Origin of the sequence: Pseudomonas sp. GXM4 (genome assembly GCF_008923895.1) — a bacterium.
Taxonomy (GTDB): domain Bacteria; phylum Pseudomonadota; class Gammaproteobacteria; order Pseudomonadales; family Pseudomonadaceae; genus Aquipseudomonas; species Aquipseudomonas atacamensis.
Genome location: NZ_WBRZ01000015.1, coordinates 1 through 44,531, shown reverse-complemented (window position 1 = coordinate 44,531; position 44,531 = coordinate 1). Strand labels below are relative to the sequence as shown.

The 44,531-nt window shown below is 60.4% G+C and carries 38 protein-coding genes and 3 pseudogenes; 29 read left to right on the top strand and 12 right to left on the bottom strand.

Annotated elements, in window-relative coordinates; genetic code table 11:
- Positions 1-275 precede the first annotated feature (275 nt).
- Positions 276-1,172 (top strand): M23 family metallopeptidase, encoded by an 897-nt coding sequence (locus F8N49_RS04485; RefSeq protein WP_151550901.1) that lies wholly within the window; start codon positions 276-278, stop codon positions 1,170-1,172.
- A 172-nt stretch (positions 1,173-1,344) separates the two neighbouring features.
- Here the strand turns inward: F8N49_RS04485 and F8N49_RS04480 are convergent, their stop codons facing one another.
- The 3 genes from F8N49_RS04480 to phoB form a co-directional block, all read right to left on the bottom strand.
- On the bottom strand, positions 1,345-2,685 hold the full coding sequence (locus F8N49_RS04480; protein WP_016772486.1) for a hemolysin family protein: 1,341 nt from the start codon (positions 2,683-2,685) through the stop codon (positions 1,345-1,347).
- Between the two features lie 123 nt (positions 2,686-2,808).
- The gene (gene phoR, locus F8N49_RS04475; protein WP_256675398.1) at positions 2,809-4,095 is read right to left on the bottom strand and encodes a phosphate regulon sensor histidine kinase PhoR; all 1,287 of its coding nucleotides are present in this window, start codon (positions 4,093-4,095) and stop codon (positions 2,809-2,811) included.
- A gap of 138 nt (positions 4,096-4,233) precedes the next feature.
- Positions 4,234-4,923: a phosphate regulon transcriptional regulator PhoB gene (gene phoB / locus F8N49_RS04470; RefSeq protein ID WP_007896474.1), complete on the bottom strand. Its 690-nt coding sequence runs from the start codon at positions 4,921-4,923 to the stop codon at positions 4,234-4,236.
- A gap of 151 nt (positions 4,924-5,074) precedes the next feature.
- On the opposite strand from phoB, the gene F8N49_RS04465 reads away from it, so the two are divergent.
- Positions 5,075-5,458, top strand: a complete 384-nt coding sequence (locus F8N49_RS04465) for a hypothetical protein (protein ID WP_071172081.1) — start codon at positions 5,075-5,077, stop codon at positions 5,456-5,458.
- A gap of 83 nt (positions 5,459-5,541) precedes the next feature.
- On the opposite strand, the gene ubiA is transcribed toward F8N49_RS04465, so the two are convergent.
- Both ubiA and F8N49_RS04455 read right to left on the bottom strand, forming a co-directional pair.
- Positions 5,542-6,432 carry a 4-hydroxybenzoate octaprenyltransferase gene (gene ubiA, locus F8N49_RS04460; protein ID WP_151550899.1) on the bottom strand — a complete coding sequence of 297 codons (891 nt, stop codon included), beginning with the start codon at positions 6,430-6,432 and terminating at the stop codon, positions 5,542-5,544.
- Entirely contained in the window at positions 6,432-6,992 is a 561-nt protein-coding gene (locus F8N49_RS04455; RefSeq protein ID WP_151550898.1) for a chorismate lyase, read from the bottom strand. Before F8N49_RS04455 ends, ubiA begins: the two co-directional genes overlap by 1 nt.
- 201 nt (positions 6,993-7,193) lie before the next feature.
- Here F8N49_RS04455 and F8N49_RS04450 point away from each other — a divergent pair, with 201 nt between their 5' ends.
- The 3 genes from F8N49_RS04450 to F8N49_RS04440 all read left to right on the top strand — a co-directional run bounded on the left by F8N49_RS04450 (position 7,194) and on the right by F8N49_RS04440 (position 8,996).
- A complete protein-coding gene (locus F8N49_RS04450; RefSeq protein WP_053148867.1) occupies positions 7,194-7,361 on the top strand; it encodes a rubredoxin in 168 nt (55 codons plus the stop codon).
- Positions 7,362-7,381: 20 nt separating this feature from the next.
- Positions 7,382-8,530 (top strand): NAD(P)/FAD-dependent oxidoreductase, encoded by a 1,149-nt coding sequence (locus F8N49_RS04445; protein ID WP_151550897.1) that lies wholly within the window; start codon positions 7,382-7,384, stop codon positions 8,528-8,530.
- A gap of 190 nt (positions 8,531-8,720) precedes the next feature.
- Positions 8,721-8,996, top strand: a complete 276-nt coding sequence (locus F8N49_RS04440) for an HU family DNA-binding protein (RefSeq protein WP_003213368.1) — start codon at positions 8,721-8,723, stop codon at positions 8,994-8,996.
- 103 nt (positions 8,997-9,099) lie between these two features.
- Here the strand turns inward: F8N49_RS04440 and F8N49_RS04435 are convergent.
- From F8N49_RS04435 to tssI, 7 genes and pseudogenes are all read right to left on the bottom strand, one after another.
- A pseudogene (locus tag F8N49_RS04435) lies at positions 9,100-9,261 on the bottom strand (phosphatidate cytidylyltransferase); the annotation flags it as partial.
- Between the two features lie 43 nt (positions 9,262-9,304).
- On the bottom strand, positions 9,305-9,925 hold the full coding sequence (locus F8N49_RS04430; protein ID WP_130928402.1) for a hypothetical protein: 621 nt from the start codon (positions 9,923-9,925) through the stop codon (positions 9,305-9,307).
- 26 nt (positions 9,926-9,951) lie between these two features.
- Complete coding sequence (locus tag F8N49_RS04425; RefSeq protein WP_151550896.1) at positions 9,952-12,324, bottom strand: lipase family protein; 2,373 nt, start codon at positions 12,322-12,324, stop codon at positions 9,952-9,954.
- Positions 12,321-13,106 (bottom strand): hypothetical protein, encoded by a 786-nt coding sequence (locus F8N49_RS04420; protein ID WP_122748268.1) that lies wholly within the window; start codon positions 13,104-13,106, stop codon positions 12,321-12,323. Before F8N49_RS04420 ends, F8N49_RS04425 begins: the two co-directional genes overlap by 4 nt.
- Entirely contained in the window at positions 13,103-13,444 is a 342-nt protein-coding gene (locus F8N49_RS28210; RefSeq protein ID WP_256675397.1) for a hypothetical protein, read from the bottom strand. Before F8N49_RS28210 ends, F8N49_RS04420 begins: the two co-directional genes overlap by 4 nt.
- Positions 13,405-13,950, bottom strand: coding sequence for a DUF4123 domain-containing protein (locus tag F8N49_RS28205; protein ID WP_256675396.1), 546 nt, complete (start codon positions 13,948-13,950; stop codon positions 13,405-13,407). The genes F8N49_RS28210 and F8N49_RS28205 overlap by 40 nt, the downstream gene beginning before the upstream one ends.
- Positions 13,947-15,971, bottom strand: coding sequence for a type VI secretion system tip protein TssI/VgrG (gene tssI, locus F8N49_RS04410; protein ID WP_151550895.1), 2,025 nt, complete (start codon positions 15,969-15,971; stop codon positions 13,947-13,949). Before tssI ends, F8N49_RS28205 begins: the two co-directional genes overlap by 4 nt.
- Positions 15,972-16,668: 697 nt before the next feature.
- Here tssI and tssA point away from each other — a divergent pair.
- The 24 genes and pseudogenes from tssA to F8N49_RS04285 all read left to right on the top strand — a co-directional run.
- Entirely contained in the window at positions 16,669-18,231 is a 1,563-nt protein-coding gene (tssA, locus tag F8N49_RS04405; RefSeq protein ID WP_056790892.1) for a type VI secretion system protein TssA, read from the top strand.
- A 32-nt stretch (positions 18,232-18,263) separates the two neighbouring features.
- A complete protein-coding gene (gene tssB, locus F8N49_RS04400; protein WP_016772498.1) occupies positions 18,264-18,767 on the top strand; it encodes a type VI secretion system contractile sheath small subunit in 504 nt (167 codons plus the stop codon).
- A gap of 28 nt (positions 18,768-18,795) precedes the next feature.
- A complete protein-coding gene (tssC, locus tag F8N49_RS04395) occupies positions 18,796-20,271 on the top strand; it encodes a type VI secretion system contractile sheath large subunit (protein ID WP_016772499.1) in 1,476 nt (491 codons plus the stop codon).
- A gap of 9 nt (positions 20,272-20,280) precedes the next feature.
- Positions 20,281-20,688, top strand: coding sequence for a type VI secretion system baseplate subunit TssE (gene tssE, locus F8N49_RS04390; RefSeq protein WP_007920274.1), 408 nt, complete (start codon positions 20,281-20,283; stop codon positions 20,686-20,688).
- Between the two features lie 11 nt (positions 20,689-20,699).
- A pseudogene (locus F8N49_RS28445) lies at positions 20,700-20,993 on the top strand (PAAR domain-containing protein); the annotation flags it as partial.
- 1,108 nt (positions 20,994-22,101) lie between these two features.
- Positions 22,102-22,485, top strand: coding sequence for a hypothetical protein (locus F8N49_RS04380; protein WP_039757329.1), 384 nt, complete (start codon positions 22,102-22,104; stop codon positions 22,483-22,485).
- Positions 22,482-22,889, top strand: a complete 408-nt coding sequence (locus F8N49_RS04375) for a hypothetical protein (RefSeq protein WP_178116910.1) — start codon at positions 22,482-22,484, stop codon at positions 22,887-22,889. The genes F8N49_RS04380 and F8N49_RS04375 overlap by 4 nt, the downstream gene beginning before the upstream one ends.
- A gap of 22 nt (positions 22,890-22,911) precedes the next feature.
- Complete coding sequence (locus F8N49_RS04370) at positions 22,912-23,289, top strand: hypothetical protein (RefSeq protein WP_122748273.1); 378 nt, start codon at positions 22,912-22,914, stop codon at positions 23,287-23,289.
- 40 nt (positions 23,290-23,329) lie between these two features.
- Complete coding sequence (locus F8N49_RS04365; protein ID WP_122748274.1) at positions 23,330-23,689, top strand: hypothetical protein; 360 nt, start codon at positions 23,330-23,332, stop codon at positions 23,687-23,689.
- A complete protein-coding gene (locus tag F8N49_RS04360; protein ID WP_122748275.1) occupies positions 23,686-24,138 on the top strand; it encodes a hypothetical protein in 453 nt (150 codons plus the stop codon). Before F8N49_RS04365 ends, F8N49_RS04360 begins: the two co-directional genes overlap by 4 nt.
- A gap of 27 nt (positions 24,139-24,165) precedes the next feature.
- Positions 24,166-25,953 carry a type VI secretion system baseplate subunit TssF gene (tssF, locus tag F8N49_RS04355; RefSeq protein WP_024014825.1) on the top strand — a complete coding sequence of 596 codons (1,788 nt, stop codon included), beginning with the start codon at positions 24,166-24,168 and terminating at the stop codon, positions 25,951-25,953.
- Positions 25,917-26,924 carry a type VI secretion system baseplate subunit TssG gene (gene tssG, locus F8N49_RS04350; protein ID WP_056790879.1) on the top strand — a complete coding sequence of 336 codons (1,008 nt, stop codon included), beginning with the start codon at positions 25,917-25,919 and terminating at the stop codon, positions 26,922-26,924. Before tssF ends, tssG begins: the two co-directional genes overlap by 37 nt.
- An 11-nt stretch (positions 26,925-26,935) precedes the next feature.
- Positions 26,936-29,593, top strand: a complete 2,658-nt coding sequence (gene tssH, locus F8N49_RS04345; RefSeq protein WP_151550892.1) for a type VI secretion system ATPase TssH — start codon at positions 26,936-26,938, stop codon at positions 29,591-29,593.
- A 10-nt stretch (positions 29,594-29,603) separates the two neighbouring features.
- Positions 29,604-31,124: a sigma-54-dependent Fis family transcriptional regulator gene (locus tag F8N49_RS04340; RefSeq protein WP_151550891.1), complete on the top strand. Its 1,521-nt coding sequence runs from the start codon at positions 29,604-29,606 to the stop codon at positions 31,122-31,124.
- A gap of 297 nt (positions 31,125-31,421) precedes the next feature.
- Complete coding sequence (locus F8N49_RS04330; protein WP_003229566.1) at positions 31,422-31,562, top strand: hypothetical protein; 141 nt, start codon at positions 31,422-31,424, stop codon at positions 31,560-31,562.
- Between the two features lie 18 nt (positions 31,563-31,580).
- Complete coding sequence (tagH, locus tag F8N49_RS04325; protein ID WP_151550889.1) at positions 31,581-32,777, top strand: type VI secretion system-associated FHA domain protein TagH; 1,197 nt, start codon at positions 31,581-31,583, stop codon at positions 32,775-32,777.
- 5 nt (positions 32,778-32,782) lie between these two features.
- Positions 32,783-33,283 carry a type VI secretion system lipoprotein TssJ gene (gene tssJ, locus F8N49_RS04320; protein ID WP_016772509.1) on the top strand — a complete coding sequence of 167 codons (501 nt, stop codon included), beginning with the start codon at positions 32,783-32,785 and terminating at the stop codon, positions 33,281-33,283.
- 2 nt (positions 33,284-33,285) lie between these two features.
- Positions 33,286-34,617, top strand: a complete 1,332-nt coding sequence (gene tssK / locus F8N49_RS04315) for a type VI secretion system baseplate subunit TssK (RefSeq protein WP_016772510.1) — start codon at positions 33,286-33,288, stop codon at positions 34,615-34,617.
- A gap of 5 nt (positions 34,618-34,622) precedes the next feature.
- Positions 34,623-35,498, top strand: a complete 876-nt coding sequence (gene icmH, locus F8N49_RS04310; RefSeq protein ID WP_016772511.1) for a type IVB secretion system protein IcmH/DotU — start codon at positions 34,623-34,625, stop codon at positions 35,496-35,498.
- A 14-nt stretch (positions 35,499-35,512) separates the two neighbouring features.
- On the top strand, positions 35,513-39,052 hold the full coding sequence (gene tssM / locus F8N49_RS04305) for a type VI secretion system membrane subunit TssM (protein ID WP_071172093.1): 3,540 nt from the start codon (positions 35,513-35,515) through the stop codon (positions 39,050-39,052).
- Complete coding sequence (locus F8N49_RS04300; protein ID WP_071172094.1) at positions 39,052-39,780, top strand: PP2C family serine/threonine-protein phosphatase; 729 nt, start codon at positions 39,052-39,054, stop codon at positions 39,778-39,780. The genes tssM and F8N49_RS04300 overlap by 1 nt, the downstream gene beginning before the upstream one ends.
- Complete coding sequence (locus F8N49_RS04295; protein ID WP_151550888.1) at positions 39,777-40,778, top strand: serine/threonine-protein kinase; 1,002 nt, start codon at positions 39,777-39,779, stop codon at positions 40,776-40,778. The genes F8N49_RS04300 and F8N49_RS04295 overlap by 4 nt, the downstream gene beginning before the upstream one ends.
- A 28-nt stretch (positions 40,779-40,806) precedes the next feature.
- Positions 40,807-42,849, top strand: a complete 2,043-nt coding sequence (locus F8N49_RS04290; RefSeq protein WP_151550887.1) for a type VI secretion system tip protein VgrG — start codon at positions 40,807-40,809, stop codon at positions 42,847-42,849.
- 51 nt (positions 42,850-42,900) lie between these two features.
- Positions 42,901-44,531 (top strand): annotated as a pseudogene (locus tag F8N49_RS04285) (SH3 domain-containing protein); the annotation flags it as partial.

The window sequence follows — 44,531 nt, the reverse complement described above, 5'->3', positions numbered from 1 at the left end:
CCCACCCTGGAACGCATTCCAAATGTGGGAGCGAGCCTGCTCGCGAAGGGGCCAGCCGAAACACCACTTGTCTCCGGTGCTCTGATCGTTCCCACGCGCAGCAAAGGAATGCCTCAACCGGACGCTCCGCGTCCTCTGTGCAGGGGACGCAGAGCGTCCCGGGCTGCATCCCCACGCAGAGCGTGGGGACGATCATTTGAAACATCTGTCGACTAGCCTGGTCTGTCTCAGCTGCTAGGCTGATTCCCAGGCCTTCCTTCGACAGACTTTTGCCCATGCTCGCGCGCCTGCTGTTTTTCTGCGGTCTCTGCCTGGCCTCCCAGCTGGCGATGGCCATGACCATCTACAAATCCACCGACGCCAACGGCGTGGTCTCGTACAGTGACCGCCCGAGCAAAGGCGCGAAAGTGTTCGTGTTTCAGGACCGCATGGTCGAGCGCCTCGACCGCCAGGTGTACCTGGACATCAAGAAGCAGAAGGGCGTTGATGTGGTATTTGCGCGCAACGATCTGTACGCGCCGGTCGAGGTTGCCCTGGCCTTCATCGGCACGAGCAATGTGCGTGGCGCGCCGTCGCGAGCGATCCGTCGTGTGCTGCCACCGCGCAGCAACACGCGGCTGGCGCTGCTGACGGCGATCAGTCGTGACCAGCCGCTGGTGTATTCGCCGCAGTTCCAGTATTCGCTGGGCGACCCCGCAGGCACCGCGCAGAGCTATCGCTATCCGCTGCCCTGGCGTGGCGGGCCGTTTCGCCTGAGCCAGGGCGCCAACGGCCAATACAGCCACTACGGGCCGAAAAACCGCTACGCCATGGACATTGCCATGCCGGTGGGCACGCCGATCATCGCCGCGCGAGCGGGTGTGGTAGTCAAGACCGAGAACTCCCAGAGCGGGCGCGGTACCGATGCCTCCGGCAATTTCGTCCGAGTGCTGCACGACGACGGCACCATGGGCGTGTACCTGCATTTGAAACAGGGTTCGGTGAGCGTGCGCGAAGGCCAGCGGGTCAAGGTCGGCAGCCCGCTGGCGCTGTCGGGCAACACCGGCAACAGCAGTGGCCCGCACCTGCACTTCGTGGTGCAGCGCAATACCGGCGAAGGACTGGTGTCGATTCCCTACCAGTTCAACCAGCCGATGGGGGCGTTGCCCAACTTTGCGTTGGGCAAGCAGTAGGCGCGATAGGGTGTTGAGGGTTTTTGTGGCGAGGGGATTTATCCCCGTTGGGCCGCGAAGCGGCCCCAAATATTGCAACTCTGTACTAACTGACTGCATTCAATGGTTTTGGGACGGCTGCGCCGTCCAACGGGGATAAATCCCCTCGCCACAAGAGCCCCCCAAACTCCCATCAATCGAGCATCAACACCTTGGCCAGGACAATCTTCGGCCCTTTCATCTTCTTGATGATGATGCGCAGGCCTTCGACTTCCAGCACTTCTTCCTCTTCCGGCACCCGTTTCAGGGTTTCGTAAACCAGCCCGGCGAGGGTTTCCGCTTCGATGTGATCGAGATCGATGCCGAGCAGGCGCTCGACCTTGAACAACGGCGTATCGCCACGCACCAGCAACTTGCCCGGCTGATAGGCGAGGATGCCGCGCTCTGCCTTGCGGTGTTCGTCCTGAATGTCGCCGACCAGCACTTCCAGCACGTCTTCCATGGTCAGGTAGCCGATGATGTTGCCGTCAGCCTCCTCGACCACGGCGAAGTGCGAGCCACCCTTGCGGAACTGCTCCAGCAGCTGCGACAGCGGCATGTGCCGCGATACGCGCTCCAGCGGGCGGGTCAGCTCGGCCAGGTTGAACGACTCGGGAATGTGGTCCAGCGCGGCCAGTTCCAGCAGCAGATCCTTGATGTGCAGCAGGCCGACGAACTCCTGGCGCTCGCTGTCGTACACCGGATAACGGCTGAACTTGTGGCGACGGAACATCGCCAGGATTTCCTTCAGCGGCGCGTTGAATTCCAGGGTGATCAGGTCTTCGCGGGAGTTGGCCCAGTCGACCACTTCCAGCTCGCCCATTTCCACGGCCGAGGCCAATACGCGCATGCCCTGATCGCTCGGATCCTGGCCACGGCTGGAGTGCAGGATCAGTTTCAGTTCTTCGCGGCTGTAATGGTGTTCATGGTGCGGGCCGGGTTCACCTTGCCCGGCGATACGCAGAATCGCGTTGGCGCTGGCATTGAGCAGGTAGATCGCCGGGTACATCGCCCAGTAGAACAGGTACAGCGGCACCGCCGTCCACAGCGACAGCAGCTCGGGTTTGCGGATCGCCCACGACTTGGGCGCCAGCTCGCCGACCACGATGTGCAGGTACGAAATGATGAAGAACGCGGTGAAGAACGACACGCCTTTGATAATCTCGGGCGAGTCGACGCCGACCGCGCTCAGCAGCGGTTCGAGAATATGCGCGAACGCCGGCTCACCGACCCAGCCCAGACCGAGAGAGGCGAGGGTGATGCCGAGCTGGCACGCCGACAGGTAGGCATCGAGCTGACTGTGCACGGTGCGCAGGATGTGTCCGCGCCAGCCGTGTTGTTCAGCGATGGCCTCGACCCGGGTCGAGCGCAGTTTGACCATGGCGAATTCCGCCGCAACGAAAAAGCCGTTGAGCAAAACCAGGATCAGAGCAAAAAGGATCATGCCGAAGTCGGCAAAAATGGTCGCGAGGGACAAGCCAGGGGAAGGGTCCATGATGGAGTTTTGCGGGTTCCGTGTGATTCGAAAGTGGGGAGAAACAGCGCCTGAAAGGCAGGCACAAGTCAGCCAATGTAGCGGCTGACCGTGCGATTGCCTAGTGGCGTGTGCCGGGCGGCATCACTCGGCGGCGCTGATCGCCCGTGCGCTGGCCACCTGGGCCGGGGCGAAATGGCAGGTGAACGTGCTGCCGTGGCCGGGCACGCTGCTGATCTCCATGCGCGCGCGGTGGCGCAGCAGCACGTGCTTGACGATGGCCAGGCCGAGGCCGGTGCCGCCGGTGTTGGAGTTGCGGCTGGAATCGACGCGGTAGAAACGTTCAGTCAGGCGCGGCAAGTGTTTGCTGTCGATGCCGATGCCGGAATCCTGCACGCTCAGGTGCGCACCTTGCTCGTCGCCCCACCAGCGAATGCGGATGTTGCCCTCGGCCGGGGTGTACTTGACCGCGTTGAACACCAGATTGGAGAACGCGCTGCGCAGCTCGGCCTCGCTGCCCTTGAGCAGCACTCCGGCATTGGCCTCGAGGCTGATGCGCTGGTTCTTCGCCCCGGACAACTGCTGCGCGTCGCTGGTGATTGATTGCAGCAGTGTGTCGATCTGCACCGGCTGGTTGTCCGACGGGTAGTCGGTGGCTTCCAGCTTGGCCAGCAACAACAGGTCGTTGAGCAGCGTCTGCATGCGCCCGCCCTGTTGCTGCATCTGTTGCAGAGCACGGCTCCAGCGCGGGTTCACTTCTTCGACATTGTCGAGCAGGGTTTCCAGATAGCCGCAGATCACCGTCAACGGTGTGCGCAGCTCGTGGGAGACGTTGGCGATGAAGTCCTTGCGCATCTGTTCCAGCTGATGAATGCGCGTCACGTCGCGGACCAGCATCAGGTGTTCATTGTTGCCGTAGCGCGTCAGGTACAGCTGAATGCGCACGCGATCGTTGGTCGGCGAAGGGATTTCCAGTGGCTCGGCGAAGCTGTCCTGCTCGAAGTATTCCTTGAAGCGCGGATGGCGCACCAGGTTGGTCACCGGTTGGCCGCTGTCCTGCGGAGTCTTCAGGCCGAGCAGGGTTTCCGCGGCGCGGTTCCACCATTCGAGGTTGCCGTCGCTGTCGAGCATGATGACCGCGTCTTTCAGCGCGGCGGTGGATTCCTGCACCCGGTCGATCACCGCTTGCAGACGTCCGCGCACCCGTTGGTCGCGGCGTTGCAGGTGATAGATGCTGTCGAACACCTCGCCCCACAGACCATAGCCATCGGGCGGTGCTTCGTCGGGTTGATGCTGGCGCAGCCATTCGTGCAGACGCAGCAGTTGCTTGAGCGTCCAGGCCAGATAAAGACCCAGACCCGCCGCGAGGCTCCAGCCGTAATAGCCGGTGATCAGGCCGATCACCAGGCAGGCGGTGACCAGCAACAGCATGTGGCGAATCAGGGTGCCATGCCAGTTTTGATTCACAGAGGCGTCCTTAGCCGCAGCTTCAAGTTTCAAGCCGCAAGCTCCAAGCTAAAGCGGATCGGCTGTTACTTGCCGCTTGTAGCTAAAAGCTTGCAGCTGCTTTTATGCTTTTGTAGAGAACCGATAACCGGTGCCGCGCACGGTTTGTACCAGATTTTCGTAAGCGTCGCCGAGGGCCTTGCGCAGGCGGCGGATGTGCACGTCGACGGTGCGCTCTTCGACATAGACGTTGCCGCCCCAGACCTGGTCGAGCAACTGGCCACGGGTGTAGGCGCGTTCCTGATGGGTCATGAAGAATTGCAGCAGGCGGTACTCGGTCGGGCCCATCTCGGCGGGTTTGCCGTCGATGGTCACGCGGTGGCTGATCGGGTCGAGCAGCAGGCCGCCGACTTCGATCGGCGCTTCGCCATCGGTCGGTCCGGCGCGGCGCAGCACTGCCTTGAGGCGGGCGACCAGTTCACGCGGCGAAAACGGTTTGGTGATGTAGTCGTCGGCGCCGACTTCCAGGCCCTGGATCTTGTTGTCCTCTTCGCCCTTGGCGGTGAGCATGATGATCGGGATGTCCCCGGTCAGCTCGTCACGCTTGAGGCGCCGGGCCAGTTCGATGCCCGAGGTGCCGGGCAGCATCCAGTCGAGCAGGATCAGGTCCGGTTTGCGGTCGACAATGATGGCGTGAGCCTGCTGCGAGTTCTCTGCCTCGAGGCAGTCATAGCCGGCCATTTCCAACGCCACGGCGATCATCTCGCGAATGGGCGCTTCGTCGTCGACGATCAGAATGCTCCTGCCAACCATGCCTTAATCCTCTTGTCATTTAACTGTCTTGCGCCGCATTAGATAACGGAATTATTGCAGTCGTGTGACAGTATTTCAGGCGCGCAACATTTGCACCCATCCTCGACTAAGCTCTAAGTCCGAATCCTGACAACCACAAAAGAAGGTTTCCATGACTCAGATGACTGCTTCGTTCAAAGCCCTGCTGATGGCTGCCGCCCTGACATTGCCGGGGCTGGCCATGGCGGCCGATCCGGCGATGGAAAAGGACGGCATGTACACCGATCAAAAGGGCATGACCCTGTACACCTTTGCCAAGGACTCCGCTGGCAAGTCCGCGTGCAATGACAAGTGCGCGGCAAACTGGCCGCCGCTAATGGCGACAGCGAATGACAAGTCGATGGGGGACTGGACGGTAATCACTCGTGATGATGGCAGCAAGCAGTGGGCCTACCAGGGCATGCCGCTGTACACCTTTGTGATGGACAAGAAGGCCGGCGACATGACCGGCGACGGCAAAATGGACGGCGCCTGGAAAGTCGCCAAGGCCAAATAACGCAAAAGATCGCAGCCTTCGGCAGCTCCTACACTGGAATGTGTACGACCTGTAGGAGCTGCCGCAGGCTGCGATCTTTTCAGTCAGCGCAGTGCGTAATCCAGCACGATCCCGACAAATATCGCCAACCCTGCCCAATGGTTGTGCAAGAAGGCCTGGAAGCAACGCATACGGTCCTTGCTGCGCGTGTACCAGAACTCCCACGCATAACACCCGGCAGCCACCAGCAAGCCGAGGTGGAACCAGATCCCCAGCTCGAACTTCGACCCGGCCAGGATCAGACCGCCCAATGACAGCGCCTGCAAGCTGAGGATGATCACCCGATCCGCCTCGCCAAACAGAATCGCCGTGGATTTCACGCCGATCTTCAGGTCGTCATCGCGATCGGTCATTGCGTAATAAGTGTCATAACCCACCGTCCACAGCAGATTGGCGATCCACAGCAACCACGCCGCTGCTGGCAACTCGCCGGTCTCAGCGGTAAAGGCCATTGGCATGCCCCAAGAAAACGCCGCCCCCAGCACCACTTGCGGGTAGTAGGTGTAGCGCTTCATGAACGGATACGTGAATGCCAGCGCCAGACCGCCCAGCGACAGCCAGATCGTCGGTGCGTTGGTGCACAGCACCAGCAGAAAACTGATGCCCATCAGCACGGCAAAGAACACCAGGGCTTCCTTCGAGCTGATCCGGCCAGCAGCAAGCGGCCGTTGCGCGGTGCGTTTGACGTGGCCGTCGACCTTGCGGTCAGCCCAGTCGTTGATTACGCAGCCGCCGGCACGGGTCAACACCACGCCGAGGACAAAGATGACGATGTTGGCCAGCGACGGCGAACCCTTGCCGGCAATCCACAACGCCCACAGCGTCGGCCACAGCAGCAGGTAAATGCCGATCGGCTTGTCCATGCGCGTCAACTGAACGAAATCCCAGGCGCGCGGGTTCAGACGGTTGAGGGACTTGAGCAGGCTCTGATACATCAGCAGTTCTCCGGATGGGCGCGGGCGACGTCCCACAGGCTCGGCAGGAAGATTTCCGCGACCAGCACGCTCAGCGCGCCACGGTCGAAACGCGAACGCCGGCCCCACAGCTCAGGGGCTTGTACCGCTGGCGGCAACCATTGTTCAGGGTAGTGGCAGACTTCAATGGCGCGGCGCTGGAACGCCCGATCGCAAAACAGCAATTCGCCCAGCGAGCGGCTGCCCAGTTCATCCATGTGCAAACCATCACCTTGCAGGGCCGCCCGCGAGGCAACGCTGCGGGCAAACACCCAGGCCTCGCCGTGGCCGCGCAAATACACCTCGCGCACCCAGCCTTCGCTGCCCTCGGCCAGATCCAGTGCCGCGCATTCATCAGCGCGCAAGGTGCCCCAGCCTTCGAACAGCGGCGACACGCTGAAGCCGTCCTCGGACAAACGGGTCAAACGGCGGGTCAGCGAGCCTTCGTCGAACAACCAGTCGAGGGTCAACGGATCGGGGCGGGGCGTCAGGCGGTCTTGGGTCAGCCAGAGCGGGGCGGGGCAGGCATTTGAATGTTGCACAATGAGTCATTATTGGCCGCAAATGAGGCGGCGAGCTTACCATGGCGGGCGACAGGATTGAGCGGCGCCGGCCGCCGTTGCGCCGAACAGGCTTGCATCTGCGCGGCACCCTCAGTACAAAACGCCCTGAGCCGGATGGCAACGCAGCACCCATCGACCGTCCGCGCCGGCACTACGCCTGAACCCTGAGGAAGTACCTGTATGAAGAAGTGGCAATGTATCGTCTGTGGCCTGATCTATAACGAAGCCGAGGGCTGGCCGGATGACGGCATCGCGCCGGGCACCCGCTGGGAAGACGTACCGGCAGACTGGCTGTGCCCCGACTGCGGCGTCGGCAAGATGGACTTCGAAATGATCGAAATCAACTAAGCAAATCAGAGGAGTAAGGCATGAGCGCACCAGTCGTCATCATCGGCACCGGGCTTGCGGGCTACAACCTGGCCCGCGAGTTTCGCAAGCTCGACAGCGAAACCCCGCTGCTGCTGATCACCGCCGATGACGGCCGCTCTTACTCCAAGCCGATGCTCTCCACCGGTTTCGGCAAGAACAAGGACGCCGATGGCCTGAGCATGGCTGAACCCGGCGCCATGGCCGAGCAGTTGAAGGCCGAAGTGCGCACCCACACGCGCATCAGCGGTATCGACGCTGGCCACAAACGCTTGTGGATCGGTGAAGAAGCCGTGCCCTATCGCGACCTGATTCTGGCCTGGGGCGCGGAAACCGTGCGCGTGCCGATCGAAGGCGACGGCGCGGAACTGGTGTTCCCGATCAACGATCTCGAAGACTACGCGCGCTTCCGTGCCGCAGCGGCGGGCAAGCGTCGGGTGTTGTTGCTCGGCGCCGGGTTGATCGGCTGCGAATTCGCCAATGACCTGATTCTCGGCGGCTACGAAGTGCAACTGGTCGCGCCGTGCGAACAGGTCATGCCGATGCTCTTGCATCCCGCCGCTGCGGCGGCCGTGCAGGCCGGGCTGGAAAGTATCGGGGCGAAGTTTCACCTTGGCCCGGTGTTGACCCGGCTGGAGAAAGTCGCGGATGGCCTCGAAGCGCACCTGTCCGATGGTCAGATCATCCCGTGCGATGTAGTGGTCTCGGCGATCGGCCTGCGCCCGCGCATCGATCTGGCAGCGGCTGCCGGCGTGCAGGTCAATCGCGGTGTGATGGTCGATCGTTACCTGAAAACCTCCCACGCCAACATCTACGCCTTGGGCGACTGCGCCGAAGTCGACGGGCTCAATCTGCTCTACGTGATGCCGCTGATGAGTTGCGCGCGCGCGTTGGCGCAAACCCTCGCAGGAAACCCGACCGCGGTCAGCTACGGGCCGATGCCGATCACCGTGAAAACCCCGGTGTGCCCGCTGGTGGTTTCGCCGCCGCCACGGGGCAGCGAAGGCATTTGGAGCGTCGAAGGGCAGGGCGCCGACATCAAAGCGCTGTGCCACAGTGCCGACGGTCAGTTGCTCGGTTACGCCCTGACCGGCGGGGCGGTCATGGAAAAACTGACCCTGAACAAACAGCTGCCGCCGCTGCTGGCGTAAATGCCGGTCGTTCTGTCGCAAACACCGCTCTTTTGCCCCGACAAAGGTCTTGGGGAGACTGGCGCCGCCGTTGGCGGCGTGCCATTCTCACTCCCGTCTGCCGCAGAGTAGAGCCTGCGGCGCCTTGGGCGCTGTTCCAACGAGAACAGCACGGACATAACAACAAAAAACCGTCAAAGGGGCTTCACTAATGCGTAAACCAGAACTCGCCGCTGCAATCGCCGAAAAGGCAGACCTGACCAAAGAACAGGCCAATCGCGTCCTCAACGCCGTCCTCGAAGAAATCACCGGCGCCCTGCACCGCAAGGACAGCGTGACGCTGGTCGGCTTCGGCACCTTCCTGCAACGCCACCGCGGCGCCCGCACCGGAAAAAACCCGCAGACCGGCGAACCGGTCAAGATCAAGGCCAGCAACACCGTGGCATTCAAGCCAGGCAAATCGTTGAAAGACAGCGTCAATCCTTGATGGCGGCGTACTCCCCTGAATGACGGGGAGAACCGCAAATGAGAAATGGGCACACCGATTGCGGTCGGGTGCCCATTTTTTGTGGTTGGAGCATTCGTCTAGATCAGACGGAGAAGAAGTAACGCGTCAGGTGAAAGAAGAGCGGTGCCGCGAAGCATATCGAGTCCATCCAATCGAGGATTTCGCCGTGACCTTTGATCATTGTGCCCCAGTCCTTCGCGCTCAGACTGCGTTTGATAGCGGACATGACCAAGCTGCCTAGCCAGCTTGCGGCAGTCATTGGGACTTAAGCGTCGGCAGCACGCCGACTACTCGGTCATCCGAACTGTTAATCGCAATGGCTTATCCTGGAATTGCTCAATTCGTAGCCTGCCCAAAATTTCATCGTTGGTACTCCGCCCTTTGCATACCAATTCATATTTGAAGACTTTACTTAACCGGGAGTCCGCATATTTACACTCGACTGAAAGCAAGTTCTCGTTCGACCCATGCTCGTCCAGTGGTTCATCTGCCAGGTCATTAATATGTATCCAGACGGCGCTTAAGCCAAGTTTCTCTGGATCCTCAGTCATGTCCATGATCCAGATCTTGATTTCGCTGAGGAGCGTGAGACAGCCCCCAATGCTGGGAAGTAATTTGACGTTGAACTTGGCGGTCTGCGCAGTGGGTTGCCAAGGTTGTTTAAATTTTTTGACTCCAAGGTTGGGGTCTCTTGCGTAGTTTTCTGGCGCGTAACAGTAATATGGGGAAAACGGCTGATAGTACGCTTCGGCGGTGACGCTAAAATTCGCAGGGATGTCCATGTTCAGTGTTGCCGAACTCGAGAACGAGTTGCATCCAGTTCCAAATATTATGAAGCTGGCCAATAACAAAGCGCGGATCGAGTGCGTTGCAGTGGCGAAGTTTAACTTGGGGGATAACGAGAGCATCGGTACTTCCTTGTTGACTGATTAAGTTAAATGAACGAATCAATATCCAGCTGAAACGGCGCGCCAACTGCATGTCCACCGGTCATCGCGGCGATAGCGGCGTCGTGGTCTTCAGCGGCTGGCGGGATCATCGCCAGTTGCTCCTGAACCAGGTTTTCAGGGTGGGCGTTCCAGCGCAGCAGACTTTCCTCGACCCATTCGGGCTGGTCAGCATAGCTGCCGTAAACGGCGGTCTCAGTGACCCGTTGACTGCGCAGCGCTGTCAGGCGGGCCTTGGTCATGCTGATCTTGTCTATTTCCTGATTGAGCATCAGCGTCTTGTGCGCGCGCTCCTGCTCTCGCACGTAAGAACGGTGGTTATTTTGCAGATCGCGCTTAACGGCCCGCAGCTGTTGCTGAATATTCTCCAGGGCGCTGCTGATCCACTCGTATTCGCGATTGGTCACCAGCGAACGCTTGCGCTGCAGTGCTTCCTGCCAACGGCGCAAGCTGGCCCAGCAGCCGGGGATGTAGCTGCCGACCATTGAGTGGTGACCTGCGGAGAACAACTGCCGCAAAAACGATCCGCGTTCGGGCAAGCCGTTGGTAGCGCGCAGGGCCTTGGCGCAGCCGTGATCGACGATCGTGCTGCAACCCGGCTCCCAGAGAAGGGAGGATCGGTGGTCCTTGTCGAACTCAACGGGCATGAAATGGCGCAAAGCACCGTGATGCCCATAGTCGTCGCCAAAGAAATTGATGATTCCCCAGATCAGCAGGCCGAGGCCGGCGACCGGGTTGAAGCCCAGCACCACGGCGTTGGTTGCGTACATCGGCCCAGGCTTGGCGAAAGTATTCATCCATGTGGCGGGAACGCTCGGAACCGGGTCGTTCTGATTGACGATGCGGTGGTGGGCCAATGCTTTGGCGCTTTCGATGAACGTGGTGTCACCAGCGCGGGGGGCGCCGTAGGTGTAGAGCACGATTTGCGGGGAGAACTCCAGGTTGCGTCTCAGCATCTCGGACAGGATCAATGCAACTGCACCGCCCAGACTGTGACCCGTGATCAGCAGCTTTTGCCCGCTGTAGAATTTTTCCAGATAAGTCACGATAAATGGGTAAGCCGCCAAAGCGCCACCGTAGAAACCGCGGTGCACTTTGCCTTCGCCTTCGCCTTCGCCTTCGCCTTCGCCTTCGCCTTCGCCTTCGCCTTCGGCAAAGGGAACCTGATAGGCATCGCCGTCACGCCGGCCGTCGGGCCAGATCTCACTGGTACCGCGTACGCTGATCAGGATCAGTTCGTCGTGGTGGCAGATGAAGGCCTGAGTGTCCGTGCTTTCGACGTGTTTGCGATCATCGAAAAAATGCAGTCTGGCGGGGTGTTCTTGTTGGTTCCCTAACGCGGGGTCATTCACTTCGGGGTAAAGGTTCGGGTCGAACGGTACCACTTCCAGGCGTTTCGAATACGGTACGTCTTCGTACAGTGGGTAGTATTTCTGCGATTGTGAGTCATCGACCTTCCATAACTCATCGAACTGCGGCAGCGCGTGGCCGAACCAGTTGCCGCTGCTGGGCTGTAGCGGAAAGCTTACCGTGTCGGTCTGCACCGGTTGAGTGTTGGGTTCCTGTCCGAAATCGGTGTAGCTCAGCGTCGCCATCACCGACAGCTGATAAAGGTTGAGCGCGCAGAACGCGTCGCCTGTCGACAGCATTGGCCGTAGCGCTCTCATCGGCCGTACTTCCAGCACGTGGTGTTTATTCGGCAGCAGTGCGACGCCCTTGGGCGGCGGCGGGGAAAACCCCAACTCGACGGTGGCCATCTCCGCCGGACTCAGGATTGCGTGCAGTCCGCCATCCGCGGCGGTTTTATCGACGAGCGTGAAGTCTCTGGACTTCGCCGCCGATCGCATGAGCTTGTGTGCCGCCCTTTTCGGAGGGTCGCGACGAGCAGCCAGCGGCGGCAGGTGGGCGATGTGCTTTACCAGTTCACTGACTTCGACCTGACAGTACGCGTCGGTTTCGGGCAGGTCCTTGGCGGGGTTGGCCTGGGTGCGAGTGCCTGTTTTGTGGAAGAAGCGGGTTTTTTCGGCGCGGACCTGGAGTTCGGTGATGGGGAGGGGATAGTGGGGGCGCTTTTGCAAAAATGTGTAAGATTTTTCGCTGCCTTGATAGCGGCTCTTCAATTTGAGTACTAGTGGACCGCAATAATGATCGTCGATCTTTGCAGATCCAGTCGCATCAAGTTTTCCGCTATGGACCGTGTCTTCGTAATCAATCACTTCGTAAGACAGACCAGCGTATGGCTTACCGTCGCCGAACTCGTCCACTAGCTGGAAGCTGGTACGATGGCCGCGTTTAGGGCAGGCATGTATGTCGCCCTGCATGAAGCGCAAATCGGTCGCCGAGAGAGTCTCAATGTTCATGGTGACCCTTGCTCCGTGCATCCCGGATAGATGGTGCAAACCCGCCCATCGACCATTTTGAAAGTGCTGAAATCTTTGTCGTTGCCGTAGCAAAAGGCGTATTGATCCTCGAAGTTGTCACCCATACAGCGCTTCCAGCCGCGGGGTACTTTGATCCAGGTATCGCCGATGGCTGGAAGTTCTTCACTTGCCAGCCTGACCTTCAGCGTCACCGTTTTGCCCTCAAGTTGAGTCAATGTGTACGCCGTGGAAGGTCTCGTTCGCAGCACGTTGCCCTGTGCATCCAAGTTTTTGCAGGTCAGCAGTTTGATCAGGGAACGATGTGGACCGACGGTGCGGAATGACCACCTGCATTCACCATAAAACTCACCCTTGCCGTCCTCACTGAAAGTCCCCATCTGTCGTTCCAACAGCTCCGGGCGTACAGCAATCGAGGCGTAGTCATAACTGAAGTTGCTTCGCCCTGAACCATAAATACCGATGACCTTGATCTCGATGTAATTCAGCGCCAGAGGACATTCGCTTACGGTTCTGTAAAGCGGGATCTCGGAAGTCCCTTCGTACTTCATATTGGTTTTGTTGAATCCCAGCTGAGTGTTTCTCCCGCCAGGCACGGTGCATGTTTGGCCCTTGGCCGGAACATAGGTGGCCGTCAGGTCGTACTTGAATCCAGGTGGAAAATCCGGAACAAACATAAAGGTGTTCGGGGTCTTCACCGTCGTACAACCCACCAGCAATCCCAGGCAACCACTCAGCAGCAACCCTCGTTTCAAGTGCCTCATCGACCTACCTCTCCCTGCCAATACAACGCTTCCTGATATACCCGCTTAAAATGCATCGCCGGATCTTCACCGGGTTTGGGCAGCCATGATTTGCCTGGCCGATATCCCGGTAACTGCAAACTGCGGGTCAGCAAGAAATGCACTTGCTCCGGTTGTTGCCAGCCCCACAAGTGCGTCAGTTGAATCAGGCCCCACAGCCACTCATCGACGTCGAGCTGTTCGGCCAGCGTGGCCATTGCTTCGGTGTGTTCGCCGACCAGATAACGGCGGGTGTTGTCGAACAGCACGTTGGCGTAGATCAGCTCCGGGGTCGGCGTGTGCAGCCAAGGCGGATCCATCGGCAGCGGGTGGTGGCCGGGGTCCGGGTTGTCGATGGCGTTCCATCGCTCTGCGTGCCAATAGCAGACGCTGTTGAATGGCCCGAGAAACGCCGCGCGGTGCTCGGGTTGCAGGTGCGCCAGCGCACGTCCCAGAACCGGTTGTCATGCACGCGGTACACCGCCTGATTCGGGCGTTCGCCGGTTATCAGGCGCTCGCGCCAATGCGCCGCCAGCAGATCAAGTTCGACGTGACGGGCACTGGCCAGCCAGCCCCAATTGCGCTCGGGCGTGGCGAGCAAGGTTTGGATGGCGGGATGCTGCGCCGTATCGATTTGCAACAGCAGCGGGCCGGTCGGCACCAGCGACTCGGCCGGCGTGCCGCTGGAGAGCGGACGAAACCGCTCGGTGCCGAGGTCGCGGGTCAACGCAGCGTGCTCTGCGCTTTGGCCGTCGGTGTCGAGCATCAGATACAGTTCGCAGCCGGCGCGGGACTGAGCGTGCAACCATTGTTCGACCGGGCTCATGCGACTTCTCCCAGCTCGCACAGACCCGCTGCGCAGGCTTCGCACAGCGGGCAAAAATCCGCTGCCTGCTGGCGGGCACTGTTGACGATCGACAGCGGCGTGGCGTTGATCGCAGCTGGCAGGCCGGCCTCAACTTGCAGCGTTTGTAGCGGTGCGAGACCCGGCAGTGGCGCGCCGCCCTGAACGATGGGCACGCTGCTGAAAATCCCGCCGGCATTGATCACGATGTGATGACCGCCCGCTGACAGCGTCAGGCTCATGCCGGCATCGATCACCACGTTGCTTGCCGTGACATGCGCCTGCTGGCCGGCCTGGATCACCAGAGCGCCCAGGGTCTGGCTGCTGGTGCCGCTGACCTGCAACAAGTCGTCGGCGTTGATTACTGTGCTTCGCAGTCCTTGATGAGTGCGCGAATCCTTGCCCTCGATGAGACTGGTGCTGTCATTGCCGACATGCTCATGGCGGTCGCGAGTGATCAGGCTGCGGCTGTCGTTGAGGATCAGTTGCTCGAGGTCGCGCTGCGCGCGCAGGTAGATCTTCTCCTGCCCGGCGCGATCCTCGATCGACAGTTCGTTGTAGCCGCCATTGCGCGGTGAGCTCTGGCTGCGTAATACCGTGCGGGTTTTACTCGCCGGCAAGGGATGGGCGACGGCATTGACCTTGTTGGCGATGCAGCCGGTAATCAGCGGTTGGTCCGGGTCGCCTTCCTGGAAGGTCACGACCACTTCCATGTCGACCCGGGGAATGGTCACCGCACCGAATCCGTCACCTGCCCAACTGGAAGCTACGCGTAACCAGCAGCTGCTTTTTTCGCTGTTGCGTTCAGCGCGATCCCAGGGAAACTCGACACGAACCCTGCCGTACTCATCGCAGAAGATCTCTTCTCCGGGAGGCCCGGTAACGCGCGCGGTCTGGCAGACCAGCAAGGGCCTTGGCGCGGGCAAAGGCGGACGGTAGACCACCTCTGCGGGAATGGCCCTGAAGGTATTGCGATAGCCTTGGGAAAAACCATCGGCAGGTTTCGCCTCGCTGCTGAAAGCCTCTTCGAGCACTGCCGGTTGCTTGCCTTCGTGACTGAGACTGACCAACAGCCACAACTCGTTGCAGTCGGCCCTGGGATGTTCGCTCAGCTCGAACAGGTGACCGCTGCGCAAAATCGCCTGATCGCTTTTGCCTTCAATCCATTGATAGTCGCTGCGATGGCGCTCCAAGGCCTGACGCGCCAGCTGTTTGCCGTGCTTCTCGGACTTCATCAACAGTGGATAGCGATACTCCTCCAGAGCCGGCGTGAACTCTGCGGTGACGCGGCTTTCCAGCAGCAGGCTTGGCCGCTTGAGGTCATAGTCACGGCGGGTGATGGTGCTGGTACGGGTGTTGAAGCCCATGTTCAGGTGGTTGACCACCGGGTGTTCGGCAACCATGCCGCTATCAACCCGAAAGGCTGTCGTACCCAATTTGGGTGCGAACACCGGGCTGTCGCTGAATACCAGTAAGTGCCCGTCGAGCGAATGTTGATGGTGCCAGGCGATACCCTCTTCGGCGCACAGGCGCTGGATGAACAGGAAGTCGCTTTCGCCGTATTGCGTGCAGTACTCACGAGGCTCACCGGCGGCGACATTGAACGTGAAGTCATCGGCCTGGATGCCATGCCCTTTGAGGACTTGCGCGACGATGTGCGGCACGGTCAGTTGCTGGAAAATCCGCTGGTCGTGGCTCAGTTGCAGATAATGCAGCGCCGGTACCAGTGACAGCTCATAGCGGGTCAGGCGCTTTCCCGATTCGCCGAGCATGACATTTTCGATCCGCCCGTGAATGCCTTCGCCCGCTAACCCGAATTGCAGAAAAGCAGGCTGGCTGAGCAGGCTTTCCAGACCGAAGTCCGCGTACTCGCTCACCAGCTCGATGCGAAATGCGTACAGCTGACTGATCGCTTCGGTGCCAGTGAACGCGAGCACCTTGAAGTCGTGACGAATGGCCGGGATATGCAGTGAGAATGGCGCGCAGTGGCCTTTGCCGAACATGGGCTTGTCCTTAAGCAAAGTGAGTCAAAGCGCGATACCGTCCTCCCTGATCGCCGCGCATGAAAAGTTGCCAAGGCAAGCTAGCGGCGCGGCAAACTAATTGATGTAAGAAGTATCCCTGAAATTTGTCAGAGTATTCCGGTGTGGAAGTCTTGGTTGGGATGCGAGAAGTGTCTGTAGGACGCGGCTCGGATAACTATCGAAGTGCCAGTATTTGCCGGGGAAGTAAAGTTTCAGAATAATGAAATGCCATCATTATAGTGGCACTTTTCGCATTGATCGTTGTCGCTGCAACTTCTCGATGGAACCCGATCATTTTCGGAAGTGTCCTACTTCTATTTTTTTTTGAATTTGGCATGCTGCACGCCGCTCGAGGGTGCGGGCGTCAGGTAAACTCGCCCGGCTGCGGCCGAGGCTCTGGGACAATGGTTTGGCGGGAGCCGGGAAAATCCGCCGATCAATAAACGGCATCAGGGAAACCCCTGCGACATATAGGGTGATCTCCTACAGACCTCAATGAACAGTTCGTCTTGTTGTTTAATCAGATGCTTGCTAGTGGCCATCATAGTGATTACGATGCGCCCACTTGAAAGAGCACATCTCAATTGGATGAGTCGCTGAACTGCTCTTCGATACTGTCCCGCGTTGCTGAAACTCCATTCGCGCGCATGACTGTAATCCTTAATAAAGGCCATGGATGTCCTACTCAAGCAAACTTTCCGCCCATTACCTCGAACTCGCAAAAGTCTCTGTTTCCAAAGAGAATTTCGCGGGCGAAGACGTTCGTTTTTCGAGCGAGTTCGAGGCGCTGGAAAGTGAGCTGGCCAAGGCTTCGTCGATGCACGAAAGCGGGCAGATCGACTGGCTGAAAATCCGCGAAAACAGCGAAAATCTGCTGCGTACCCAATCCAAGGATCTGCGTGTCGGCGCCTGGCTGACCTGGTCGCTGTACCAGCGCGAATCCTTCCCCGGGCTGCTCGCCGGCCTCGGTCTGCTGCACCATCTGTCGGAAAACAACTGGGCCGACGTTCACCCGCTCAAACCCCGCACCCGTGCCGCCGCGATCGGCTGGCTGGTGCCGCGTCTCGAGCAGGTCATCACCGAAAACATTGCGATCAAAGAGCAGTTGCCGATGTTCCGGCAGCTCTCCGAGCACCTGGCCGGCCTTGAGGCCGCGTGCACTGAGCATCTGGGCGATGACGCGCCGCTGCTGCTGCCGATCTCCCGCCGCCTGAAAACCATGATTCAGCGCGCCGCCGACAACCAGCCGGCGCCCGGTGTGGTGGGCGCGGCGGTGGCGCAGGTCAAGCAGGCCGCGACCCAACTGCTCACCCCTGGCGCGCCGATCGACAACGAGCGGGATGCGCACAAAGCCCTGCGCGCCCAGCAGGACAGCGCCCGGCCATTGTGTGCCTGGTGGCTGAAACAGAAAGCCACCGACCTGCGTGCCCTGCGCCTCAATCGCACGCTGCTGTGGATGACCATCGACGCGGTGCCCGAGCGCAACGCCGAGCAGATCACCGTGCTGCGCGGCCTGCCGCTGGAAAAACTCAAGCTCTATCAGGACCGTTTCGATCAGGGCAAATACGCCGACCTGCTGGTGGAACTGGAGGCGAGCCTGGCGAAGGCGCCGTTCTGGTTCGATGGCCAGAGGATGGTCTGGGAATGTCTCCAGAACCTCAACGCCGAGCTGGCCATGCGCGAAGTGGAAATCCACTTCGCGCTTTTGATTCAGCGCCTGCCGGGCATCATCGAGTTGCGCTTCCATGACGGCGCGCCGTTTGCCGATCCGTCCACCCGGGCGTGGATCGCCGCCAACGTCATGCCGCATCTGCAAAGCGCCAGCGCGCCGCGCAAGGTCGAAAGCGAGAACGTCGAAACCCAGCCGGCCTGGGAAAAAGCCCTCGAGGAAGTCCAGCCGATTCTGCGCAAGGAAGGTTTGAAGCCGGCCGTGCAGATTCTCAAGCAGGGTCTGCAATCGGCCCACGGTGGTCGTGAACGCTTCTTCTGGCAGTTCACCCTCGCGCGGCTGTGTTTCCTGGCCAAGAAATACGAACTGGCCAAGAACCAGCTCGAAACCCTCGATCAGACATTACAGGACTCAGGCCTGCACGCCTGGGAGCCCGATCTTGCATTGCAAGTGCTGCACCTGCTGCACAGTTGCTGCGAGTTGTTGCCGCAGAACCACGCCGTACGTGAAAGCAAGGAAGAGATTTATCGCAGGCTGTGCCACCTCGACCTCGAAGTGGTACTCGAATAGGCCCCAGGGCCACAACCGCAAGGAGAAAAGCCATGGCCAAAGAAGGCTCGGTAGCCCCCAAGGAACGCATCAACGTCACCTTCAAACCCGCCACCGGCGGAGCTCAGGAAGAGATTGAACTGCCGCTGAAGCTGCTGGCAATCGGTGACTACACCCACCGCAAGGACGATCGCAAAATCGAAGATCGCAAGCCGATCAGCATCGACAAGATGACCTTCGACGAAGTGTTGGCCAAGCAAGAGCTGGGTCTGACGCTGAGCGTGCCGAACCGTCTGCAGGAAGATGGCGAGGCTGAAGAGCTGGCCGTGCAATTGCGCGTCAATTCGATGAAGGACTTCAACCCGGCCAGCCTGGTCGAGCAAGTGCCTGAGCTGAAAAAACTGATGGAACTGCGCGATGCGCTGGTGGCCCTCAAAGGCCCGCTGGGTAACGCACCTGCGTTCCGTAAAGCGATCGAAGGCGTGCTCGCCGACGACGAATCCCGCGGTCGCGTACTCGGTGAGCTGGGCCTGAACGCCGCAGCCCCGGACGCCTGAGACTCCAGTAGCCAAGGAAGCCAACACAATGAGCACTAGCGCAGCACAAGAGAAGAGCGCCGCCAGCGGCGAATACAGCATTCTCGACAGCATCATCGCCGAAACCCGTCTGACCCCGGACGACGAAGCCTACGACATCGCCAAGCGTGGCGTGTCGGCGTTCATCGAAGAGCTGCTCAAGCCGCAGAACAACGGTGAGCCGGTCAAGAAAGCCATGGTTGACCGCATGATCGCCGAGATCGATGCCAAGCTCAGCCGTCAGATGGACGAGATCCTGCACCACCCGGATTTCCAGGCGCTGGAATCGTCGTGGCGTGGTCTGCAGTTGCTGGTCGACCGCACCAACTTCCGCGAAAACATCAAGATCGAAATCCTCAACGTCTCCAAAGAAGACCTGCTGGACGATTTCGAAGATTCGCCGGAAGTCATGCAGTCGGGCCTGTACAAGCACATCTACACCGCTGAATACGGCCAGTTCGGTGGTCAGCCGGTGGGCGCGATCATCGCCAACTACTACATGTCGCCTAGCTCGCCAGACGTCAAGCTGATGCAGTACGTGGCCAGCGTTTCGTGCATGTCCCACGCGCCGTTCATCGCTGCCGCCGGGCCGAAATTCTTCGGCCTGGAAAGCTTCACCGGCCTGCCGGATCTGAAGGATCTGAAAGACCACTTCGAAGGCCCGCAATTCGCCAAATGGCAGAGCTTCCGTACTTCGGAAGACTCGCGCTACGTTGGCCTGACCGTGCCACGTTTCCTGCTGCGCAACCCGTACGATCCGGAAGAAAACCCGGTGAAATCCTTCGTCTACAAGGAAACCGTTGCCAACAGCCACGAGCACTACCTGTGGGGCAACACCGCTTACGCCTTCGGCACCAAGCTGACCGACAGCTTCGCCAAATTCCGCTGGTGCCCGAACATCATCGGCCCGCAGAGCGGTGGCGCGGTTGAAGACCTGCCTCTGCACCATTTCGAAAGCATGGGCGAAATCGAAACCAAGATCCCTACCGAAGTATTGGTTTCCGACCGTCGTGAATACGAACTGGCCGAGGAAGGCTTCATCTCCCTGACCATGCGCAAAGGCTCCGACAACGCGGCGTTCTTCTCCGCCAGCTCGGTGCAGAAGCCGAAGTTCTTCGGCATCAGCGCAGAAGGCAAGGCGGCAGAGCTGAACTACAAGCTCGGCACCCAACTGCCGTACATGATGATCGTCAACCGTCTGGCTCACTACTTGAAAGTGCTGCAGCGCGAGCAACTCGGTTCGTGGAAAGAGCGTACCGACCTCGAGCTGGAACTGAACAAGTGGATCCGTCAGTACGTGGCCGACCAGGAAAACCCGAGCGCCGAAGTGCGTGGCCGTCGTCCGCTGCGCGCTGCGCAAGTGATCGTCAGCGACGTTGAAGGCGAGCCGGGCTGGTACCGCGTGAGCTTGAACGTGCGTCCGCACTTCAAGTACATGGGTGCCGATTTCACCCTGTCGCTGGTTGGCAAGCTGGACAAAGAGTAAGAGCGACTCATGGACGGATACGGCAGCCTGTTCGAGCGCCTCAACGGCGACGCACAACTACGCAAGGGCAACAGCCTTGAGGCTTGTGCCATGGCGTCAGTGGCTGCCCATCTGGCCAAAATGCTCAGCACCCGGGCCGGCAGCGTGCAAACGCTGGCCGACTACGGGTTGCCCGATCTCAATGACATGCGCCTGAGCCTGCACGACTCGCTGAGTCAGGCCCGTCTGGCTATCGAAAACTTCATCGAAGCCTACGAGCCGCGCCTGAGCAACGTGCGTGTCATTTCCCTGCCGCGTGACCACGATCAACTGCGCCTGGCCTTCAGTATCGAAGGCCTGCTGGAAGTCGAGGGTTTCAAGCGTCAGGTCAGTTTTTCCGCGCGCCTGGATGGCAGCGGTCAAGTCAAGGTCACCTAAGGAGATCCCCGATGTCTGGCAAACCCGCAGCACGCGTATCCGACCCCACCGCTTGCCCACTTCCTGGCCACGGTACCAACCCGATCGCCGCCGGTTCCGGCGACGTGTTCTTCGACGGCCTCGCGGCCGCCCGCCAAGGCGATGCCTCGGCGTGTGGTGGTGCGTTGGTCGGCGATCTTGCGACTACCGTGTTGATCAACGGAAAACCGGCCGCCACGGTCGGCTCCGTTGGCTCTCACGGGAACAAGGTTACGGCGGGTTCAGGGACGGTGATTATCGGCAATTCGCATACGCCAGCGCCATTTTCGGGGCTTGCCGCTATAGCGCTTGTCGCGGCGCTGGATTACCGACTGGGTTTGAAGTCCGGTGGCAACTCGGTACTGACGCCGCTGGAAATTCCAGACTTCGACGAGCTGAAATCAGGAACATCGAAAAACCGTGAGTTGGTCGATTTCGTTGTCGAGAACCGCATGGACGCAGCTGACAGTGTGAAGCTGGAAGTGCTGGACGGCGAAAAGCTGGTATACGCCGAAGCCAACACCGCGCCGTTCCTGCCACCAGGCAAGCATCCATGGCAATGGGACGGCTACGACACGGCCGGCATCCTTGATACCAAAGTCCTGAAAAGCCCGAACCTGAAAGTGCGCCTCACCGCGACCGGGGCGGGGAAACAGCACGTGACTGAAGTGAAGCTTGATTGCTCGGCTGGAGAGGTGAAGTGGGTCGATACGCGCATCGACCGCAACGCCAAGACCGTTGAAGTCACGTTACGCCCGAGCTTTTCAGACGGCGGCAGTAGTGGTTTCACCCCCGGACTGGTACCCACGCCTTTCAGCACGTTGCTCGGCTGGGCCAAGGAAGGTATCGAGTTGTACTGGTCGCGTAATGGCTCACGCGGCGGCGGTATCGCTGAGGGCATCACGACCAGCAAAGGCCTGTACAAAGTCACGGTCAAAACCGAGATCAACGTCGAGCCCAAAGCCGGGAATTTCCCTCTGATTGATTCGCTGTCGGCGGACTTCGGTCGTTCCACCAGTCTTGCGATTGCCAGAAAGGTTTATCACAACGCCGGTTATGCCTTTGACCAACTCGTCAAGCGGCAAGGCCTCACGGCTGCGAATGCTGCCAACTTTGCCCGGGAGGAGTTCAAAGAGACCTCGGCCCACGAGTTTGGGCATTTGATTCTCAACGAATACGGTGGCGGACTCATCCCGAGTTATTCCTGGACCCACAAAGAAACCTCTACGTTGATGCAGAACCCCAAGGCGAACCACCCGACGCCAGGCACGGGGGAAGTGGATGTCATGCATTATTTCAGCAGCTATACCCAGTCGGCTTCCAGTTTGCAGATGCGCATGGCCGCTTCCGAGCAAGACGTTAAAAGCCTGCTCTGGCTGGCAAGGATCGAATTTGATGACTAGATTCGCCGGCTTCATCCTGATGGTTTTTTCTCTGTACGGCTGCGCTGCGCAGCAGGTTTACAACAACCACGTGTACATCGAAAACCGCTGCGGCCAGCTTCTGGAATTGAAGGCTTCCAACAGCTCCAACATGCATTCGCTGGACCGCAACATGAAGGTCGGGGAAGGCGAGCGCGCGCTGGTGGCAAGCTTTGTCTCTTATGGCGAAGACGTGTTCGAGCAAATTCCGGGCAATTACCTGCTGACGATCAAGGACGCCGCTGGTACCAGGACCATCGACGGCCATGAGTTGAGTACGCGCCTGAATGGTGTGCGAAAGGTCAGCGAAGGGACACAGCGCGAGTGGACAATCAGCGAGGCATCGGTTTGTCCATGAAACTGCCAAGGACGATTTTGATGATGAGATGGGCAAGCTTCTTCGCGTCCTTCGTTTCGCTGACTGCATGCGCTGCGCAGCAGGTCTATCGCAATGATGTTTACCTGCTGAACACTTGTGGAGTACCACTGGAGCTGACGCTGGCGAACGACTCCAACTATGACGATCAGCCACGCAGTTTCACGTTAAACCAGAACCAGCGCAGTTCCATCGGTAACTACCAGTCATTCGGTGAAGACGTATCGGGTCAGATCAGCGACCAGTACAGCCTGTCGATCAGAAGCCAGAACGCGACTAAGTCCATCGATGCGCAGACCTTGCGAAATGAAATAGCGAGCACCAAAAAAACCGAAGAAAAAGCTGTCCGTTCGTGGACAGTCGATAACGGGGCTCTCTGCCCATGAAGCACTTGTTCGGGTTGGCTCGATGAAACCCAGAGCCTGGCAATGCCTCATCGCTTTTCTCAGCTCGGTCGGTTTGCTGACGATTGTGGTCGGCTTGACGCTGCTGGTGCGAATGGAAAGCTCGACCGAACCAAAGCTGTTCGCTCATCCCCACGCGTTGTGGGTTGGAGCCGAGGATGGCGGGGTATTCGTCGAGATTACCAAGCACGAAGCGCCGGACTATTACGTGGAAATTCGTCACGAAAATGGTGGGATGTGGACTGAAGGCTGGGTTCGATATGGCACCAGGGACAGCCATCCACTCAGCGCTGCGGCAATTGGTGGCTACGGCGGTGAAGAGCTCTATGTCTATACGGGTGTCGCGATCACGCCGCAAAAACAGGGAGTTGCGCAGCGATGAATAGATACGTGCCAGCGACCCCGGGGCAGGAGGCGGACGCATGACCGATTCAGGTCGCTTCGGAATGATTTGGCTGCAGCGCTTGCTATTCGTGGTGGGAGCGTTCGCCTGCATGCTCTATTTTTCTGCGCACGCGCTTTCCAACGCTTTGATGTTGCTGATGGACCGCGAAAATTTTATCCCTGCGCAGTCGTCCATCTGGACATTCGAACCTTACGAAATCAATCAGGGTTCTTCGTCTTACTGGCTCTACGGTGAGGACAGGGACAACTATTACTTTTTTGCGTACGTCCCTGAACATTCATATCGCGTGATCGCAAAAGACAATGGGTGCGCAAGCTTCGACAAGCGCGATGTCCGCACATGGTGCATGGATCACGCTGTGGAGGTTCGCAGATGACCGAATCATCAAGCGAGATGCTTATGCTCAGTCGCCCGCAACTCAGCTTCTTCATGGCTGCGTTGTGGCTGCCACTGCTGGCGGTGTTGGCGATTACTTCCTATGACCTGTGGAATGGCGAGTATTTAACATCCGAGTCGTCCGGAATTTATTGGCAGTTCCTGTTGTGGTGGGGCGTTCCCGGGCTTCTGGGTTTCTCGCTGTGGATGTCCCGATCGGCGCAGCGACGGAACGAGCAACAGGCATTGCGGATGGTTTGGTGGGCGCCAGTGAAGTTCATCCCGTTCTATGCCGTGCCCTGGATGCTGTATGGCTTGTTCAGTCTGATCGTCCGTCCGCTGAGTGATGCTTACATGGCGTACGGCTGGATCTCGGTTGTGCCGTTCCTGCTGATTGGCGGCTATGTCTGTGCCGGCGTGACCGTCGCGCTCTACAGGATATTTTTTTGATGAGTTCCACTACCAGGCAGGTACCCCGTGTCCTTTAACCACTACTACCAAAGCGAACTCACCGCACTGCGCCAGCTCGGTCGCCGTTTCGCCGAGCGTAGTCCGGCGCTGGCGCCGTATCTGGGGCAGGCCGGGCGGGACCCGGATGTGGAGCGGTTGCTCGAAGGCTTTGCGTTCCTGACCGGGCGTTTGCGCCAGAAGCTCGATGACGAACTGCCGGAGCTCAGCCATTCGCTGATGCAGCTGCTGTGGCCGAACTACATGCGCCCGCTGCCGGCGTTCAGCATTCTGCAGTTTGATCCGCTCAAGCGTTCCGGGCCGGCGCTGCTGGTTGAGCGCGATACGCCGATCGAGAGCAAGCCGATCGAAGACGTGCGCTGCCGCTTCCGTACGTGCTACCCGACCGAAGTGTTGCCGCTGGATCTGGCCGCGCTGAATTACTCGGTCAAGGGCGATGGCTCGCTGCTCAGCCTGCGCCTGGAGATGAGCGCTGACGGCCACCTCGGGGAACTGGAGCTGAGCAAGTTGCGCCTGCACTTTGCCGGTGAGCGCTACATCAGCCAGATGCTCTACCTGAGCCTGCTGCGCAACCTCGACGGCATCGAACTGATCCCGCTCGACGGCGCCGGCAAGCCGATTGATGGCGTCAGCGGCAAGCCGATGGCGTTCAAGATTCCCGGCGACCGGGTGAAACCGGTGGGCTTTGCCGAAGAAGAAGCGTTGATCCCGTATCCGCTGAACACCTTCCGTGGCTATCGCTACTTGCAGGAATATTTCGCCTTCCAGGACAAGTTTCTGTTCGTCGACGTCAACGGTCTGGACATTCTCAAGGCGCTGCCGGAAGACACCCTCAAGCAGATGCGCGGCCTCGAATTGCGTTTCGACATTCGCAAGAGCGGCATCATGCGCATGCGCCCGACGCTTGATAACGTGAAGCTGTTCTGCACGCCGATCGTCAATCTGTTCGAGCACGACGCGCTGCCGATCCGTCTCGATGGCAAGCAGGATGAGTACCTGTTGCTGCCGGCGGAATACGACCTGGAAAACTGCGGCGTGTTCTCGGTGGAGACCGTCACTGGCTGGAAGCCCGGCGGTCTCGGTTATCAGGAGTACGTGCCGTTCGAATCCTTCGAGCACGACCCGAGTTTCGACGTGCCCAACAGCCGTCCGCACTACAGCATTCGCCAGCGTTCGTCCTTGTTGCATGACGGCCTCGACACTTACCTGAGCTTCGGCATCCGCCACACCGAAGCCCACGAAACCCTGTCGATCGAGCTGATGTGCACCAACCAGAACCTGCCGAAAAAGCTCAAGCTCGGCGACATCTGCATGGCCAGCGAGCAGACCCCGGAATTCCTCAGTTTCCGCAACATCACCCCGGCCACTCCGAGTTTCGCGCCGCCGCTGAACCGTGACTTCCTGTGGAAGCTGATCAGCAACATGTCGCTTAACTATCTGTCGCTGGCGGACGTCAATGCGTTGAAGGTGATTCTGGAAACCTACGACCTGCCGCGCTACTACGACCAGCACGCGGAGAAGGTCAGCAAGCGCCTGCTCGGCGGCCTCAAGCACATCAAGCATCATCACGTCGACCGCCTGCATCGCGGCCTGCCGGTGCGCGGTTTGCGCACCGAACTGACCATCGACCCGGAAGGCTATATCGGCGAAGGCGACCTGTTCGTCTTCGCTTCGGTTCTCAACGAGTTTTTCGCGCTTTACGCCAGTCTCAATTCATTCCATGAGCTGCGGGTAAAAAGCACACAGGGAGAGGTGTACCAATGGACACCACGTATGGGCCTGCAGCCCCTGCTTTAAGCGGGCTGACCAAGGTAATACGCGAGTACTCGCTGTTTCAGGCCGTGCTGCTGGTGATCGACCGGCTGCGCGAGGCACACCCGCATCTGAGCGAAGACGATCTGTACGACCAGGTCGAGTTCCAGGCCAACCCGAGCCTGGGCTTTCCGCGCAGCGACGTCGATCGCGTCGAGTTTTTCGAAGAACACGGCAAGATGCGCGCGCGCATGCGCTTCAACCTGATCGGCCTGGTCGGCTCCGGTTCGCCGCTGCCGGCGTTCTATGGCGAACAAGCCCTGGGCGACAGCGAGGACGGCAACCCGACGCGCAATTTCCTCGACCTGTTCCACCATCGCCTGCAACGACTGATGCTGCCGATCTGGCGCAAGTATCGCTACCGCGCGAGCTTCCAGAGCGGCGCGATCGACCCGTTCTCGGCGCAACTTTTTGCGCTGATCGGACTGGGCGGCGACGAGATCCGCAAGGCCAAGGAACTCAACTGGAAACGCCTGCTGCCGTACCTCGGTCTGCTCAGCTTGCGGGCGCACTCGGCAGCGTTGATCGAAGCCGTGCTGCGTTACTACTTCAAGCACGAAGACCTGGTCATCGAGCAGTGCATCGAGCGCCGCGTGGAAATCCTCGACGAGCAGCGCAATCGTTTGGGCCGCGCCAACAGCGTACTCGGCGAAGACCTGGTGCTGGGCGAGCACGTGCGCGATCGCAGCGGCAAATTCCGCATTCACATCACCGAACTCGACTGGCAGCGATTCCATGAATTCCTGCCGATCGGTTTCGGTTACCAGCCGCTCTGCGCGCTGGTGCGGTTCACCTTGCGTGACCCGCTCGATTACGACATTCGCCTGGTCCTGCGCCAGGAAGAAATCCGCGAACTGCGCATCGGTGAGCAGAACGCCTGTCGCCTCGGTTGGACCAGTTGGCTGGGCCGCGAAAAAGCGGACGGCGTGGTGACCCTGGGCAGCAAAATTCATTAAGGACGTGAGCCATGATCAACGTAGACCTGCAACAACTCATCCAGGCGCTGGACGCCGAAACCCGTCGTGATCTGGAACGTTCGGCCGAGCGTTGCGTCGCCCGTGGCGGCAGCAAGATTCTCGTCGAAGACTTGCTGCTGGGCTTGCTCGAGCGCCCGAACGGCTTGCTGTCGCGCGCGCTGCAAGATGCTGGCGTCGACGCCGGTGAACTGACCGCTGCATTGCAATCGCGGGTCGAACACAGCGCTTCGCGCAACCCGGTATTCGCTCCGGAACTGGTGCAATGGCTGCAAGACGCGCTGCTGGTGGCCAACCTCGAGCTGGGCCAGACCCAAGTCGAAGACGCCGCGCTGATCCTGGCGTTGCTGCGCAACCCGATGCGTTATGCCGGCAGCCGCTATCAACCGCTGCTCGCCAAACTGAACATTGATCGCCTGAAGGAATTTGCCCTGTCGCAACAGGAGCAACCGGCGGCCAACGGCAAGCCGGCGGCGCAAGGCGAGTCGCTGTTGCAGCGCTTCACCCACAACCTGACCCAACAGGCCCGCGACGGCAAACTCGACCCGGTGCTGTGCCGTGACGGCGCGATTCGGCAGATGGTCGACATCCTCGCCCGTCGTCGCAAGAACAACCCGATCGTCGTCGGTGAGGCCGGTGTCGGTAAGACCGCGATCGTCGAAGGTCTGGCCTCGCGCATCGCTGCCGGTGAAGTGCCGCAGGTACTCAAAGGCGTTGAACTGCTGTCGCTGGACATGGGCCTGTTGCAGGCCGGCGCCAGCGTCAAAGGTGAATTCGAGCGTCGTTTGAAAGGCGTGATCGACGAAGTCAAAGCCTCGCCGAAACCGATCATCCTGTTCATCGACGAAGCCCACACCCTGATCGGCGCGGGCGGTAATGCCGGCGGTTCCGATGCAGCCAACCTGCTGAAACCGGCGCTGGCCCGTGGCGAACTGCGCACCATCGCCGCGACCACCTGGGCCGAGTACAAGAAATACTTCGAGAAAGACCCGGCGCTGGCCCGTCGTTTCCAGCCCGTGCAACTGCACGAACCGACTGTCAGCGAAGCGGTGACCATTCTGCGTGGTCTGGCTCAGGTCTATGAAAAGAGCCACGGCATCTATCTGCGCGATGACGCGGTGGTGTCCGCTGCTGAATTGTCCGCGCGTTACCTGGCCGGTCGGCAACTGCCGGACAAGGCTGTCGACGTCCTCGACACTGCGTGCGCTCGCGTGCGCATCAGCCTCGCTGCGGCCCCGGAAAGCCTCGAGCGCCTGCGTGGCGAACTGGCTGAAGGCGGCCGTCAGCGTCAGGCCCTGCGCCGCGATGCCGAGGCCGGTCTGCTGATCGACCACGAAGCGCTGGAGGCACTGGAAGCGCGGCTGGACGAAGCCGAAAGCGAGATGGTTGCGCTCGAGTCCCTGTGGACTGAGCAAAAAGAACTGGCCGAGCGTCTGCTGGAACTGCGTCAGCAACTGGCGAAGGCCCGTGAAGCCGCAGCCGTCGAGCCGACCGTCAGCGTTGAAGAAGACGCCGAAGGCACCGTGATTGAAACTCTGGTCGCCGAAGTCGAAGAAGGCCAGAGCGTCGAAGCGCTGGAAGCTCAGCTGCATGAAACCCACGCCGCGTTGACCGCTGCGCAAGTCAAAGAACGTCTGGTCAGCTTCGAAGTCTGCCCGCGTCTGGTCGCCGAAGTGATCAGCGCCTGGACCGGTGTGCCGCTGGCGCAACTGGCCCGCGAGCACAACGCCAAGGTCGCCAGTTTCGCCACCGATTTGCGCACCCGCATCCGTGGCCAGGAACAAGCCGTGCACGCGCTGGATCGCTCGATGCGCGCCACCGCAGCCGGGTTGAACAAGCCTGACGCACCGGTCGGGGTGTTCCTGCTGGTCGGCCCGAGCGGCGTCGGCAAGACCGAAACCGCGCTGGCACTGGCGGACCTGCTGTACGGCGGCGACCGCTTCATCACCACCATCAACATGTCCGAGTTCCAGGAAAAGCACACCGTCTCGCGCCTGATCGGTGCGCCACCGGGCTACGTCGGTTACGGCGAGGGCGGCATGCTCACCGAAGCCGTGCGCCAGAAGCCGTATTCGGTGGTGTTGCTCGATGAAGTCGAGAAGGCTGATCCGGACGTGCTCAACCTGTTCTACCAAATCTTCGACAAAGGCGTGGCCAACGACGGCGAAGGTCGCGAGATCGACTTCCGCAATACGTTGATCCTCATGACCTCGAACCTTGGCAGCGACAAGATCAGCGAACTCTGCGAAGACGGCGCGCGGCCGACCGCCGAAGTGCTCGAAGAAACCATTCGCCCGGTGCTCAGCAAACACTTCAAACCGGCGCTGCTGGCGCGGATGAAAGTGGTGCCGTACTACCCGGTGGGCGGCCCGGTGCTGCGCGAGCTGATCGAGATCAAACTCGGCCGTCTCGGCGAGCGCCTGAACCGCCGTCAGCTGGAGTTCAGCTGGTGCCAGAACCTCGTCGATCACCTGTCCGAGCGCTGCACGCAAAGCGAAAGCGGTGCGCGCCTGATCGATCATCTGCTCGATCAGCACGTGCTGCCGCTGGTCGCCGATCGTCTGCTTGATGCGATGGCGACCGGCGAAAGCCTCAAGCGTGTGCATGCCACGCTCGACGGCAACTCCAGCGTGACCTGCGAGTTCGTCTGAGGTGGGCGTGATGTTCACTCAGGTGCCGCAGCCACTGGTCTACGCCGAAGCGTTGCTGGCGCAGTTCGCCAGTCTGTCGCGGGCGGCGGACAGTGCTGCGCTGCTGAGTGAGTTCGTCCGTGGCCTGGCCGAGCTGAGTGGCTGCGAACTGACGCAGCTGTACCTGCTCGACGCCACCCACACCTGCCTGGGGATGAATGCCGAGTGCCTCGACGGCGCGCTGCAACCGCGTCAGGCGGCGAGCCTGCCGGCGGATTACAACGGTGAACAACTGCTTCAATTCGCCCTGTGCCAGAACCGCGTGGTGTGCCTCGACGACCTGACCGGCAGCCTGCACGAAACCAGTTTTCTGCCGGCGACGAGCACGCCGTGGCAGTCGCTGTTGTGCGTGCCGCTGGTCAATCAGCACAAGTCGGTTGAGGGCTTGTTGCTGTGTGCCAGTCGTCGTCGCACTGACTTGCAGGGTTTCGCCGACTCCCTTGGCCAGCTCGGCTCGTTCGTGCTCGGCCAACTGCATCTGCTGCAACGCCTGCGTCAGCCAGCAGCCGAATCGGCCACCGCCACTCGCAGCGTGCCGAGCATCAGCGGCTACGGCCTGATCGGCAAAAGCGCGGCGATGCGCCAGACCTATTCGCTGATCAGCAAGATCCTCCACAGCCCGTACACCGTGCTGTTGCGTGGCGAGACCGGCACCGGCAAGGAGGTGGTGGCGCGGGCGATCCACGATTGCGGCCCGCGTCGCTCCCAGGCCTTTATCGTGCAGAACTGCGCGGCGTTCCCGGAAAACCTGCTGGAAAGCGAACTGTTCGGCTATCGCAAAGGCGCCTTCACCGGCGCCGATCGCGATCGTGCCGGGCTGTTCGACGCGGCCAATGGCGGCACATTGCTGCTCGATGAAATCGGCGACATGCCGTTGTCGCTGCAAGCGAAGATTCTGCGCGTGTTGCAGGAAGGCGAGATTCGTCCGCTGGGTTCCAACGACACGCACAAGATCGACGTGCGCATCATCGCCGCGACGCACCGTGATCTGGCGACGCTGGTCAGCGAAGGCAAGTTCCGCGAGGACTTGTACTACCGCCTCGCGCAGTTCCCGATCGAGCTGCCGGCCCTGCGTCAGCGCGAAGGCGACATCCTCGATCTGGCCCGGCATTTCGCCGAGAAGACCTGCACGTTTTTGCAGCGTGACCCGGTGCGCTGGTCGGACTCGGCGCTGGAGCATCTGTGCGGTTACACCTTCCCCGGCAACGTTCGCGAACTCAAGGCACTGGTCGAGCGCGCGGTGTTGCTCTGCGAGGGCGGCGAGTTGCTCGCCGAGCATTTTTCCCTGCGCCTGGAAGCGATGCCCGAGGACAACAGCGGCCTGAATCTGCGCGAACGCCTGGAGCAGGTCGAGCGCACATTGCTGCTCGATTGCCTGCGCAAGAACGACGGCAACCAGACCCTCGCCGCCCGCGAACTGGGCCTGCCACGGCGCACGCTGCTGTACCGCCTCGGGCGCCTGAATATCAATTTGGGTGACTTTGATGGTTGAGCTACAGCACTTCTTCGAACCCAACACATACCCTGTGGCGAGGGGATTTATCCCCGTCCGGCTGCGCAGCAGTCGCAGTCCGGCATATACGGTTTCACTGAGAAATCGCGCTGGCAGGTTATGGGGGCGCTGCGCACCCCAACGGGGACAAGTCCCCTCGCCACGGGAGGTCGCCGTACCTCCAGGCTATGGCTCAAGGTCCCGATCTAGAGCCTTAGAGCCCGCCTCAAAAACTTATTTCAGCGCCGCCCGCAAGGGTCGGCGCTTTGTGCTTTGTCTACACCTGGAGACCCTCTGATGTCTGTTCGTCACTGGCACGCTGTCCTGCTGACCCTCGTCGTTCTATGCGGCCTTGGCGGCTGTAGCGGCAATTACAAATTCAACGACAACGACTATCGCCCGTTGGGTGATCCGCAAGCGGTCAATCGCGGCAAGTGACCGCAAGGAGCATCAAACATGGAATTGGTTTTCGAAATGCTGAACACCAAGCAGTTCGTGCCCACCGAGCTGTGCCAGCGGACCTTCAAACAGGCCGGTGGCGTGATCGGGCGCGGCGAGGACTGCGACTGGATCATCCCTGACCGCAAGCGGCACCTGTCCAATCACCACGCGATTGTCAGCTACCGCGAGGGCTCGTTCTTCCTTACCGATACCAGCAGCAACGGTGTCCAGGACGGCAGCAGCGGCGCGCGCCTGCACAAGGGCGAGCCGGTGCGTATCGAGCACGGCAGCACCTACATTCTCGGCGACTTCGAGATCCGTGCGCGGCTGGTTCGCGACCCGGCCACGTTCGACGGCGAAGTCGGCCGCCCGCGTGCCGCTGGCAGCATCATTCCGGACGACGCGTTCCTCGACCTCGACCCGCTCAACGCCCTCGAACAGCAAGAGCGCGTGTACTCGGAAATCGACGAACTGCTGTCGCCTACCGTCAAGCCGGAAGACTCCCGTCAACGTGCCGACTACGCGCGCATCGACATGGAAAGCCTGATGGTCCCGGAGCTGATTGCCGCCCCGGTCGAACCTGAGCCGGCGCCTGCGCCGAAAGCTGTCGAGCGTCAGAGCGAAGGTTTCTGGGAGCACTTCGGCGCGGCGCTCGGCGTCGACGTCAAAGGCCTCAGCCACGACGAACGCGAAGCGCTGGCGCTCAACGCTGCGCGCCTGCTGCGCCAGAGCATCGGAGGTTTGCAGCAAAGCCTGCGCACCCGCTCCGAGCTGAAAAACGAATTGCGTTTGGCCCAGACCACCGTGCAAGGCACCAACAAGAACCCGCTGAAATTCGCCGTCGATCCGAGCGAAGCACTGCAAATTCTGTTGCAGCCAAGCAAGCCCGGCCACCTGCCGGCCGAGCAGGCGATCTCCCGTGCATTCCGTGATTTGCAGGCGCACCAGGTGGCTTTGCTGACCGCCAGTCGCGCCGCCGTACGTGGCACGCTGGAGCACTTCTCGCCAGAGCAGCTGACCCTGCGTTTCGAGCGCGACAGCAAGCCATTGATTGCAACATCGGGCGGGCGCTGGAGAGCATTCGGCCGCTACCACCAGGCACTGCGGCAGGACGATGACTGGAGCGAGCGTCTGCTGGCCCGCGACTTTGCCCAGGCTTACGAAGAACAGATCCGCCTGATCTCCACCCTCCACACCGACCACCAAGGATGATGCGCATGTCTCGCCGCTCGACCGCTTTTTTCAAGACGCTGACTGCGCTCACCGTGCTGGTGCTGCTTGCCGGTTGCTCGTCGCTGTCGCCGTACTCGAAAGTGACCAAGATCAACCTCAAGCTGACCGGCAGCGATCAGCTCAATCCGGACCTCAACGGGCGGCCGTCGCCGATCGTCGTGCGCCTGTTCGAACTCAAGCACCCGGTGACGTTCGAGAACGCTGATTTCTTCAGCCTCTACGAGCGCGCCAAGGAATCCCTCAACCCGGACCTGGTGGCCAGCGAAGAACTCGAACTGCGCCCGGGTGAAACCGTGGAACTGAAACTCAGCGTGGAGGAGGGCAGCCGTTACGTGGGCATCCTCGCTGCTTATCGCGACCTGCCGGATACCCAGTGGCGCCACACCGTGCAGATCACTCCGCTGGAACTCACCGAGGCTGATCTGACCCTCGATCAGGCCGGTATCCGCAACACCCAACAAGTGCTCGCCAAGGCGGATGACTGATCATGAACACCCATAAAGTCATTTGGCAGGAAGGCATGCTGCTGCGACCGCAGCACTTCCAGCACAACGATCGCTATTACGATCACCAGATGAAAACCCGCACGCAATTGCTCGGTGGCTACACCTGGGGTTTTCTCAATCTGGAGATCGACTTGCAGTTCCTCAACATGGGCAAACTGGTGATCAGTGAAGCCTCGGGGATTCTGCCGGACGGCAGTCTGTTCGAACTCGGTGGCAACACCGAGCCGCTGGCGCTGGACGTGCCGCCGAACACCGGCAACACGCCGATCTATCTGGCGCTGCCGCTGGTCACCGGCAACCACATCGAGGCCCGGCGCCCGGAGCAATCCGACGTGCTCGCGCGCTACACCGCCTATGACGCCGAAGTCGCCGACTCCAACGCCGGCGACGATTCCGCCAGTCAGGTCAGCTGCGGTCGCCCGGACTTCAAACTGTTGCTCGGCGAGCAGCAGAGCGATCAGGCCTACGTGAAGCTGAAAATCTGCGACGTGCTCGATACCACGCCCGACGGCGTGATCAGCCTCGACCCGGATTTCGTCCCGACCTACATTCAGGCCCACGCCTCCAGCTACCTGCTGTCGTGTCTGAAAGAAGTCATCAGCATGCTCAGCCACCGTGGCGACACCATCGCCGAGCGGATTCGCTCCAACGGCAAGGTCGGCGGCGCTGAAGTCGGCGACTTCATGATGTTGCAACTGATCAACCGCACCGAACTGCTGCTGCGCCATTACCTGGGTCTTGAGCAGGTGCATCCGGAAGAGTTGTATCGCACGCTGCTGACCATGCTCGGCGATCTGGCGACCTTCTCCGGCGAGAGCAAACGCCCGCGTCTGGACAGCCGTTACTCCCACGCCGATCAGGGCGCGAGCTTCCGCAAACTGATGGAAGCGATCCGTCAGGTGCTGTCGATGGTGCTCGAACAGCACGCCATCGAGCTGATCCTGCAGGCGCGTCAGTACGGCATCATCGTCTCGCCGTTGCACGATCACAAACTGCTCGGCTCGGCCTCGTTCGTGCTGGCAGCCAGTGCCAACTGCGACTCCGAAGAACTGCGTCAGCGTTTGCCGCAGCACCTCAAGGTCGGCCCGGTGGAGCGCATCCGCCAACTGGTCAACCTGCACTTGCCGGGGATCAAGGTCAAACCGTTGCCGGTGGCCCCACGGCAGATCGCGTTCCACTCGAACAAAACCTATTTCATCCTCGAACTCAGTTCCGAAGACCTGGCACAACTCGAGCGCTCCGGCGGTTTCGCGTTCCACGTGTCCGGCGAATTCGCCGAGCTTGAACTGAAATTCTGGGCCATCAGGAACTGACCGACATGATCAAGGAAACGGATTACAACCAGGACGACAAAACCGTCCTGCTCGACCGTCAGGGCCACGGACCGGCATCGAGTCCGCTGACCGACTTCGCCGCGCCGCCGCGTTTCGAGCAACTGGAAGAACGCATGATCTACGCCGCGCGCCTGCGTCCGGCGGAGGCGTTCAATATCAGCCTCAACTCGCTGGTCGCCGCTTCGTCCGACCTGCTCTCGGAAGTGGTGCGCCTCAAGCACAGCGAAACCCGTGAAGACCTGTACGCGCTCAATGAGCGGCTGACCGCCGGGCTGAAGTTGTTCGAAGTGCGCGCCCTGCACAACGGCGCGGAAAGCAGCCAGGTAATGGCCGCGCGTTACGTGCTCTGCACCGTGGTCGACGAAGCCGTCGTGACCACGCCGTGGGGCAACGAAAGCGAGTGGTCGCAGATGAGCCTGCTGAGCAGCTTCCACAACGAAACCTTCGGCGGCGAGAAGTTTTTCCAGCTGCTCGATCGGCTGTCGAAAAACCCGGTCAAGCACCTGCCGATGCTCGAACTGATGTACCTGTGCCTGTCCCTCGGTTTCGAGGGCAAGTACCGCGTCCAGGCGCGCGGCATGCTTGAGCTTGAAGGCATCCGCGACGCCTTGTACCGGCAGATCCGTCAGTTGCGTGGCGACGTGCCGCGCGAATTGTCGCCGCACTGGGAAGGCCTCAACGATCAGCGCCGCAACCTGGTGCGCATCGTGCCGGCGTGGATGGTGGTGCTCTTTACTCTGGTCTGCCTGGTGGTGATGTATTCGGGCTTCGCCTGGGTCCTGAGCGAACAACGCGACACCGTTCTGCATCCTTATCAGCCGCTTGATCCAGCCGCGGTGCAACCGCAGGCGCAGCCGTAAAACAGGGACGTGTGATGAAAAAGTTTTTCAAGAAAGTCGGCGCCTTCCTGCGCCAGACCTGGGTCTGGACTCTGCTGCTGGTGCTGTTCGTGGCGCTGCTGGTGTGGTTCGTCGGCCCGTTGTTGGCGGTCGATGATTACAAGTTCTGGGAAAGCGCGACCTCGCGCTTGCTGACCATCAGCGTGCTGTTCCTGATCTGGGGCCTGACCATGGTCTTCGTCAGCTGGCGCGCCGGTATCCGCAAGAAAGCCGAGGAAGAAAGCGAGGACGGCCAGGACCGTATCCGCCGCGAAGAGCTGATCGACGAAGAACAGAAAGAGTTGAAGGCGCGGTTCAAGGACGCGCTGAAAACCCTGAAGACGTCGAGCCTGTATCGCGGTCGCAGCGAGCGCTGGCGCAGTGACTTGCCGTGGTACCTGCTGATCGGTCCGCAGGCCTCGGGTAAGACCAGCCTGCTGGACTTTTCCGGTCTGGAATTTCCGATCAACAAGATCGACCGCAAGCTGACCCGCGACACCCTCGGCACCCGTCATTGCGACTGGTATTTCGCCGATCACGGTGTCCTGATCGACACCGCCGGGCGCTACACCACTCAACCGGACGCCGAAGTTGACGGCAACGCCTGGACAACCCTGCTGGAACTGCTGCGCAAGCGTCGTCGCGGCCGTCCGTTGAACGGCGTGCTGGTGACCATTCCGGTGGAAACCCTCACCGGCGGCAGCGAGCAGGACATCGAGACCCTCGCACGCCAGGTGCGCAGCCGTCTGCAGGATGTGCATCAGAAACTGCACGTCGATGTGCCGGTGTATCTGGTCCTGAGCAAGGCTGACAAGCTGCTCGGCTTCGACGAGTTCTTCGATCAACTGACCCGCGAAGAAAGCGATCAGGTGCTCGGCACCAGTTTCCGCAAGGATCAGGTCGGCACCGACGTCGCTGTGCTGCGCAACGAGTTCGAAGAGCTGCTGCGCCGCTTGAACAGCCAAGTGATCATGCGCATGCACTCCGAGCGCGACACTCAGCGCCGTGGGCGCATCCTCGATTTCCCGCATCAGTTGGGGCAGATCGGGGAGCGTCTGTGCCTGTTCGTCGACATGGCGTTCACCGGCAACCGTTATCAGCGCGCGACGCAACTGCGCGGCTTCTACCTGACCAGCGCGCCGCACCTGACCCAGGAAATGGATTCGACCACCGCCGGCATCGGCGCCAGCTTGGGCATGAACGCCGGCGTGCTGCCGACTCTGCGCAGCGGTCGTTCGCGATTCATCCACCACTTGCTCAGCCAAGTGATTTTCCCCGAGGCCGATCTGGCCGGTCTGGACAAGCGCGAGCGCAGCCGCATTCATTGGGGCCAGCGTGCGCTGTACGTCGGCGCTCTGGCGGCGCTGGCACTGTTCGGCATGCTCTGGGCCGGTGGTTTCTCGGCCAACTATGAGCGTCTGGAAAATCTGCGCACGCTGGCGCAGAACTGGACCCAGCAACGCTCGGCCGTCACGCCGCGTGATGACGCCATGGGCGTGCTGAAAGTGCTCGACACCAGCTACGGCGCGACCCAGGTGTTCCCGAGCAAGGGCGACGTGTCGTACCACGAACGTGGCGGCCTGTATCAGGGCGAAGAGATCAACCCGGTGGTGAAAACCGCCTACGAGCGTGAGCTTGAAGCGCAGTTGCTGCCACGGGTTGCGACCATGCTCGAAGGGCAGATCCGCGCCAACATGAAGGACCGCGATCGCCTGCTCAACAGCCTGCGTGCGTACCTGATGCTGAACATGAAGGACCGTCGCGATGCGGCGTGGCTCAAGGACTGGGTCGCCACTGACTGGTCGCAGCGCTACACCGGCAACACCGCGGTGCAGAACGGTCTGAACACGCACCTCGAGCGCTTGCTCAAGCAGCCGTTCATTTATCCGCTGAACGATCAACTGGTGACGCAGGCGCGTCAGGTTCTGCGCAGCGAATCGTTGGCCAACGTGGTTTACCGCATGCTCCGCGAGCAGGCGCGCAACCTGCCGGACTACCGCTTCAGCCAGCACCTCGGCCCGCAAGGCTCGCTGTTCATCGGCACTGAATACGTGATCCCGGGTTTCTACACCCAACAGGGTTATCAGCAGTATTTCTCGGTGCAGGGCGCGGCGCTGGTCACCGATATCCTGCGTGACAACTGGGTGCTGGGCGAAGGCGCGGGCATCAGCGACATGGACTTGCGTCGCCTGATGGTCGAGCTGGAGCAGCTGTACTTCCGCGACTACGCCAACTACTGGAGCGAAGCCGTTGGCCAGGTCGCATTGCCACCGATCAGCGACGCCGGCGAAGGCGCCGAGCAACTGGCGGGCCTGACGTCGGCCAACTCGCCGGTCCTCGCATTGCTCACCGAAGTACGTGAAAACACCCGCTTCGAAGCCGCTGCTGATCCGGTCGATGAAGCCGGCGAAGCTGCCGATGCGCTGGCCGGACAGAAAGGCAAACTGGGAAAGGTCGGCAAACTCGCCGCCGCTGCCGCCGACAAGGCTTCGGCGCTGAATGTGGCGAAGAACCTGCCGGACACCGCGAAGAAATCCCTGCAACGCCGCTTCGAACCGCTGCATCGTCTGCTCGATGACAACAACGGCCCGGGCGCTGACCTGACGCCAGCGTTCAGCGCGCTCAACGACCTGCAACTGCAACTGGCCGGTCTGGCCCGTTCCAGCACGCCGGAGCAAGCCGCATTCGAGATGGCCAAGACGCGCATGAGCGGCCAGCGTGATGCGCTGACCAACCTGCGTAATGCCTCCGGTCGTCTGCCACGTCCACTGAGCGTGTGGTTCAACGTGCTGGCCGAAGACTCGTGGCGTCTGGTGCTTAACGATGCCTATCAATACCTGAATGGCCGTTATCAGAACGAGCTGTACAGCGTGTATGGCAAAACCATCAGCAAGCGCTATCCGTTCAGCGCCAGCAGCACCAGCGACGTGGCGATCAGCGACTTCCGTGAGTTCTTCCGTGCGCAAGGTACCGTCGACCGCTTCTTCGACAGCTACATGCGTCCATTCGTCAGCGGCGATCCGGGCAACTACCGCATGCGCAGCGTCGACGGTCACAGCCTGCCGGTATCGAAGGTCTACCTCGATCAGATGGCGGCGGCGCAGACCATTCGCCAGAGCTTCTTCTCGATCAACCCGGCCGAGCCGACCGTGCAGTTCAAGCTCGAGCCGTACACCCTCGATCCGGCGGTCAGCCGTTCCGAATTCAAGTTCGGCGACAAGACCATGGAATACCGCCACGGCCCGATCCTGCCAATGACCTTCAAGTGGCCGACCGATGCTGAAGACGGTCGCACCAGTCTGGTCATGGACAAGATGGCCGGGCGTCCGATCGGTATCGAGAAGAACTCCGGCCCATGGTCGCTGTTCCGTTTGTTCGACCTGATGCAGACCGAGTACCTGAACGGTCGTGACGTGCTGGTACTGAAAGCCGACGTGGGCGGCCTGCGCGCCAACTACCTGCTCACCAGCCAGCGCACGCCGAACCCGTTCGACATGGGCGTGCTGCGCACCTTCCGTATGCCGGTGCAGCTCTGATGCTGGTGGCCAGTCCCTGGCGCAGCGCGGCGCGTACCGACCCGGGCAAGGTGCGGGCGCGCAACGAAGATGCCTTCCTCGACTCGCCGCAGCAGGGGCTGTGGGTGGTCGCGGACGGCATGGGCGGTCATCAGGGTGGCGACATCGCCAGCCAGTTGATCGTCGCCAGCCTGGCTGAGTTGCCGCAACACGAGGACTTCGACGAACGCCTCAAAGCCATCCGCCAGTGCCTGCACTGGCTGAACCGGCGTTTGGGGCAGGAGTTGACCGTCACTGCCGGACGCCACGACAGCATCATGGGCAGCACCGTCGTCGCGCTGCTGGTGGAAGGCAATCGCGCGGCCTGCATCTGGGCCGGCGACAGCCGTTGCTACATGTGGCGCGGGCAGCGGCTGTATCAACTGTCCAAGGACCATTCGCTGCAACAGCAACTGATCGACGAGCAGCAAATGAGCGTCGAACAGGCGGCAGCGCACCCGGCGGCTCAGGCACTCACCCGAGCCGTCGGCGCCGCCGACACACTGACCCTGGATGTGCTTGAACTCGAGGTCTATCCGGGCGATGTGTTTTTGCTCTGCAGCGATGGTTTGTATCAGGGCCTGAGCAGCGACGCCCTCGGCAATGCCCTCAGCCTCAGCGCGCCGCACGTGGCGCTGGAACGTTTGTTCGACGGCGCCCTGCGAGGCGCCGCGCGCGACAACCTGACTGCCGTGGTGATCCGCCAATGAGTGAACTCGAATCGCCCATCGATGACTTGCTGATCAGCGAAGAGCAGGCCAGCAACCTGACCTACTTCGCCTTCGCCAAGGGCAACCAGGCCGAACCGCTGCTGGCGCCGACCAAGGCCAGCATCGGTGCGCTGCCGGATGTACTCGCCGGTCGCTACCACCTCGAGCGTCTGCTCGGGGCCGGTGGCATGGGCGCCGTTTACCGGGCGCGGGATCTGCTGCATGAGCAGTTCGGCGATCCCGATCCTTACATCGCGCTGAAAATCCTCAGCGAAGAATTTGCCGAATCGCCGGACGCCAGTGCCTTGCTCTACAGCGAGTTCGCCCTGACCCGACGCCTGCGCCACGACAACGTCGTGCGTGCGCACACCTTTGAAGTCGACACCGACTGCCAGCGGGCCTTCATCACCATGGAATACATGCGTGGCCTGACCCTGGACAAATTGCTCTGCGAGCGGCCCCTCGGCCTGCCGTGGAAAGAATTGCGCGACATCGTTCTGCCGCTGCTCGACACGCTGGCCTACGCCCACGGTCGCGGCGTGCTGCACGGTGACCTGAAACCGAGCAACGTCATGCTCAGCGAAGATGGCTTGCGTCTGTTTGACTTCGGTTTGGGCCAGGCAGAGGAGGGCGTGCTGCCCGGTCTGCCGCACCTGAGCCGCGAGCGTTTCAACGCCTGGACCCCGGGCTACGCCGCCCCCGAACTGCTTGAGGGCCAACCATTGTCGGCCAGCGCGGACGTGTACGGCGTGTCCTGCGTGATCTATGAACTGGCGGGCGGCAAACACCCGTTCCGCCGCTTGCCCTCGACCCAGGCCCGCGACGAGCACCTGGAGCGCGAGTTGCGCGCCCCAGCGAATCTACCCCAGCACGGCTGGCAAGCGCTGCGAACCGCGCTGAGCTTCAACCCGGCAGAACGCACCATCACTGCCCAACAATTGCGTGACGCCTTGGGCGCCACTTCGTCCTGGCTGCAACGTCTGCGACTTCGGGCGTAACGGATGACATTCGAACAGGGAGCACACGATGTTCAACTCAGCTAACGAAACCCACTTCAGCCTCAAGGTCGAAGACTACGTCGGCGACCTGCAAGTGCTGTCCTTCACCGGCACCGAAGGCATCAGCCAGGCGTATCGCTTCGACCTCGAACTGGTCAGCGAAAACCCCGATCTGGACCTCGAACAACTGCTGCACAAGCAGGCGTTTCTGGCATTCGATCCACAGGGCTCGGGCATTCACGGGCAGATCTACCGCGTCGCCCAGGGCGATGCCGGCAAGCGCCTGACCCGCTACAAAGTCTCGATCGTGCCGCAACTGCAATACCTGCATCACCGCACCAACCAGCGCATCTACCAGCAGATGTCGGCGCCGAAAATCATCGCGCTGATCCTTGAAGAGCACGGCATCAAGAGCAACGCCTACAGCTTCCAGCTCAGCCAGCCGTGCCCGGATCGCGACTACTGCGTGCAGTACGACGAAACCGACCTGCATTTCGTCCAGCGCCTGTGCGAAGAAGAGGGCATTCACTACCACTTCCAGCACAGCGAAAAGGCCCACCTGCTGGTGTTCGGCGACGACCAGACCGTGTTCCAGAACTTGGGGCAGCCAACTGCTTATGTGCAGGGCAGCGGCATGGTCGCCGACGAGCCGGTGATCAAAGCCTTCAAACTGCGCTTGGAAACCCGCACCACGCGCACCACGCGCCGTGACTACGACTTCGAAAAACCGCGCCTGCGAATGGAAGCCGCATACAAACCGGACGGCGACAGCACTGAACCGGATCTCGAAGACTACGACTACCCCGGCCGCTTCATCGACCGCGCGCGCGGCAAGTTCCTCAGCCAACGCGCCCTCGAACGCCATCGCGCCGACTACCGCCAGGCCGAAGGTCGCGGCGACCAGACCAAACTGGTCAGCGGCCACTTCATGGAAATGTCCGATCACCCGCGCAGCGAGTGGAACGACCTGTGGCTGCTCACCGAAATCTTCCACGAAGGCAAACAACCGCAAGTCCTCGAAGAAGGCGTGACCAGCGACACCACCGACAACAAGGACGACTTCCACCAAGGCTACCGCAACACCTTCCTCGCCACCCCGTGGGACGTGTTCTACCGCCCGGCCCTCGAACACCCGAAACCACGCGTGCTCGGCAGCCAGACCGCCATGGTCACCGGCCCTAAAGGCGAAGAAATCCACTGCGACCAATACGGCCGCATCAAAGTCCAGTTCCACTGGGACCGCGAAGGCCTCGCCGACGACAAAACCAGCTGCTGGCTGCGCGTCTCCAGCTCCTGGGCCGGCGACCGCTACGGCGCCATCAGCATCCCGCGCATCGGCATGGAAGTCCTCGTCACCTTCCTCGAAGGCGACCCGGACCAACCGCTTGTCACCGGCTGCCTGTACCACAAGGAAAACCCGGTGCCGTACGCCTTGCCGGCGAACAAGACTCGCAGCGTGTTCAAAACGCTTAGCTCACCGGGTGGTGGTGGGTACAACGAACTGCGCATTGAAGACAAAAAAGGTGCAGAGCAGATCTACATCCACGCCCAGCGCGATTGGGATGAAAACGTTGAGCACGATCAGAAGATTCGGGTCGGGAATGAACGCCATGACACGGTGGTGAAGAACACCTACACCGAGCTCAAGGCTGAAGAACACCGCACCACGATCTCCGATCGCAAGGTTGAAGCGAAGCTGGATGATCACCTGACGATTGGGCAGAACCAGCATGTGAAGTTGGGGACTGCGCAACTGACCAGCGTGGGGAAAGAGATACACCTCAAGGCTGGGGACAAGATTGTTATCGAGGCGGGGACGGAGCTGACCATTCTTGGAGGTGGGAGCTTTATCAAGCTGGATGGCGGTGGGGTTACGGTGGTTGGGCCGGTGATCAAGATCAATGCGGGTGGCTCGGCTGGTTCCGGCACGGGGATCGGGATTAAACCGCCGGTGCTGCCGGGGGCGGCGGATAAGGATAAGGCGGGGAGTTTGATGGATCAGGCGTTGGGGAATGCGTCTGAGGAAAAGATCAAACGCAAACCGAAACGCATGCTCAATTTTTCCGGGTAAGACATCGACGGCAATCCAAGCCACCAAGGATCAGAATTCAGGTATTTGGTAATGACAGAGACAACCAAGAAAGTAGAAAAATGGTCGTATCCCTTGAAAGTAGGGGCAGCAGGAGCGACGGATCCGCAGCAGTTTTATAAGGCTTTAGCCAATGCCAAAGATGGGTTCTATCCGTTGGGGGCCAATGGCCTTTGGCATGGTGGTGTTCATTTCGATGAGGCCTCGGGTTTGGTACCTGACTTGGCGGAAGTTAAATGCATCGCTGACGGTGAAGTAGTCGCTTATCGCATTGACAGCACGTACCCGAAATCCGCCTATGGTACGGCTGAGGCTGAATTTTCGACCGGTTTTGTATTGGTTAAACACCGACTGGAAGCGCCGGTGCAACCAGCCCCCCCAGCTCCTGCTGGATCGCCTGCTTCGCCGCCAGCGGCTGGTCCAAGCCTGAATTTTTTCAGTCTTTACATGCATTTGTTGCAGTGGAAGAACTACGAAGAAACTCCAGCATTGTCGCGACCACCCTTTTGGGGTGGGGGTACGTTGCAAGTCAAAGCGTCGGCTGACGACGAAATCCTCGGTTTGCGTGTTCGTCAGGAACCGCGTGGCAAGTCAGGGTACGCAACCGTGTTAACGGTTTTGAGCCGCGGTACGGTCGTCGAGACGGGTGAAGAAGAAAACGGCTGGCTTAAGGTGGTCAACGTCACGCCCGCTAATACCGACCTCCAGCCCGGAACAGGCTGGGTATTCAAGAGAGAGATGACAGCCGGTTCGACACCGAACACTTACGTCATTGGTACCGCTGCAAAAGACCCGATGAATCCACCTCAGAAAGGTCTCGTTGTTCGTGCTACTGCGAGCCAGTCAGGCGCTGCAAAAGCCATATTGCCCCACGGCACGCAAGTCAGGATCGGGAGCGACGGGACGCGTGGCAAATACCAGAAACTGTTGGAAATTGTCAGCGGGAATGCTGTTCCACCGTTGGCTCCTGCTGAAGTGCTCGGTTATGTCTGGGAGGGGCAACTTGAAGCCAAAAGTGAGCCTGCCGAAAAGGACGCTGTGCATATCCTGACAACTCCATTCCCGATTTCGGCGGGGAGTCTGATCGGTCATGTGGGGAAGTATCAAAACCATTCGGATTCGGCCCCAAAGAATCTATTGCACGTTGAGGTGTTTAGCTGCGAAGACGTAAAGGCATTTACCGAACTGAGTAAAGAGAAAGCTGCGGGAATGCCTGCCGCAGGAAAAACGCTCGTAAAAATTCCAAAAGACAGCGTGTTGGTTACTCACACGCAAGGAATGAGCGCAACAAATCCTCCGAAGGTGACGGATCCCCACAAAAAAGTTGGATATGACTTCTTTGTCCCTGTCGGGGTATTGGAAGCGCTACCCGCGGAAAAAAAGATAAAGGTTCCTGTTGTCATGGGTGGAACCACTACCTATACGCTTTGGTGGCGTCTGGACGGGTTGCTGGGGGATGCCGAAGGGAATGAAATCAGCGGTTGGTTTGCAGAGCCGGATACTGCGTTGTCACGCCATTCACCATTTGAGTGGGAGGGTTTCAGCTTTATAGATGAGGCTGGAAGTAACGTGGATCATTTGGCCGCGTTTCTTCATGCACAGGAAGGCCTTAGTGAGGAAGAACAAGCTAACTACCAGCCTAATATCGGTAACGCCGAAGAAGG

Bases quoted from the DNA above. Each gene is read 5' to 3' on its own strand.
- F8N49_RS04295 (WP_151550888.1), top strand. From the start codon at position 39,777: ATGAGTGAACTCGAATCGCCCATCGATGACTTGCTGATCAGCGAAGAG.
- F8N49_RS04380 (WP_039757329.1), top strand. From the start codon at position 22,102: ATGACTAGATTCGCCGGCTTCATCCTGATGGTTTTTTCTCTGTACGGC.
- F8N49_RS04480 (WP_016772486.1), bottom strand. From the start codon at position 2,685: ATGGACCCTTCCCCTGGCTTGTCCCTCGCGACCATTTTTGCCGACTTC.
- F8N49_RS28205 (WP_256675396.1), bottom strand. From the start codon at position 13,950: ATGAGCCCGGTCGAACAATGGTTGCACGCTCAGTCCCGCGCCGGCTGC.
- tssI (WP_151550895.1), bottom strand. From the start codon at position 15,971: ATGTTCGGCAAAGGCCACTGCGCGCCATTCTCACTGCATATCCCGGCC.
- F8N49_RS04445 (WP_151550897.1), top strand. From the start codon at position 7,382: ATGAGCGCACCAGTCGTCATCATCGGCACCGGGCTTGCGGGCTACAAC.
- tssB (WP_016772498.1), top strand. From the start codon at position 18,264: ATGGCCAAAGAAGGCTCGGTAGCCCCCAAGGAACGCATCAACGTCACC.
- tssC (WP_016772499.1), top strand. From the start codon at position 18,796: ATGAGCACTAGCGCAGCACAAGAGAAGAGCGCCGCCAGCGGCGAATAC.
- ubiA (WP_151550899.1), bottom strand. From the start codon at position 6,432: ATGTATCAGAGCCTGCTCAAGTCCCTCAACCGTCTGAACCCGCGCGCC.
- tssM (WP_071172093.1), top strand. From the start codon at position 35,513: ATGAAAAAGTTTTTCAAGAAAGTCGGCGCCTTCCTGCGCCAGACCTGG.
- F8N49_RS04290 (WP_151550887.1), top strand. From the start codon at position 40,807: ATGTTCAACTCAGCTAACGAAACCCACTTCAGCCTCAAGGTCGAAGAC.
- F8N49_RS04485 (WP_151550901.1), top strand. From the start codon at position 276: ATGCTCGCGCGCCTGCTGTTTTTCTGCGGTCTCTGCCTGGCCTCCCAG.
- F8N49_RS04300 (WP_071172094.1), top strand. From the start codon at position 39,052: ATGCTGGTGGCCAGTCCCTGGCGCAGCGCGGCGCGTACCGACCCGGGC.
- F8N49_RS04450 (WP_053148867.1), top strand. From the start codon at position 7,194: ATGAAGAAGTGGCAATGTATCGTCTGTGGCCTGATCTATAACGAAGCC.
- F8N49_RS04425 (WP_151550896.1), bottom strand. From the start codon at position 12,324: ATGAACATTGAGACTCTCTCGGCGACCGATTTGCGCTTCATGCAGGGC.
- F8N49_RS04420 (WP_122748268.1), bottom strand. From the start codon at position 13,106: ATGAGGCACTTGAAACGAGGGTTGCTGCTGAGTGGTTGCCTGGGATTG.
- tssJ (WP_016772509.1), top strand. From the start codon at position 32,783: ATGTCTCGCCGCTCGACCGCTTTTTTCAAGACGCTGACTGCGCTCACC.
- F8N49_RS04330 (WP_003229566.1), top strand. From the start codon at position 31,422: ATGTCTGTTCGTCACTGGCACGCTGTCCTGCTGACCCTCGTCGTTCTA.
- F8N49_RS04365 (WP_122748274.1), top strand. From the start codon at position 23,330: ATGACCGATTCAGGTCGCTTCGGAATGATTTGGCTGCAGCGCTTGCTA.
- F8N49_RS04375 (WP_178116910.1), top strand. From the start codon at position 22,482: ATGAAACTGCCAAGGACGATTTTGATGATGAGATGGGCAAGCTTCTTC.
- F8N49_RS04360 (WP_122748275.1), top strand. From the start codon at position 23,686: ATGACCGAATCATCAAGCGAGATGCTTATGCTCAGTCGCCCGCAACTC.
- icmH (WP_016772511.1), top strand. From the start codon at position 34,623: ATGATCAAGGAAACGGATTACAACCAGGACGACAAAACCGTCCTGCTC.
- tssE (WP_007920274.1), top strand. From the start codon at position 20,281: ATGGACGGATACGGCAGCCTGTTCGAGCGCCTCAACGGCGACGCACAA.
- F8N49_RS04440 (WP_003213368.1), top strand. From the start codon at position 8,721: ATGCGTAAACCAGAACTCGCCGCTGCAATCGCCGAAAAGGCAGACCTG.
- F8N49_RS04465 (WP_071172081.1), top strand. From the start codon at position 5,075: ATGACTCAGATGACTGCTTCGTTCAAAGCCCTGCTGATGGCTGCCGCC.
- F8N49_RS04370 (WP_122748273.1), top strand. From the start codon at position 22,912: ATGAAACCCAGAGCCTGGCAATGCCTCATCGCTTTTCTCAGCTCGGTC.
- tssA (WP_056790892.1), top strand. From the start codon at position 16,669: ATGTCCTACTCAAGCAAACTTTCCGCCCATTACCTCGAACTCGCAAAA.
- phoB (WP_007896474.1), bottom strand. From the start codon at position 4,923: ATGGTTGGCAGGAGCATTCTGATCGTCGACGACGAAGCGCCCATTCGC.
- tssG (WP_056790879.1), top strand. From the start codon at position 25,917: ATGGACACCACGTATGGGCCTGCAGCCCCTGCTTTAAGCGGGCTGACC.
- tssK (WP_016772510.1), top strand. From the start codon at position 33,286: ATGAACACCCATAAAGTCATTTGGCAGGAAGGCATGCTGCTGCGACCG.
- F8N49_RS04340 (WP_151550891.1), top strand. From the start codon at position 29,604: ATGTTCACTCAGGTGCCGCAGCCACTGGTCTACGCCGAAGCGTTGCTG.
- tssH (WP_151550892.1), top strand. From the start codon at position 26,936: ATGATCAACGTAGACCTGCAACAACTCATCCAGGCGCTGGACGCCGAA.
- phoR (WP_256675398.1), bottom strand. From the start codon at position 4,095: ATGCTGTTGCTGGTCACCGCCTGCCTGGTGATCGGCCTGATCACCGGC.
- F8N49_RS04430 (WP_130928402.1), bottom strand. From the start codon at position 9,925: ATGCTCTCGTTATCCCCCAAGTTAAACTTCGCCACTGCAACGCACTCG.
- tagH (WP_151550889.1), top strand. From the start codon at position 31,581: ATGGAATTGGTTTTCGAAATGCTGAACACCAAGCAGTTCGTGCCCACC.
- F8N49_RS28210 (WP_256675397.1), bottom strand. From the start codon at position 13,444: ATGGATCCGCCTTGGCTGCACACGCCGACCCCGGAGCTGATCTACGCC.